Genomic DNA, 55,919 nt, shown 5'->3' on the forward strand with positions numbered 1-55,919 from the left:
GGTCATTCGCCAAAGGCCCGAGTGATCGCTTGAAGGTGACGATCTAACTCGGCGTTCAAGCGAAGTCGGTCTTCCTGATTCTCGCGCCAAACACCGAAATCGGGAATTCCACGTGCGAACTTCATCATTGCCGCCCAAGCTCCTTGAGCTTCGTTGAGGCTGCCCGCTTGCCCCTCATCCAAGATGGCGAGGATGTTTTCGACGCTTCTCGCGAGGTCGCTCCGCCACTCTCGGAGCAGGATCACTCGCAGGGCGATGAGATGCTCGAAAACTTCGTGAGGCTCGTTCATGCTGTCGCTTTTGCGGCTCGTTTCAAATGTCTGCAACTGGGCGGGAGCCGCCAGTGCGGAATCTCGCATTCTGGTGGAAAGCGGACATCCCTGATATATGCTCTGCCTCATGAGATTGAGGTCATATCTGCTTCTGGCTGTCCTCGCGTTTGTCATCGCCGTGACCGGGTCAGATATGTTCGCGAAAACGGCCGTAAGTGACCTGTCGATTGGACAGGCGTTCGTTCAGCACCTCGAATGGGCATCTCTCACGGTATTTGGCATCGTTCTTCTCTTTGCGCCGTATGGTGCAGCAGCGCTGATCTGCGCAAAGCTAAATGAGCGTTCCCGGACCGGAACCGCAGCCACTCTCTTCGCACTGTCGCTGTTCGTCTTGTCTTACTTCTACTTCGGAGGCTTTTACTCCGCTGAGCAAGCGATGGTGGACAAGCGCTGGACCGCGGCGGCTCTGTCAATCGGACTCCTGCCATTCTTCGTCGGTGTCCCCTTCGTGCTCGCACTAATCGGGGCCGCGTTCATCGCTAGGAAGTTAGACCGCCCGACGGACAGGTAGACCGACGTCCTCGAACGTCCGAAATTGGGGCGAGAACGGACAGGCCACTTTTCCTCAAACGGCCTTGGTCGGACGCTTACACACGGACGGCGTTGATCCGCCGCAAGCCGTCGATGAGGAAGCGCCGTTCTTCAGCGGCGCGTACGAATTGCGGAACGTACCAGGTGCCGGGCATAACCTGCCCCAGGAGGCTCCGGCAGCCTTCGCTTGGGCAGTGCTGGCGCTGACATAGGTCCATCGGATCGCGGGAGTGGACGCATGTAACCGAAACCGCTTCCCCATTGGTATGATGAAACGGGAAAACCCATGCCATCTTAGAACCCGTTCAGGGAGGGGGAAGCGAGACCGTCAGCGCTCGTCGCGCAAGGGTTCGACGCCCGTCAGTTTGCGGGAGGGGCCGCGCCGGCTGGTGGCGTGCCCGTTAAGCACCGTGCCGGGGGCATTCGCTTGCCGACAAAGGCGGACGCTGCCTTTACGAAACAATCAGGCGCTACCAGCGCCAGAAAATGTGCGCCGCCTTCGACGGTCGACAAAGTGATCCTTTCACCCGCCGCCGATAGTATCCTGGCGTGCGCCTTTGCGCCATCGTAGGGCGTATTGGGATCCAGTGTTCCCTGTATTACCAGGGTGCGCGGCAGGTGCCGGGGAACCTGCCCGTGAAAGGCGTCTCGCGTGTAGAGCGGCACCGGCGTGCCTACCAGAAAGCCCGGTAACGGACTGGTGAACAACGCGCCCTTCTCTTCGTCCGCCACCGTGGCCGTGGTGAGGTTTCTTCGTACATTGTTCTCCGATCCGCTTATCAGCATGACCAGCGGCAACGAAGGGGGGGATTGCGGGAAGGCGTTCAATTGCGCCAGTTCTACCTGCAAGGCAGCCACGGCCTGGGTCAGCGGCGCTCTGTCGTTTCGGGACAGCCCGTCAATGATCGCGGGAATACGGGCGCGAAGCTGAGGGAAATTCAATAGTCGGCCCATAAAGCGGCGAAGATCGCGCCCGGGCACATCGCCGATCCATGCCGGCTCCTTTTGCGCGAGCAACGCACGATATCGATCAACCTGATCGGCCGTAAGCGTCGCCCGGCCGACCGCATCGACCACTTGAGTCCGGTGGCTGAGGTCCAGCGACGCATCCGCTTCCGCGGGCACCATGCCGTCGAGGATGATGCCGTCCAGCCTGACCGGCGCGGTCTGCATCATCCGCAGAACCAGCTGAGTGCCATAGGAAACACCGTACACATACACCCTGCCCGGCTGTCGATATCGGGAGATGAGGGCCGACAGATCATGCGAAGCGTTGGTGATCGTAAAGGCACGCGATCTGGGCGCATTGGCATGCATGAAGCCAAGACAGGGAGCCCATTCGTCCCCTGCCAGCGAAATCCCCGCCGGGCTGTCCGCCGCTTCCTGCGCCGGGCACAGTTTGGCAGAGTAACCGGTGCCGCGATGATCGGGGATGATCAGATCATAGTCGGGAAACGCACGCCGCAGCACCGGCAAGACCGGATAGAACGATGCGCCAGCCTCTCCCGGACCGCCAGCGGCGAGCCATATTTCGCCGTGTCGACGGCGTGGCACGGGTGCGGGAAACTTGCGGACGAACAACTCGACCTCTGGTCCGTTCTTTACCTGGGGATCGAGCGGCGCTTTGGCGAAAGCACACAGGGAGCCGGCCAGCAGGGGGGCGCTTTGCGCATCGTCGCACGGCTTGAAAGATTGGGCGATGGCCGGCGTGGCGATGCAGGCGGCCAACATGAGAACGCCACCGCCGACACCCGATCTGTACATCATACCCCCAAAGTCATTGCCGCGCCGCCTTCGCGCTACACACCGGCGCATCCATCAAGACAGGCTCACTGCGTATTACATACGTAACACAGCTATCCATGCGCATGCAATCCATGCCGGTACACCCATATCTGGCACGCCATGAGCCGGAGGTTTTTGGTTTGGTTGCGGTGTACTTGAGCTTCCCAAAAACGAGCCTCCAACGGGACGACCGTCACCGGCACAAAACGCGCCGTATCTCCGCCGGGGCTTTCCGACGACATGTTCCCGATTGCTCTTTCCTCAAATCGCGCCTCGGGCATGAGAATTCGGGACTGGCCCCGCTCAACAATCGACAGCTTTTGGGATCGCGAGTCTAAGACCTGAACGGCCGACATTGGGCGGTTTCGGTTATTCCGAATTTCAGGAGTCCCAGGCCTAGTTCGCCCCGCGCCGCTCCAGCCATTCCACCAGCGCGGCGGTCACCTCTTCGGGCTTCTCCCAGGGCACGAAGTGGCCGCCGTCGCGGATCTGCGCCAGCGTGTAGTCGGGGATCAGCGTCTCCAGCCCGTCGAGCAGGCAGGGCAGCAGGCCGCGATCGCGCATGCCCCAGATCACCAGCGTCGGCTGCGGCTGGAGCGGGAAGGGGCCGTCGATCCACGCCGGGCGGGGCAGATCCTCGTCGATCGCCGGCACCACGATCTGGGTCGCGCGGTACCAGTTGAGCATCGCGGTGAGCGCGCCGGGCTGGCTCCACTGGTTGAGGTAGATCGCCTTTTCCTCGGGCGTCACCGTCACCTGGAGGTGCTCGCCGAACAGCGAGAGCAGGAACTGTTCGAGCGCGGTCTTGTCCGGCGCGCGATCGAGCTCGGTCTCCCGGAAGAAGCGGATATACTGGCTGGCGCGGCGCTGGCCGGGATCGTCGAACAGCTTGCGCTGGAAGACCTGCGGGTGCGGCGCGTTGACGATGGCCAGCCGGGCGACACGCCTGGGCTCGCGCAGCGCCGCCATCCAGGCGATCGCGCCGCCCCAGTCATGCCCCACCAGGGTGAAGCGGTCGATGTCCAGCGCGTCCGCCAGCGCGAACAGGTCCGCGGCGATCTTGTCCGCGGCATAGCTCTCCACCCCGTCGGGCTTGGCCGAGCCGGCATAGCCGCGCTGGTCCGGGGCGATGACGAAATAGCGTTCGGCCAGCGCCGGGATCTGATGCCGCCAGGTGCGATGCGATTCGGGGAAGCCGTGCAGCAGGATCACCGGTGGATTGGAAGGATTTCCCGCCAGCGCGACATTCAGGGCGACCCCCGTGGAAAGGGGTATAGTCGTCTGTCGAATCGCAGTCACTAGGCTCTCCCTGTTGCCCGGTCGACGCTGCCCCCGCGCCGCCCGGGCCGCTGCCCTGACCCTTCCATGCGCCGGTTGCGCACAGGCCGCAAGCCAAGGAAACCTTAGGGGTAACTAACCGTCTTAGGTACTTCGGGGATCGGAATGAATTCCTTGTCGTCGTTCGGAACCTTGGGAAATGCGCCGGCCTTCCAGTCTTCCTTGGCCTGGTTGATCCGGTCGCGGCTGGAGCTGACGAAGTTCCACCATACATGGCGCGGTGTCGCGAACGCCTCGCCGCCGCAGAACATCACCCGCGCACCGCGTTCGGAGCGCAGCGTCGCGCGGATGCCGGGGCGGAGCAGGTAGAGCGTCATCGGCACCAGCGGCATGCCGTCCAGGCTCGCATCCCCCGTCGCGACATACAGCGCGCGCTCGTCGGCCGCGGCATCGATCGGGATGCTCGCGCCGCCGTCCAGCGCGATGTCGCCGTAGATCGTCTGGGCATAGGTGGTGGTAGGGGCGGATACGCCCCACAGCTCACCCATGATCACCCGCGCGCGGGCGCCGTGCGCCTCCACGATCGGCAGGTCGGCGGCGGCGACATGCTCGAAGGCGGGGTCCCTCTCTTCCATCGCCTCCGGCAGCGCGAGCCAGGTCTGGATGCCGCTGAGTTCCGGGCCCTTTTCGCGCTCGGCGGAGGGCGATCGCTCGGAATGGACGATGCCGTGGCCGGCGGTCATCAGGTTCACCGCGCCCGGCTCGATCGTGGCGAAGGTGCCGAGCGAGTCGCGATGGTCGATCGCGCCGGCGAACAGATAGGTGACGGTGGCGAGATTGATGTGCGGGTGCGGGCGCACGTCGATGCCGGTGCCGACGTCGAGGATCGCCGGGCCCATCTGGTCGAAGAAGATGAACGGCCCCACCATGGTGCGCGGCCGCGAGGGGAGGGTGCGATGCACCTTGAAACCGCCCAGGTCGTGCGTGGTCGGCTCGATCGTCTGGATCACCAGGTCATCGCGCATCGTCGGTCTCCGTGTTTGCTGGTGCCGGGATAGCCGCTCGCGGCCGGCGCGCCCAGCCAAACCAGGGGATGATATCGTCAACGCAGCGTTTCCGGCAGACCGGTACAGTCTGTTACAACTCGAACGTTGTAATTGCGAATCGTTCGCGTTATCGCGGCGGCTCGACCCTAGCCGAGATTGCCGCCACCCGATGCACGCCCCGTCCCCGACCGCTGCCCCGCGCAAGCGCAGCCGCAAGAGCTTCTGGCTGAAGCAGCTGCACACCTGGCATTGGATGAGCTCGGCGATCAGCCTGATCGGGCTGCTGCTGTTCGCGATCACCGGCTTCACGCTGAACCATGCCGCCGACATCGAGGGCGCGCCGCAGACGGTGGATCGTGCGGCCCAGCTGCCGGCCGCGCTGCTGCCGCTGGTGCAGCCCGACGACAAGCCCGATGCCAAGCAGCCGCTGCCCGCCCCCGTCGCCGGCTGGCTGCAGAGCACCCTGAAGATGCCGGCCGACGGCGTCGCCGAATGGTCCGCCGACGAGATCTACCTGGCCAAGCCGCGTCCGGGGGGCGACGGCTGGATCGCCATCGAGCGCGAGACCGGCAAGGTGACGAGCGAAGTCAGTTCGCGCGGCTGGATCGCCTACCTCAACGATCTCCACAAGGGCCGCAACGCCGGCACCGCGTGGAAATGGTTCATCGACATTTTCGCCTTTGCCTGCCTGGTGTTCACGCTGACCGGCCTCGTGCTGTTGTGGATGCATTCCAAGCATCGCAAGAGCACCTGGCCGCTGGTTGCCGCCGGGCTCGCCATTCCCGCGCTGATCGCGCTGTTCCTGATCCACTAAAGGGGGCTTCATGCAGTTTCGCCTGACCGCATTCACCACTGCCGCGCTCGGCGCCGGCGCGCTGCTGCCGAACGCGGCTGCGGCGCAGACCATGGACCTGTCGATCGAGTTGCCGCGGATTCGCGTCGCCGAATATCACAAGCCCTATGTGGCGGTGTGGCTGGAGAAGGAGGGGCAGGCGCCCCGCACGCTCTCCGTCTGGTACGATGTCGACAAGCGCGGCGGCGAGGGCACCAAGTGGCTGCACGATCTGCGCCAGTGGTGGCGCGCCTCGGGCCGCACGATGAGCTTCCCGGCCGACGGGGTGAGCGGCGCGACTCGCGCGCCCGGCGTGCAGAAGCAGCGCCTGGTGGCGGGCAAGGGCGGCATGCCGGCGCTCACCCCGGGCCAGTATACGCTGGTGGTGGAAGCCGCGCGCGAAGTGGGCGGCCGCGAGGTCGTGCGCCTGCCCTTCGCCTGGAACGGCAGCAGCGCCACCGCCACGGCCAAGGGGGCGACCGAACTGGGCGCCGTTTCTTTCACGCTCAAGCGCTAATCGGGGGATCCAGAATCATGAAGTACCGCAAGCCGCTCCTCGCGCTCGCCGCCGTCACTGCGCTCGCCGCGCCGGCCGCCATCGCCCACCGCATGTGGCTGTTGCCGTCGTCCACCGTCGTCTCCGGCACCGACAACTGGGTGACGGTCGACGCCGCGGTGTCGAACGACCTGTTCTATTTCGACCATCGCCCGCTGGGCGTGATTCCCGCGATCACCCAGCCCGACGGCAGCGAGGGCAAGGCCGAGCATCACAATATCGGCCAATTCCGCGCGACCTTCGACGTGCATCTGACCCAGCAGGGCACCTATCGCATCGCGGTGGTGAACCAGGGCGTGTTCGGCCGCTACACGCTGAACGGCGAGACCAAGATGATCCCGCGCGGCACCACCAAGGCCCAGCTTGCCAGCGCGATCCCGGCCGGGGCGACCGACGTGCAGACCAGCGAGATGCTCGCCCGCAACGAGATCTTCGTGACGCAGGGCGCGCCGACCAGCACCGTGTTCAAGCCGACCGGGCAGGGCATCGAGCTGGTGCCGGTGACGCACCCCAACGACCTGGTCGCCGACGAGCCCGCGACCTTCCAGTTCCTGCTCGACGGCAAGCCGGCTTCGGGCCTGTACGTCACCACCATCCTTGGCAACGGTCGCTATCGCGCCGCGCCGAAGCAGATGGAGCAGCGTACCGACTTGCAGGGCAAGGTGACCATCAAGTGGCCGGAAGCCGGCATGTACTGGATCAACGTCACGCCCAACGCGCCGCAGCCGGAAGGCGAGGGGCCACGCCCGCAGGCGCAGGGTGCCGGCGCACGTCCGGCGCAGGGCGCGCCGCAGGGCATGGGCGGCGTTCCCTCCGGCCGCCGCGTCAGCTACACGACCACGCTGGAGGTACTGGCACCCTGATCGCCGACGTTCGCATTGCTGTTCCCGAGAGCCTTTCGCCGGCGGCGTTCCACCGGCGGCGATCGGCCGCGCCCGTCGCCACCTTTGGCGGCGCGACGATGGGCACCACCTGGCGGCTGGTCGTCGTCGATCCGCCGGAGGACGTGCGCGAGACGGTGCAGCGCGTGTTGATGCGCATCATCGCCGAGTTCAGCCATTGGGAGCCGGGTTCGCGCATCGGGCGGTTCAACCGGGGGATGCTTGGCCACTGGCATCCGCTGTCGCCCGAGGCGGCGCGGGTGCTGGATGCCGCCTTCGCGGTGCACGAGGCGAGCCGCGGCGCCTTCGACCCGGCCGCCGGCGTGCTTGCCGATCTCTGGGGATTCGGGCCTGCGGGCACGCGCCACGACGTCCCCAGCGCCTATGCGATCGGCGAGGCGAAGATCATGTCCGGCGCGCGGCATCTGGAGTTCGACCGCGACCAGTCCCGCATCCGCCGGCGCGAGGCGGTGCAGATCGACCTTTCCGGAATCGCCAAGGGCTATGCCGTCGATGCGGTGGCGGAGCGGCTCGTCGCGCTCGGCATCGAGGACTTTCTGATCGAGATCGGCGGCGAGCTGCGCGGCGCGGGTATCAAGCCCGACGGCCAGCCCTGGTGGGTCGAACTGGAGCCGGTGCCGGAATCGACGCTGGCGCCGGTCCGCATCGCGCTCCACGGCCTGTCGGTCGCCACCTCGGGCGACTATCGCCGCTTCTTCGAGCGCGACGGGCGACGCTACGCCCATAGCATCGACCCGCGCACCGGTTGGCCGATCGACAATCAGGTGGTGTCGGTTTCCGTGCTGCACCGGGAAGCGATGCTCGCCGATGCCTGGGCGACCGCCCTCACCGTGCTGGGCCCCGCCGGCATGATCGTCGCCGAGCAGCAGGCGCTCGCCGTCCACATGGTGACGCGGGAGGAGACGGCCTTTTCCGAGCGCATGTCCCCCGCCTTGCAAGCCATGCTCGGCTGAAGGCCTCCCGGTAAAGATCCGCACCCGCCGCGCCTGGGTGGGGTTGCGCCGCAACGGCCCCTGGGAACCCCGGCTGCACGGGCGTGACCATGACGGCGTGGTGCGGCAGCCGAACCTTCCCCCTCGGTCACCCGTGCCGCGCTTTCCTTGACATCTGCCCCGTGCGGCGCATGTGGGAGCGATGGCGCAGGACTCTCCCCTCGATCGGCTTCGCGACGTGCTCGCGGGCACCGCGCGCGCGCTTTCGGGTGCCGACGAACTCGAATTCGGCTTCACCGCCGACGCGCCGTTCCAGAGCGGCAAGACGGTAAAGGTGCCGATGCCCTCGCGCACGCTGCCGCCCGAGCAGGTGGCCGAGGCGCGCGGCTTCGCCGACGGTTTCGCGCTGCGGATGCGCCATCACGACGCGAACCTCCATGGCCGCACCGCCCCGCGCGAGCCGGTCGCCCGCGCGGTGTACGACGCGATCGAAACCGCCCGCGTCGAGGCGCTGGGCTCGCGCGGCTATGCGGGTATCGCCGACAATCTGGAGCAGGCGCTGGCGATGCGGCTGCGCTCGGACCCGATCGGCCGTGCCCGCACCCGCGACGAAGTGCCGCTGTCGACGGCGCTCGGCCTGATGGTGCGCGAGCGGCTGACCGGCCGCGAATCGCCGTCCAGCGCCGCCCTCGGCCTTGCGCTGGTGCGCGACTGGATCGAGGACAAGGCAGGTGCCGATCTCGACGCCATGGCGATGGCGATCGACGACCAGAACGCCTTTGCCGCGCTCGCCGCCAAGCTGCTCCACGATCTGGAGCTGACCGAGGGCGAGATGGTCCCCGACGAAGCCGATGAAAGCGGCGGCGAGGACGAGGGCCAGGAAGAGCAGCAGGAACAGGGCGAGGAAGAAGGCGAGGCCCAGCAGCAGCAGGGCGAGGGCCAGACCGAGGCGCGCGGCGAGCAGCGCGAGTCCGAACAGGGCGAGGACGGCGACCAGGACCAGCAGTCCGAGGACATGGACGACGGCGACGGCGAGCCCGGCGATGAGGGCGACGAAGGCATGATGCCGGTGCGCCCCAACCGCCCGTGGAGCGACCTGCCGCCGAGCTTCGAATATCGCGCCTACACGACCCAGTTCGACGAGGTCGTCGCCGCCACCGACCTGTGCGACACCGATGAGCTGGAGCGGCTGCGCTCCTATCTCGACCAGCAGCTGGTGCATCTGCAGGGCGCGGTGACCAAGCTCGCCAACCGGCTGCAGCGTCGGCTGATGGCGCAGCAGAGCCGCAGCTGGGACTTCGACCAGGACGAAGGCCTGCTGGACGCGGCGCGGCTGGCGCGGGTGGTGGTGAACCCGATGCAGTCGCTCAGCTACAAGATCGAGCGCGACACCGAGTTCAAGGACACGGTGGTCACGCTGCTGATCGACAATTCCGGGTCGATGCGCGGGCGGCCGATCTCGATCGCGGCGATCAGCGCCGACATCCTTGCGCGCACGCTGGAGCGCGTCGGCGTGAAGACCGAGGTGCTGGGCTTCACCACGCGCGCCTGGAAGGGCGGCCAGTCGCGCGAGAAATGGCTGGGCGAGGGCCGCACCGCGCAGCCCGGGCGGCTGAACGACCTGCGGCACATCATCTACAAGCAGGCCGACGAGCCGTGGCGGCGCGCAAAGAAGTCGCTCGGGCTGATGATGCGCGAAGGGCTGCTCAAGGAGAATATCGACGGCGAGGCGCTGCTCTGGGCGCATTCGCGGCTGATCGCGCGCCCTGAGGACCGCAAGATCCTGATGGTGATTTCGGACGGTGCGCCGGTCGACGATTCGACGCTGTCGGTGAACTCGGGCTCCTATCTGGAGCGGCATCTGCGCCAGGTGATCGGCTGGATCGAGGCGCGCTCGCCGGTGGAACTGGCGGCGATCGGCATCGGCCATGACGTGACCCGCTATTACAGCCGCGCCGTCACGATCATGGATGCCGAGCAGCTGGCCGGCACGATGGTCGAGCAGCTGGCGGCGCTGTTCGACAGCGAGTGACGCGGTGGCGGCGCTGGAGATCGTGCCGCCGCCCGGGGGCTTTCACGGGCCGGTGAAGCGCTCGATCACCATTGCCGGGCATCCGACCTCGATCAGCCTGGAGCCGATCTTCTGGGCGGCGCTGGAGGCGGCGGCGGTGGAGGCTGCGCTCCCGCTGAGCGCATTGGTCGCGGCGATCGACCATAGCCGCATCGGCGCGGACGATCCGCCCAACCTGGCCAGCGCGATTCGCACCTGGCTGATGGCGCAGGGGCATCGTGAACTTGGCGCATAGCTTCGGTCGTCACCCGAGCCGATCTTCTTCGAGACAAGGCGACTATCGGCGCGGCAGCCTGCTGTATCCCTGCCACCCCTCTATATTGGTTAGAGCCGCCGAGATCCCTTATCCAAATAGGCGTACCACCGTTCCGCAGGATAATTTTGCAAACCGCTCGCATTAGCGTTGACTCTGCGAGGCGCTCGCAATAGCAGGCCCGTAACAATCATACCGGGGGTTCCTGCGTTGCGTCCTTCCTCTTCTGCCTCGTCCAGCCGCGTTCCTGCCTTCCTCGCGCTCGCCTGCGTCGGCTTCGTCGCCACCGCGCCGGCCCATGCCGATCCGGACGGTGCCGGCCCGGATTCCGATGATCAGGACCGGATCATCGTCACCGGCCAGACGGTGCGGGAGCAGGTTGGCCCCAAGGCGGTGGCGCCGGTCGTCAATACGCCGCGTTCGGTGGTCGTGCTCTCCCGTGAGGTGATCGAGCAGACCGGATCGACCAGCCTCGCCGATGCGCTGCGCACGGTGCCGGGCATCACCTTCGGCGCGGCCGAGGGCGGCAACCCGATCGGCGATCGCCCGTTCATCCGTGGCTTCGACAGCCAGGGCTCGACCTTTCTCGACGGCGTGCGCGACATCGGCGCACAGACCCGCGAAGTCTTCGCCACCGAACAGGTGCAGATCGTCCGCGGTTCGGATTCGACGCTGGGCGGCCGCGGCAGCGCCGGCGGGTCGATCAACATCATCTCGAAGCTTCCGGTCGAGGGCAACTTCGTCGCGGGCGCGGCGAGCGTCGGCACCGCCGACTTCAAGCGCTTCACGCTCGACGTGAACCACAAGCTCACCGACAAGGTGGGCGTGCGCATCGCGGCGCTGTGGCACGACCAGGATGTCGCCGGGCGCGACGAAATCTGGCAGCGGCGCTGGGGCGTTGCTCCGTCGGTGACGATCGGCATGGGCACCAACACCCGGCTGACCGCGTCCTATTACTATCTCGAAAGCCATGAGCTGCCCGACAGCGGGATCCCCTATGCCTATACGCTGGCCAATGCGCCGGGCACCGGGACGATCATGAGCCAGCCGGTCATGGGTGATTTCACCACCATCGCCGGGGTGAAGGGGCGCGTCGATCGCAGCAATTACTACGGCATCGCCGCGCGCGATTTCCGCGATGCGACCACGCACCAGGCGACGCTGCGCGCCGAGCATGATTTCGGCGGCATCACGCTGCGCAACACCGCGCGCTTCAGCTATACCGACCAGGCCTATATCTTCACCCTGCCCGACGACAGCCAGGGCAATGTCTACGGCACCTCGGCCACCCCGGCGACCGGCGCGGCCGCCACGCGCGGCGACGTGCTGACCGGTGGCCTGGTGTGGCAGCGCGCCAACACCCGCTATGGCTACACCCAGACGCTGAGCAACCAGACCGATCTCTATGGCACGTTCGAGACCGGCTCGATCAAGCACAGCTTCTCGACCGGCGTGGAAGTAAGCTGGGAAAAGGCGCGGCGTGGCACCTTCGTGGTTTCCAGCGGCTTCGGCGCGACTCCCCGCTGCAATGCCGCGACGATCGCGCGTTTCTATTGCACCAGCGTCTTCAACCCCGTGCAGCAGCCCTGGGTGAACTATGCCAGCGACACCTCGACGGTGCAGACCCCGATCGTGAAGGGCGCGCCGATCACCGAGACGCAGAATGACGCGAGCACCGTCGCCGTCTATGGCTTCGACTCGATCACGCTGTTGCCGCAGCTGATCCTGAACCTCGGCGTGCGCTATGATCGCTTCAAGTCGACCGTGACGCCGGGTCAGGCGGCCACCGCCACCAGCACCTTCCAGCTCAGCAAGACGAACAACCTGTTCAACTGGCAGGCCGGCCTGGTGTTCAAGCCGACGCACAACACCAGCCTCTATGCGAGCTATGCCACCGCCGCGACGCCGCCGAACAGCCTGGTGGGCGAGGGCCAGGAAGGCAACGGCCTGGGCACGAACGTCAGCGCCGCCGCCGTGCTGGAAAGCCTGAAGGTGGAGAAGACCAAGTCCTACGAGGTCGGCGCCAAGGCCAACCTGTTCGACGAGCAGCTCTCACTCACCGCCGCCGCCTTCCAGACCGACACCCAGAATGCCCGCGTGAACGGCCCGAACAACACGGTGGAGTTCATCGGCAAGCGGCGGATTCGCGGCGTGGAGTTCAATTTCAACGGCAACGTCACCAAGTGGCTGACGGTGTTCGGCGGCTATACGCACCTCGATCCGAAGATCGTCGACGGCGGCTTCGTCGCGCTCGGCACGATCACGGCCCCGTCGGTCAACACCGGTCGCCAGGCGCCCCAGACGGTGAAGGACAGCTTCACGCTGTGGGCGGATGTGAAGCCGACCAGCAAGTTCAGCTTCGGCGGGGGTGCCTTCTATGCCAGCACCATGATCGGCGGCTATCAGGACAACCGCAGCGCCACGCAGACCACGGCGACCAAGGTGCTCGTCCGCTCGGTGCCGTCCTACTGGCGCTTCGATGCGCGGCTCGCCTACCAGTTCACGCCGAAGATCGGGGTAAGCGCCAACATCCAGAACCTTACCGACAAGACCTATTTCACCCAGGCCTATACCTCGCACTATGCAACGATCGCGCCGGGCCGCTCGGCCTTTGCGACGCTCACCGTGAAATACTGATGCGCGTCGGCCTCGATGCCCTCAGCGCCGACGACGTCGCCGCCCGCCTCTCCGGTTCGCCGGAGGGGCGGGCGGCGCTGATTCGCGAAGGTGCCGAAGCCGGCGTCGCGGAGGCGCAGGCGGTGTGGGGGCAGATGCTGCTCGACAAGGGCCGCGCGACCGAAGCCTTCGAATGGTTCGGACGGGCCGCCAAGGCGGGCCATCTGATGGCGCTCAACATGCTGGGGCGCTGCTATGATCTCGGCTGGGGCACGGCCGTCGACAAGGTCCGCGCCGCCGAATGCTTCCGCGTCGCCGCCGAGCGTGGGCTCGACTGGGGCATGTACAATTACGCGACGGCGCTGGCGCTGGGCGAAGGCTTGACCGAGGACAAGGCCGCCGCGCTCGCCTGGTTCGAAAAGGCCGCGGCGACGGGCAATGCCAAGGCGATCAACTATGTCGGCAGCTTCCACGAGGATGGCTGGGTGGTGCCGCAGGATCTCGCCAAGGCAGCATCCTGCTATGCCCGCGCGGCCGAGGGCGGCGACTTCCGCGGCGCGTTCAACCATGCCCGCATGCTGGCGGGCGACGGGCTGCTCGACACCGCGGCGCACTGGCTGACGCGCTGCCGCGAGACGGCGACCCCGGCGTTCGTTGAAAAGGCCCGCGACTGGCTTCGCCGCTCGCCCTGGCCGGAGCTGGAGTCCCACCTGTGCTGATCCCCATTCCCGACCTGCTCAGCGCCGCCGAAGTGGCGCAGATCCGCGGCATCATCGATGCGGCGGAATGGGTCGACGGCAACGTCACCTCGGGTGCGCAATCGGCGCTGGCCAAGCGCAACGAACAGCTGCCCGAAGGCGGCGAGGCGCACCGCAAGGCCGGCGCGATGATCCTCGATGCGCTGGCCCGCTCGCCGCTGTTCGTCGCCGCCGCGCTGCCGCTCAAGGTGTTCCCGCCGCTGTTCAACCGCTATGCCGGCGGGCAGGCGTTCGGCCGCCATGTCGACAATGCGATCCGCATCCAGCGCGGCAGCGACTTCCGCATCCGCTCCGACCTGTCGATGACCGTGTTTCTTGAACCGCCCGAGGCCTATGACGGCGGCGAGCTGCGGATCGAGGGGCTGTTCGGCGAGCAGAGCGTCAAGCTGCCGGCGGGCCATGCGATCCTCTACCCCTCGTCCAGCCTGCACCGGGTGGAGCCGGTGACGCGCGGCGCGCGCACCGCGAGCTTCTTCTGGCTGCAATCGATGGTGCGCGACGATGGCGAGCGGCGGATCCTGTTCGACCTCGACCGCTCGATCCAGGCGCTGGCCGGCGATCTGGGGCAGGGCCATGCCGAGGTGGTGGCACTGACCGGGGTGTACCACAATCTGCTGCGCCGCTGGGCGGACGCATAACGCCCGAGGGCGCGTTGCCCGCCCGGGTGCCGATCGGCTACACGTTGCCCATGGGCGTTCACGGAAGCTGCCATTGCGGAAGGGTGCGCCTGGAGGTGCCGCAGGCGCCGGCATGGGTGGCGGACTGCAACTGCTCGCTCTGCCGCCGCACGGCGTGGCGCACGGCCTATTACCCGCCCGCGCAGGTCCGCATCACCGGCGAGACGGTCGCCTATGTCTGGGGCGACCGGATGATCGGCATCCACCACTGCCCGGTCTGCGGCTGCGGCACGCACTGGGCGACGCTGGGCGAGGATTTCGGGAAAATGGGCATCAATGCCCGGCTGCTCGACGGCTTCGACGAAGCGGCCGTCGAGGTGCGGAAGTTCGATAACGCGGCGTGACGCGTCGGACGCCATCGCTGTACCTGCTGTGGATATGAGAGCTGCGGATCGCCCCGCGTCATGTTATGACCGGCCGCCGCATCCTGGGGGAAGCCGATGACCGCCATGCCGTTCGCGATCCGTCGTTCGGACCTTTGGACCCGGCTCCTTCCGCTCGCGCTCCTGTTCCTCGCCGGATGGGCGGTGCGGACGCCTCTCGCGGCGGCCCATCCCCTCGCGGCCGGGATCCTGTTCCTGTGGATCGCCAGCGACAGCCGACTCCTATCGCTGATGGCGCGCGCGCCGGGGCGCCGGCCGGCGCCGCGGCAGGTCGTCGCGGGACTGGCGCTCGCCGTCTTCGCGGTGCTGGTCGCTGCCCCACCGGCAGTGCGCGGGGCATTGCTCAGCCTGCCGATGCTGGCGGAGGCCATGGGCGTGGTGCTCGCGGCACATCTCGTCTGGGGCCTGTACGCGGCCTGGAACGGCTTTCGGCGGGCGGAAGCGGGGCGCTGGATAGCCGCCCTTTCCGAGCTGTTGCCGCCGGCGCTCGTGCGTCTCGCGGCGATGGAACTGCACCTGCTCCATCTCGGCCTGTTCCGCTGGGGGGCAGCGCCCGATGTGCCGGCCGGGTGCCAAGGCCATGCCTATCACCGGCATCTGACGCCGATGGCGGTGACCTTGCTGGCGCTGCAGGCGATCGAGGTTGCGATCCACCATCTGCTGCTCGCCCATTGGAGTCCAGTCGCCGCCTATGTCCTGTTCGTGGTGAGCGATGTCGGGCTGGTCTACATGATCGCGCTGATCAAGTCGTTCCGCCTGCGCCCGGTGCTGCTGACACCGGAGGGCGTGCGGATCCGCACCGGGCTGCTGATCGATCGCTTCGTGCCCTATGACACGATCGCCGGCCTTGAGACCCGTTTCGACTCCGCGCTGGTGAAGGACAGGGCGACGCTCAACGCCGGACTGCTCGCCTGGCCGAACCTGGTGCTGCGGCTGCACGATCCGCTGCCGGGCAGGCGCTCGCACCGCGCCATTGCGTTCCGTCTGGACGATCCCGAGCCGTTCGTCCGCGCATTGCGCTGGCGGCTCGGGACCCAATAGCCTCAGACCCGCCCGACCACGCTTTCCGGCAGGTCCTTGCCGAACACGCGCTGGTAATATTCCGCCACCTGCGCGCGCTCGGCCTCGTCGCACTTGTTGAGGAACGAGAGGCGGAAGGCGAAGCCGATGTCGCCGAAGATCAGCGCATTCTGCGCCCAGGTGATCACGGTGCGCGGGCTCATCACCGTCGAGATGTCGCCGTTGATGAAGCCGCGGCGGGTCAGTTCCGCCACGCGGACCATGTTCTCCACCGTCTCCTTGCCGCCCGGCTTGTCATATTCGCCGGACTTGGCGAGCACGATCCGCGCTTCGGTGGCCGCCGGCAGATAGTTGAGCGTGACGACGATGTTCCAGCGGTCCATCTGGCCCTGGTTGATCTGCTGCGTGCCGTGATAGAGGCCGCTGGTATCGCCCAGGCCCACCGTGTTGGCGGTGGCGAACAGGCGGAACCACGGGCTCGGGCGGATCACCCGGTTCTGGTCGAGCAGGGTCAGCTTGCCCTCGGTCTCCAGCACGCGCTGGATCACGAACATCACGTCCGGGCGGCCCGCGTCATATTCGTCGAACACCAAGGCGGTCGGGGTCTGCAGCGCCCAGGGCAGCAGGCCTTCGCGGAATTCGGTGATCTGCTGGCCGTCCTTGAGCACGATCGCGTCGCGGCCGATCAGGTCGATGCGGCTGATATGCGCATCGAGGTTGATGCGGATGCACGGCCAGTTGAGCCGCGCCGCCACCTGCTCGATGTGCGAGGATTTGCCGGTGCCGTGATAGCCCTGGATCATCACCCGGCGGTTGTGCGCGAAGCCGGCCAGCACCGCGAGCGTGGTGTCCGGATCGAACACATAGGCGGGGTCCAGATCGGGCACGCGCTCGTCCGCCTCGCTGAACGCGGGGACTTCCATGTCGATGTCGATCCCGAACAGGTCGCGCACCTTCACCATCTTGTCGGGCGCGGCGAGGATCGTGGAGTCCCGGCTGTCGGGCTGGGTGTTGGGGATATCGGCCATGGTCTTGAATCCTTGAGTCTGCCCGGACCTAGTGGCTTGTTTGCCGCACTGCAACCGCATGTCCTTATGGGAGGGTCAACTGCCGATCTTCGGCGGCAGCAGGAACAGCGCGGCGAAGGCGGCGGCGCGGGCCAGATCGCCTTCGACGACGAACCGGCCCTCGGCGATCGCCATGGGCAGCGGCATGGTGCCGAACAGCACCGGCAGAAAATCATTGGGTTCGCCGACGAAGACGGCCTCTGCACCGGCCAGCGTGCCGCGGTTGATCCCGAACGCACCGTCCGCGATCGTGGCGAGATAGGTTTCCTCGCCCAGTCGGAAGCCGATCCTGCCTGCCCAGCCTGCCGCCCTGTCGGGCAGCATCAGCATGCGCAGCGCGAGCATCAGCGACACCCGCGAAAAGGGCAGCGACGGGTCGTGCTGCGGCGAGCGCAGCGCCCAGCGGCCCATCGCCAGGATCACCGGCTCGGCTTCATAGCCCCAGGGCGTGAGCGCATAGACCTGCACGCTTGCCGGCGGCGGCAGCTTCTCGCGCACCACGATGCCGTCCGCCTCCAGCCCTGCCAGCCGCTGGGAGAGCACGTTCGCGCTGAGGCCGGGCAGGCCAGCGCGGATCTCCCCGAAGCGGCGCGGGCCGAGCAGCAGTTCACGAAGGATCAGCAGCGCCCAACGCTCGCCGACGAACTCCAGGGCGAGGGCGGTGCCGCAGGCATCTTCGTAGCGGCGCTTGGCTTTAGTTATATTTTCTAACTTCACGGTTGTTTTTTAGGATCATCGGGGGCACGAATCAAGCAGGGCGCGACTCGAAAGCGGCGCCGATGGGGAGAGAAGACAATGCCGACCGCCGTGTTCGTGAACCTGCCGGTGGCCGATGTGCCGCGCGCGACCGCCTTTTACGAAGCCATCGGCTGCACGCGGAACCTGCAGTTCAGCGGCCCCACCGCGAGCGCGATGGTGCTTTCGGAATCGCTGACCTTCATGCTGCTCCACCGCGACTTCTTCCAGACCTTCACGCCGCGCGCGGTCGCCGACGCCGCAGCCGTCACCGAAGTGCTGATCGCGCTGCCGCTGGCGGACCGCGCCGCCGTCGATGCGCTGGTGGCGAAGGCGGAGGCTGCCGGCGGCAGCGGCGACATCCGGCCGGTGCAGGACATGGGCTTCATGTATGGCCGCACCTTCACCGATCCCGATGGGCATATCTTCGAGCCGTTCCACATGGACATGGCCGCCGCTGCCAAGGCGATGGCCCAGGCGGAGCCCGCCTGAACCTTCTCGCAGGAGAGCATGCCATGCCGATCGACCCCCAGAGCCCGATCGAGATCGTCACGCTCGACTGGGTGCCCGATTTCGCCCGCGGCTATGTTCGCGATTACCGCGTCCGCTGGGCGCTGGAGGAGGCCGGCATCGGCTATCGCACCGACCCGATCAGCACGCTGCGGCGGCCCGCCAGCCATTTCGCCGAACAGCCGTTCGGCCAGGTGCCCGCCTATCGCGAAGGGCCGGTGCGGATGTTCGAATCGGGTGCGATCGTGCTCCACGTCGCCGAACGTTCCGAGGCATTGCTGCCGAGCGACCCCGCCGAGCGCGCACGGGCGCTGTGCTGGATGTTCGCCGCGCTTAACAGCATAGAGCCGATGCTGATGGAGCTGACCAATGTCGATCTGTTCGCGAAGGGTGAGGAATGGGCGACGCTGCGCCGTCCCAGCCTGGCGGCGGCGATCGACAAGCGGCTGGGCCAGCTCGCCACGGCGCTGGGCGACCGCGACTATCTGGAGGGGCGCTTCACCGCCGGAGACCTGTTGATGGCCTCTGCGCTGCGCGCGCTGGATCATACCGACCTGCTGGACGCGCATCCGGTGCTGGCTGCCTATCAGCAGCGCTGCCTCGCCCGCCCCGGATTTGTCGCGGCGACCGGTGCCCAGCTGGCGGAGCTGAAGACGGAGATGCCCGAAGCCGCCTGAAGGAGGACGAACCATGGCGTATATCGACGGCTATATACTGCCGGTGCCGGAGGAAAACCGGCAGGCCTATACCGATCTCGCGCTGCGCGTGGCGGACAAGTTCCTGCACTACGGCGCCACCCGTGTGGTGGAGGGCTGGGGCAAGGACGTGCCCCGCGGCGAGACCACCGACTTCTACCGCGCCACCCTGGCGACCGAAGGCGAGGCGGTGGTCTTCTCCTGGGTGGTGTGGCCCGACAAGGCGGCGCGCGATGCCGGCTGGGGATCGCTGATGGCGGATCCGGACATGCAGGACAACGCCATGCTGTTCGACGGCAAGCGCATGTTCTGGGGTGGATTCGAACCGATCGTCGATCGCGGCGACGGCTGACACAAGACGGCCCACACAAGACGGCCGATACAAGGGGATGGACTGATGACCAACCGACAGGGCGATTTCCTCTGGTACGAACTGATGACCCGCGATGCGACCGCCGCCTCCGCCTTTTACGGCGCGGTGATCGGCTGGAGCGTGGGCGAGGCGGCGCCGGGCGGCGTCGATTATCGCATGATCGTCGCGCCGGACGGCAATGCGGGGGGCATGCTCCAGCTCGATGCGGCGATGCTGGCGGCGGGCGCGACGCCGGGCTGGCTCGCCTATTTCACCGTGGACGACGTCGATGCGTCGGTGGCCGACATCATCGGCGCGGGCGGCAAGGTGATGGTACCCGCCTGGGACGCGCCGGGCGTGGGGCGGATGGCGATGGTCACCGATCCGCAGGGCATCCCCTTCTACGTGATGCGCGGTGCAACCGAGGGGGCGACCAGCACGGTCTTCCAGCGGCACGGCCTCGGCCATGTCGGGTGGAACGAGCTGCTGACCCCCGATGCCGGGGGTGCGCTGGGTTTCTACCATCGCCAGTTCGGCCTTACCCGGATGGGCGGGATGCCGATGGGCGAGATGGGCGAATACAGCTTCATCGGGCCCGAGGGCGGCGAGCCGGTCGGTGCGGTCATGCGCTGCCCGCCCGGCGCGAAGCCGGGCTGGAGCTTCTACTTCCGGGTCGAGGATGTCGATGCGGCGATGGCCCGGGTGGAGGCAGGCGGCGGCACGGTGGTCAACGGGCCGATGGACGTGCCGGGCGGCGAGCGCGTGCTGCAGGCGGTGGATCCCGACGGGGCGGCGTTCGGGCTGGTGAGCGGAAAGCCTGCCGATGCTTGAACTTTTCGGCCACCTGTTCTCCTCCTACACCTGGAAGGTGCTGATCCCGCTCCATGAGAACGGCACGCCGTTTCAGTTCCGGCCACTCGGGCCCGACCAGCCGGAAAACGGCGCCGCGTTTGCGGGACTCTGGCCGCTCGCCAAGTTTCCGCTTCTGGTGGATGCCGGTCGACCGGTGATGGAGTCGAGCATCATCATCGAGCATCTCGATCGGCATCACCCCGGCCCGGTTCGCTTCCTGCCGGAAGATGCCGATGCCGCGATCGAAGTGCGGATGCTCGACCGCATCTTCGACAACCATGTCATGGGGCAGATGCAGCGCGTGGTGAACGACGCGCTGCGGCCGCCCGAGCGCCGTGATGCCGTCGCGGTGGCGGAGGCCAAGGCGGCGCTCGACCGCGCCTATGCCTGGCTCGATTCCTGGCTCGAGGATCGCGACTGGGCGGCGGCGGGGGCGTTCACGCTGGCGGATTGTGCAGCTGCACCGGCGCTGTTCTATGCCGACTGGGTGCAGCCGATCGCTGCAGAGCAATCGAATCTGCGCGCCTATCGCGCCCGCCTGCTCGCGCGCGACTCCGTCGCGCGGTGCGTCGACGATGCGCGGCCCTATCGTGCCTATTTCCCGCTGGGAGCACCGGACCGCGACTAGATCCGCGGCGCCTTCAGGCGAACGCCGCCGACCCCTTCAGCTGCTGATAGGCTTGGATCACCCGTTGCAGCCGCGCCTCGTGGCTGCGGTCGCCGCCGTTGCGGTCCGGATGGTATTTCCGCACCAGCTCCGAATAGCGCTTGCGCAGCATCGTGCGATCGCAGTCGATCGCCAGGTCGAGCACCTTCAGCGCATCGCGATCCGCGCCGGACAGCGGCCGTCCGTCTTTGCGCTCGCCGCGGTCCTTCATGCGGTCGCGGAAGCGGGCGCCGATCGCATCGAGCGGATCGGCAAAGTCGGCCCAGCGCGGCGGCACGTCGGGGTTGGCGCTGAACACGCGCGTCTCGCGCTCCCAGCCGGCGATCGGGCGCTGCGCCTCGTGGATCTCGTCGGGGCTCATGCCCGAGAAGAAGTTGTAGCCCGAGTTGAACGCGCGGACATGGTCCAGGCACAGCCAGCGGAATTGCGGCGGCCCGTCGAAGCCGCTGCGCGCGCCCTCCAGCGGCGGGGCCCGGAATTCGCCCGCGGCGGTGCAGCCCGGCTCTGCGCACAGTCTTCCCTCCGCTTCCACACGACCGTGGAAACGGGCATTCGGACGATCCCTTTTCGGCTGATGGCTAGCCACGCGACTCCCTCGAACAAACCGCCTATATAGGCGCGATGAACGACCTCGCTACCGGCCCGTTGGCCGATCTGATCGCCGATCGCCTGCGCACTGCGCTCGCCCCGTCGCACCTCCATGTCAGCAACGACAGCGCCCAGCATCGCGGCCATCTGGGCGATGACGGCACGGGGGAGTCGCACTTCACCGTCACTATCGAAAGCCCGGAATTCGCCGGGCTGAACCGCGTCGCCCGCCAGCGCAAGGTGAACCATGCGCTCGCCGACCTGCTCGCCACGCGCATCCACGCGCTGGCGATCAAGGCGACCGCACCCGGCGAATGAGCACGCGTATCGCGCGCCCCGCGGCGCGAATCCTGCTGCTGGATGGGCAGGGCCGGGTGCTGCTGTTCCGCTTCGATCCCAGCGACCGACCGCCCTTCTGGTGCACGCCGGGCGGCGCGGTGGATCCGGGTGAAAGCTACGAAGCGGCTGCGCGGCGCGAGCTGTGGGAGGAAACCGGCATCCGGGCCGATCCCGGGCCGGAGGTCGCGCAGCGCGTCGTCGAGTTCGTGACGATCGAAGGCGTGCCGGTCTGGGCGGACGAGCGCTATTTTCTCGTCCGCACCGAGGCGGAGGCGATCGATACGGCCGGGCATACCGCGCTCGAACAGCGGGTGATGCGCGGCTGGCGCTGGTTCACCCGCGACGAGATCGCGGCGCAGGACGAGCCGATCTTCCCGGAGGATCTGCTGGAGATGCTGGCGGCACTGGAAGCCTAGGCGGTGCCCGTCGCCCCCGGCAGGGAGCGACGGGCCCGAACCTACTCCCGCCCCAGCAGCACGCGGGCCTGGCCCGCGATCTGCGCGAGCATCGCCGCATTGGGCACCGCGGACTGGCGGGCACGCCGCACCAGCGCGCTGAACTGGTCGACGCGGCCGCGGTGCTCGGCGAGCCATGCGTCCACCGTCGCCTGCGGGTCCTGTCCGTCCACACGGCCCAGAAAGTCCAGTCGCAGCTGCTGGAAGTCGCGGGCGAGGCCGGCGATCAGCAGGCGCTCCCACACATCGCCGGTGGTGATCCGCGCCGCGGTCGCCTGCGCCCAGTCGAGACCGAGCGCCTGGCCGAGCGAGGTAAAGGCGCGGGTGAGCACCACCTCGTCGGTGCCGCTGCGCTGGCCGAGATCGGCGAGACCGATGCATCCGTCCAGCTCGAACACATGCACCACGCGGTCGACCAGCTCGCGGGGTGCGCCGGCGGCGGTGAGCTTGCCGCAGATCCGGTCGGCCTGCGCACGCACTTCGGTGAGCATCAGGCTCTGGGTCTCGCGGCCCAGCGCCTCGATGCCCGGCTGCAGCCGCGCGATCACCTCGGCGGGGCTGGCGCCCGGACGGTTGATGCGCAGCAGATCGGCGATCTGGCCGCGCACCGCCACCGCCAGCTCGTCGAGCAGCGCGATCCGGGCGCCTTCGCTGATCTCCGCGGTTTCCACCACTTCCCACAACGCGGGCAGGCCGAGCAGCTGTTCGGCGACGACGAACATCGCGGCGATGTCGCGCATCGCGGCGCCTTCTTCCTCGGCCAGCTCGAACGGGTGGAGCACGCCGAGGCGGTTCACCACGCGGTTTGCCAGCTTGGTCGCGACGATTTCGTTGCGCAGCCGGTGCTCGTCGATCGCCTTGCCGAAGCGTTCCTGCATGGCCTTGGGGAAGGCGGCATGGAGATCGCCGACCAGCGCCGGATCATGGCCGAGATCGCCCTTCTCGATCGCGTCCTGCAGCGCCAGCTTGGCGGAGGCGAGCAGCACCGCCAGCTCGGGCCGGGTAAGCCCGCGGCCTTCCTGCGCGCGGCGCAGCAGGTCTTCGTTCGCGCCCAGGCCTTCGACGTTGCGGTCGAGCCGCCCGCTGGATTCGAGGATCTCGATCACCCGCACATAGCTGGGCAGGTCGAGCGCGCCGTCATTCTCCATGAAGGAGAGCGCCAGCGTCTGGAGGCGATTGTCCTCCAGCACGAGGTGCGCGACGTCGTCGGTCATCGAGGCGAGCAGCGCGTTGCGATCCTCGTAGCCGAGACGGCCTTCGATCATCTCGCGGTTGAGCGCGATCTTGATGTTGACCTCGTTATCCGAGCAGTCGACGCCGGCCGAGTTGTCGATGAAGTCGGTGTTGAGGCGGCCGCCGTTCCGCGCGAACGCGATGCGTGCCGCCTGGGTGACGCCGAGATTGGCGCCTTCGCCCACCACCTGCGCACGCACCTGCTCGGCATTGATGCGGATCCGGTCGTTGGCGGGATCGCCCACCTCGCCGTTGCTCTCGCTCGCCGCCTTCAGATAGGTGCCGATGCCGCCGAACCAGAGAAGGCCGACCCGCGCCTTTAGGATCGCGATCATCAGGCCGTTGGGATCGATGCTGTCGACGTCGAGGTCGAGCAGCGCCTTGACCTTCGGGCTGAGCGGGATCGACTTTTCGGTGCGCGGGAACACGCCGCCGCCTTCGGAGATAAGCGCGGGGTTATAGTCCGCCCAGCTGGACCGCGGCAGCGCGAACATGCGGGCGCGCTCCTCCCAGCTCTTCGAGGCATCCGGGTTGGGATCGAGGAAGATGTGGCGATGGTCGAACGCGGCGACCAGCCGAATCGACTTCGACAAGAGCATGCCGTTGCCGAACACGTCGCCCGACATGTCGCCCACGCCGGCGACGGTCACAGGCTCGGTCTGGATGTCGGTGCCCATTTCGAGGAAATGGCGGCGGACCGAGACCCAGGCGCCCTTGGCGGTGATGCCCATCGCCTTGTGGTCATAGCCCACGCTGCCGCCCGAGGCGAAGGCATCGCCCAGCCAGAAGTCGCGCTCGATCGCCAGCGAGTTGGCCACGTCGGAGAAGGTGGCCGTGCCCTTGTCCGCCGCGACGACGAAATAGGGGTCGTTGCCGTCGAGCACCGTCACGCCCTGCGGGTGGACCACCTCGCCCGAGACGATGTTGTCGGTGATCGAGAGCAGCGCGCGGATGAAGATGCGATAGCTCTCGGTGCCCTCGGCCAGCCAGGCGTCGCGATCGACGGCGGGGGAGGGGAGGTGCTTCGGATAGAAGCCGCCCTTGGCACCGGTCGGCACGATCACCGCATTCTTCACGCGCTGCGCCTTCATCAGGCCCAGGATTTCGGTGCGGAAGTCGTCGCGGCGATCGGACCAGCGCAGGCCGCCGCGGGCGACCGGGCCGGCGCGGAGATGGATGCCCTCGACGCGCGGGCTGTACACCCAGATCTCGCGCCAGGGCAGCGGCGCGGGCAGGCCCGGCACCTTGACGGAATCGAGCTTGAACGCCAGCGCCTCGGCGCCTGCGGGCGCATAGGCATTGGTGCGCAGCGTCGCGAGCACCACGCCCTTGAACAGGCGGAGGATACGGTCGTCGTCGATCGCCGAGACCTGGGCGAGGCCCGCATCGATCGCCTTTTCGGCAAGGTCCACGGCTTCGTCGTCACCGCTGCGCGCGGGGTTGTGCGCTGCCTCGAACCGCTCGACCAGCGCGAGCGCCACCAGCGGCGCACGGCGCAGCGCGTCCACCACGGTGCCCAGGCCGTACAGCATGCCGGTCTGGCGCAGATAGCGGAACCAGGCGCGCAGCAGCACCACCGCATCGGGGGTGATGCCGGCCTCGACGATCAGCCGATTGAACAGGTCGTTCTCCGCGCGGCCTTCCAGCACGGCGGCGATGGCGGCCTCGACGATCGCCGGATCGCGATCGAGCATCTCGCTGCGGTTCGCCGGCTCCACCTTGAAGTCGTGGATGAACGCGCCGTTGGTCAGCTCGGTCGGCACTTCCTCCAGCACGCGGAAGCCGAAATTCTCGAACGCGGGAACTGCATCCGAAAGCGCCAGCGCGCCGCCCAGGCGATAGAGCTTGATCCGGTATTTGCCGGGTGCGTCGGGCAGCGGCACGATCCGGACGGAGCGGGCATGCTCGTCCTCGAGCCCGCCGATCCGCACCATGTCCTGCGCCGCTTCCTCGGGCGTGTGGGTGAGGCGGTAGACGTCCGGGAAGGCATTGGCGAGCCGCAGCGACAGGCGGGCGGCGCCGCTGCCGGCGATCTCGCTGAGGCAGGCTTCCACCGCCGGCGCCCAGCCGCGCACCATGCGGGCGATGCGCGCGTCGAGCTCGTCCTCGTCCGGCATCATCGTGTCGCCGCGCAGGTCGAGCGTGTAGCGCAGCTGCGCCAGCACGCCGTCTTCCAGCGCGATCGACCAGTTGATCATCTTCGCGTGCGCGGCCTCGGTCAGCATGGCGCCGATCGTCTCGCGGTGGCCGGCGGCGACCTGCTCGCGCGGCAGCCAGACAAAGGCGAACAGGTGACGGCCCAGCGTGCTGCGCACCAGTACCAGCTTCGAGCGCGGACGGTCCGCAACCGACATGGCGGTGAGCACCAGGCTCTCCAGCGCCTCCAGGTCAAAGGCGGTGGTCAGGTCGTGCGGCAGGCCGGTGAGGGCATGCGTCATCGCCTTGCCGGTATGGCCCGACGGATCAAAGCCGAACTTCGATTCGAGCATTTCCAGCCGCCCGCGCAGCATCGGCACCATCGCCGGCGGCGTGTTCAGCGCCTGGCTGGTCCACAGGCCGTAATGGATCGACAGGCCGGTGACGTCCTGGCCGGTCATCAGTGGCGTCACCACGATGTCGAGCGGCACGCGGCGATGGACGGTGGACGTGGCGTTGGACTTCAGGAGCAGCGGGATCTCGCCGCCCATCTCGAAATAATCGACCGCAAGCTTGCGCGAGGTGTCCGCCAGCAGCGGCACTTCATGGGTGTAGCGGGCCAGGCCGATCTGGTCGGTGCTTTCGCCGCCGACCGACCATTTCTCATGGCCGAGCAGCGTCATCGCGTCGTCGGCGAACCAGCGCAGCAGCGCCTCGCCCTCGCGCGAGGGCACGCGGGCGCCGTCGATCGACATTGCCTGCTGCAGCGGTCGCCAATCGGAGACGACGTCGCGAACATGCTCGAGCACGCGCTCGATCTCGCCGGTCAGCGCGCGGCGGGTGCGGGCGTCGGCGCGCTCCATCTCGATGTAGATCATCGATTCGGGCTGCGAGTCCTTCGCCTTCTCGCCGATGTCGGTCACCACGCCCTTGGCGTCGCGCTCGATCGGCAGGATCGGGTGGATGATGCGGAAGATGCCGAGGTCGAACGCCGCGATCGCGCCGGCGATCGAATCGACCAGGAACGGCATGTCGTCGTTGATCACGGCGAGCCGCATCTTGCGGCTGGCATCGTCCTGATAGGTTTCTAGATTGAGCCGCACGGTCTGCGGCGGGCGTTCCGCCGCCGTCTCCGCGACAAACCGCGCCACCTCGGTGCGCTCGGCTTCGTCCAGTCCTTCCAGCTCTCCGGGCAGGGCCCCCTCGAAGATCCGATCTTCAAAGGCCTGCATGATCTTTTTTTCTAGGTTCTTCATGATCGCGGCTATGCTCCCGGGCGAAGGTCACCTCAAGTCTGGAAAAACCGGGAGGAAAGGCGCAGAAGCGCAGTTCGTCGTCCGGTGACTCGGCGGTGTCTCAGGCTGCTGCGCGGCGTACCGCCCGGTCGGTAAGTTGTGCGTCGTCTTCCAGCTTGGCGATGATATCCAGGCCCTGATCGCTCGCGCGGGCGAGCAACAGCACGAACTCCGACTCGCCGGCCGGCATGGCGACGCGGGCGAGCGGCGGCCGCCGGCGCAGCGTCTCGGCGGCGCGCGCGAAGGCGGCGGGGCGCTGCTCCCCGGCCAGCGCGGCGCGCAGTTCGCGTTCGGCCTGGACCACGCCCTTCACCCCGCCGGGGGTGATTTCCAGGAAGGCGTCCAGCCCGCCCGAGGGGATCGCCAGCCGCCTGCCATGGGTCAGCACGGCGGCGAACTCGGCCAGCCGGGTCTTGTCATAGTCGGGCCCGAAGACGAGCTTGACCACCGGCGTCATCGGCGCGCGCGCCTGGGCGGCAATCCCGGCCTCGGCGAGCAGCACGGCATAGCCGTCCGCATCCTTCTCGGCGGCGAGCGCGAAGCCATAGGCGCGGTCGAGCGCGCGATACAGGGCGGCGCGGCCCCGCAGGTCCGATGCGCGGACGGCGGCGGCCGATTCGCGCGCCAGCATCAACTGGTCGGCGAGCGGCGAGGTGACCGTGCTGTGCGATACCTCGGCGGCGGCGGTGGGCGAGTCGAAGCCGGCGCTGGGGCCGTCGGCCCAGACCGACTGGGTAGGCGCCGGGTGCGGCGCTGCCCGGCGCGACGCCGCGATCTCTGCGTCGAGGCGCGCCTGGGTATCGGCGTCCACCACTTCCTTCCAGTTGATCACGCCGTAGATGAAGCCGATCGTCTCCGCGTCGGATGCGAAGGGCATCAGGATGCCGCGATAGAACATCTGGTGCCCGCGCTGCCCGACGAACTCGGCCTCGAAGCCGATCGGCGCGCGGTTGGCGATGATCTGCAGATAATGGTCGGTCAGGCGCGAGAGCAGCGATCGACTCGGCACTTCGCCGACATGCGCGATCGCGCCTTCGATGCCGCATTCCTCGCGCAGGGCGGCGCCGAGATACCGGATGGCGGGATTCTCGATGCCGGCGGTGAAGTCGAGCAGCACGCTGTTCGGGCCAAAATCGGCGATGTTCGCGGGATCGAGGTCGTGGATCGCGGGATAGGCACGGCCGCGCAGCAGCGACACCCAATGGTTATAGGCGCGCACCTGCATGCGACGCTCGTCCCCGCCGATCGCGACGGGGCGTTCGTCGATCGCCTCGTCGGGCGCGGGCGCGGGCGCGGGCTCGGGTTCTGCCGGACGATTGATGCCGCGAGCCATGTTCATGCGGGTGCTCCACTGCGGGCAAGGGCCCGAAACGCTGATCCGGGGCCTTGTGCAGGGTCCATGGTAAATGCCGCGTAAAAGGCGGATCCGGAAAAGCCGAGGGAATCTCCGGAGGCAAGAAAATCGGCATCGGCGCAAGGAGGTGCTTGCCAGCGCCAGGAACGGCTGGTAAGCGCGCCCTCCTCCGGGCAAACCAGCGCCCGGCACCGGGCGCCGCTTTAGCTCAGCTGGTAGAGCATCGCATTCGTAATGCGGGGGTCACAGGTTCGAGTCCTGTAAGCGGCACCATCCCTCTCAGAAGCAATTTCGCCGAGCCCTTGCGGAAAGGGCTTCCCCGTGGGTCGGGCATGGGTCCTTTGTGGGGCGGCTTTGTGAAGCAGCCGGGCGTCGGTGGCGATCTGCTTTGGCAACCGGATGGCGTTCCATGCGGCTGAGGTGTGAGCGTCGCGAGCTAATCGACGATCGATTAGGTCTTCGACGCCCACTCCCTTGAAAGCGTTTCGCGACGCGCACTCCCCCGAATCCTAGCCGTTGCTTGGCGCATCAGCCTTCAGCAGATATCAAAACCGGTACTTCTTCATGGTCCGCTCGTGCCGGAGTGAACATATCCATTAGCAGATCAAGTTTATCTCTAATTTCAGCTGCGGCATCTGAAGAGATATCGGATACTTCAACAAGGCGATGAAGCTCCCCCTTTGAAAGCAGCATAGGACGGCCAATCCTATTGGCGAGCCGTCGGAAAAATGTCTCAGCAAAAGCGCTGAGCTTCTTATTAGTTGTCGAGGATTCCCAAAACAGGCGAGCAGCATCGGTATCTAGCCTAGACCAAATATTGAAATTATCGACATTTCCGGAGAAAACGTCGTTCAAAATCAAATCCCTCAATATCGCATCTATTGCATCACGCACATCGGTAGCGAACAAATCTTGTTCTGGATATATCTCTAACGAGTAACGACGAAGATTGTCTGGAGATACGAAATAGTTTTCCGTCTCGTATCGTTTCCAATAGCGGATTTTCAACGGCCCCAGATCTGCATCCTGTCGACCCTTTCCATCATTATCTAGGATTGCCAATCCACGTAGATTCGGGATGATCCCGCGGAGGCCGTCAAAATGGTCTCGGGGGGTAACTCCAAACCCACCCTCAACTCTTTCTAATTCGGCATCGGCATCTTGTAGAGGATAATTGTTCTGTACGTAAAACGTATTTATTCTCTCATCCCACACGTTGACAACCGGGTGATTTAACTTAACGGCGAGAGCGCGCAACATATCTATGTCGGTCCCACCTTCAACGTAAAGTACGTAGCCGCGTTCACGGGCTCTAATATAATGTTCCGCGCCAAAATGCTTAAGACTATTACGTATATCTGACTTTTTTGCCAACTCGTCCGCTTTGCCGTCTAACAACAATGTTAAATTTCGGTCCAAGGCTTCATCAAGTATTTGTTCCGAGTGTGTTACAATTACTACTTGAGATCCATTTTCATTAGCAATGTCGCGGAGTAGAACATATATTTGCTTTTGGCGTAGGATTTCGAGATGCGCATCTGGCTCGTCAACCAGCAGTACGCTATTTTTATGTGCGTAAAGGTATGAAAAGACGAGAAGTGCTTGCAGCATTCCTCTTCCTGCAGAGGAGATGTCCAAAGGTTCTTTGACGTTAGCTTGTCGATAGGAAAGCGTTATACTGCCCCGTGTAGTCTCAGTTGGATCACCAAGTGTAACATGGAACAAACGCTGCATTAAATTTACGATCTTGTCCCAATCGGATGGCATATTTTGTTTAACGGATAAACAAAGATTGCGCAAAACGTCAGCAGTTCTTCCCTGACCGAGAAGTAGATCAATCCTACCCGGCTGAAGAATAGGCTCTTCAGTGTCAAGGCCGGACATTGGATAAAGAAGCTCTACGCGTATCTTTGCCGCATGCGCAATAAAATCCAAGTCTTTCGCAACGTCGTTATCAGGGGAGCAGTATACAAGCTCGTCTCCCTGATTGCGGAACCGCATAGGGAGGGGCCTAACTTGACCTTGGTAGAAAATACCTACCGTGATCGTGAGAGGGATATCCCTGTTACCTTTTCGAACATTTGTATTATGCCAAAATGATCGCGTGCGCTGCACGGGCACAGAGACGATGTTTAGTCTGTTGAGTGGAGTTGCAGTGCGTTCTTTTGCTGTAGATTGTTTGCGAGCATCATACCATGTCTGGACGGCTTGGGACCACAGCGCTAAGGCCTGTATCGCACTTGTTTTGCCGCAATTGTTAGGTCCGATTAATACAGCGGGATGATCGAGCTCGATCTTCTGGCTTTCGCCGAACCGCTTGAAGTTTTCTAATTCCAAGTAGTGAAGTATGCGCACGATTTTTCCTGCACTCTTGCGATTGAGCGCTCATGGTACAGCGAGGCGAGCCGGCAGCAAAGCTGGTTGAAGCGCTCGGGGTCGTGTCAAACGCTTTTCGCGTGGAGCTGCGGGGCTTTTGTCGCTCGTGCTCATAACGCGATGCAGCAAATGTTTGCGAGCGGATCCGTTACGAGGCGCCTGGATGCCCTGTGAGGATTCGAACCTCAATTGACGGAGTCAGAGTCCGTATGAACCGCGCCGGGTCTGCCGGAGGCATTGGGTTGTGAGTCACGCTGCCATATCGATGTTGTCTGCGGCAGCATAATATTGATCTTCGGCTTCGGCAGGCGGGATGTTGCCGATGGGCTCGAGCAGCCGACGATGGTTGAACCAGTCCACCCATTCGAGCGTGGCGTACTCGACGGCTTCGAAGGTACGCCATGGCCCGCGCCTGTGGATCACCTCGGCCTTGTAGAGGCCGTTGATGGTCTCGGCCAAAGCGTTGTCGTAGCTATCTCCGACGCTGCCGACCGACGGCTCGATCCCCGCTTCGGCAAGGCGCTCGGTGTACTTGATGGACAGATATTGCGACCCGCGGTCGCTATGATGGATGAGGCCGCCCCGATGGGCCGGCCGTCGATCGTGAAGCGCCTGCTCCAGAGCGTCGAGGACGAAGCCGGCATGCGCCGTCCTGCTGGCGCGCCAGCCGACGATCCGCCTGGCGTAGGTGTCGATGACGAAGGCGACGTAGACGAACCCGGCCCAGGTCGCGACATAGGTGAAGTCCGACACCCAGAGCATGTTCGGCGCTGGCGCGTAGAACCTCCGATTGACGCGATCGAGCGGACACGGCGCCGCTTTGTCGCTGACCGTGGTGCGCACCGGCTTGCCCCGGATCACCCCTGCCAAGCCCATCTCGCGCATCAACCGCGCGATCGTACAGCGGGCGACCGTAAACCCCTCCCGCAGCATCTGCCGCCAGACCTTGCGCACGCCGTAGACCGCGAAGTTCTCGGCGAATACGCGTGCAATCTCTGGCTTCAGGGCGACATCCTGCTGCGCCCGCGCCGACAGGCGTGTCGGATCCCGCCGCTGCGCGAGACGCTCGAAATACGTCGATGGGGCGATCGGCAGAACGCGGCAGATCGGCTCGACCCCATAGGCATCGCGGTGATCATCGATAAAGGCGATCATCGCCCAAACGGGCGGTCGAGCTCCGCCTGGGCAAAATATGCAGATGCCTTGCGCAGAATTTCGTTCGCCTGGCGCAACTCACGGACCTCGCGCTCCAGCGCCTTCACCTTGTCCGCAACCTCTGTCGGGACGCCAGCCCGCTTGCCGCTGTCGACCTCGGCCTTCTTCAGCCACTCATGCAGCGTCTGCGGAACGCAGCCGATCTTCTCCGCGATCGACACCACCGCTGCCCACCGCGATGGGTAATCACGCTCGTGCTCGATCACCATCCGCACCGCGCGCTCGCGAACCTCAGGCGCAAACTTGTTCGTCGTCTTGCTCATACTGGCTCCACCTTCTCAGGAGTTGGAGCCTCCGGCAAACCCGGGGCGGTTCACAGATGCAGGCGGATCTTATGGAGCTGATAGGGTTCAGGACCACAAAGACAAAGGCAAACAGAAACGCGGAGGACCGCCGCAAGACGATAGCGGCACGGCCACCAAAACCAGCCTTCGGCTAACCGCCGCAGCGACACTCGTCAAAATCAGCTTCGCGATCAACCCGCGAGACGCTCGACGATCGCGCGGGCTGCGACGGCCACCTGCGTTCAGGTCATCTCGCAATCGTACTGATCGCCATAATATGGATCGACCACCGACAAGCCCTGCCGACCCTCGACCTGGCCGCGAAGAAAACCGATCTCGAGCTTAGCAAACGGCCGGTTCTGGCAGGAGCTGACGTTCAAAGTCCGACCGCGATCGACGCGTTTTGGTCGACTGCTGCCGAAAGCGCGATCGACGCTTCTTGGGACTCTGCCTTCGTTCCCCGCACATCTCCCGAACAGCAGGTCCGGTCAGGAGCCAACATTCAACGTTTCCGCGATGGCAAGGCAATACAAAAAAATTATTCTTTAGCGACAAACGGCGATCAATGAATTCATGCCAAGTTGTTCGGCCTATCCCTCATCGACTATCAATTGGATGCGCGTGAGGATTACAATGTTTCCCTTTTTGAGGGTTCAGCAGGAATCGCCGAGTCCATTGCACGGTAGAACCTCCTTGGATCTCCACTCCCGAACGAGATCCTTGCGATTACCAGGATATCGTTCATCCAGGATGGTCGCATCTTCGATGTCTTCCATGCTGATGATCCGGAAAGTGCCACCGCCTTCGCACCAGGCCGAGATATAACGGCTTCCGTCGATCAGGCCGAGCATCACCGGCCAGATAATCTGCCGGCCGAGATACGCCTGCTCGCCGCGAAGCGTGATGCTGACTTTGCGCTGGTTGCGAAGGGCACGCCGAATTTCGCCGAGGTCTACCATCGTGCCGGTGTTCGCACGACGGCCAACATACACCATGTCCGCGTCAAGCGTGGGCCGCATCTCCGCAGGCAGCACCGCGTTGATCTTCGCGATCGCGTTCTCGACCGCAAACGCCAGCGTCCGGTCGGTCTGCCGACGAACCCACTGTGCGCCGATGGAAAGAGCATGCAGCTCATCCTCGGTGAACGAGAGCGGCGGCAGGAGAAAGCCAGGGTGAAGGATATAGCCCACCCCGGCCTCTCCATCGATTTCGGCGCCCATGGCCTGAAGGGTGGCGATGTCGCGGCGGATCGTCCGGAGTGACACGCCGAGTTCCTGAGCAAGCGCCTCTCCTGAAACAGTGCGGCGGTGTCGCCTGAGAACCTGCAGCAAGTCGAACAGTCGATGACTTCTGGCCATCTTCCCTCCATGACAGCGAAACCCTGCCATCCGATGTACAACGCGGTTGCACGCCCGAGACGCGGCATCTCCTCGCCATCGACGGTGGGCAGACCGTTGGCCGCGAACGGCGGCGCTGCTTGCGACGAGGAGGGGCGGCGCGGATCAGCCACCCCTCGGACGCTTCCTACCCGAGACCTCTCGGATTACCCATGGTTGTTCATCCGCGGGAACAGGGCCTCGCCTTGTCGGCGCGTCTCGGCAGAGATTCCGATCAGCACCTCGTCCTGACCCGTTTCGAGGAGCGCTAGGGTCTCGGCCGCAAATGCTTCGGGCGACATCATCTGGCGGTTGGCGGTGCCGCTGCTTCTCGTATCGCCACCAAGTCCGGTATCGACGATCGGAGGAGCGAGTTCGACCACCTTCACGCTCGTCGAGCGCAACTGGTGCCGAAGGCTGAGCGTGAAGGAATGGATCGCGGCCTTCGTCGCGCAATAGACGGGAACGTCGGCCATCGGCGAAAAGGCCAGGCCCGAACTGACGTTGATGATCCAGGCCTGGTCCTGCTGTTTCAGCAGCGGCAGCAAGCCCGCGATCAGATGGATCGGCGCTGCCAGGTTGATCGCGATCTCCTGATCGAGCGTCGCCATCCCGGGATCGCCGTTGAAGTCGCGGTGCTGCTGTACGCCCGCGTTGTTGACGAGGACATTGACCTCGGGATGCGAGGCCGCAAGCCAGGAAAACAGCCCTTGGCGGCTTTCCGCATCCGCGACGTCGCAGAGTCTCGTAATCAAGGCAGGCACGGCGGCTTGCGCTTCATCCAACGTCGCCTGGCTTCGCCCGCAGGCGATGACGGTGTTTCCCAAGTCCAAGAAATGCCGAGCCAAAGCGAGACCAATGCCCGAGCCCCCGCCCGTGATCAGAATGGTATTACCGGTGAGTTTCATGATTCAACGTCCTTCCGCACTCTACGCGGCGCGTCGACGAAGAAGAGGTCCGCCGACACACCTATACAACCGGCATGCCGGTCCAGGTGTCGCGGATACCTCGTAGAGGAAGAGTTGCCGCCCATGGGACGACGACCGGGCTACCATCCGGTCCGCACTCTTTCGACACCGAAATAATATTCTCTGCAAAGCAGTTTCGCAAGTGATAAGCGTTCCTCCGGAGAAATCCTGCGCTGCGCCTGCGCCTGCGCGGCATCGTGCATCAGACAGCCCAGGATCACCGTCGCTAGGCGGTGCAGAGGTTCGGCACGGCGACCTTCTGAAACAGGTGCGGACGAAACACGGCCGACGCCGGGTGGCCCTTGGTGATCTCTCGAAATTCAGGATGCTTGAAAGCCGCGCGCCATGCTGCGGCGGATTCGAAAATGGCGTAGTTGAGATAAGTGGGGCCGTCTCCCAGCGCGCGGTGCAGTTGCGTCGAGATGAAGCCGGGCTGGCTTTTCATGAAGGCGGCATCCGCGGCCCAGGCGACCAGAAACGCCGCCTCGTCTTCAGGCGCCATGGTGCAGAGATTGACCAGCACGATGGGAGCGGCATCGACGTCCATCTGGCGGGCCAGGGGGAACATGGGGTCAAGGGGTTCAACGCTGGACATGGGGTTCGATCCTGCAGGAGCACTCGGCCCGCGCGTGCAACGAACGCGCGGGCCGAAGGGCCGGTCAGTCCATGATGATGACGAGCTTGCCGCTCACCCGCCCCGCAGCGCTAACCTCCTGCGCACGAGCGATGTGCTCCATCGGGAAGGTCTGCTCGATGCGGAGCTGAAAAGCGCCTTCGCGATACAGGCGCGCCACTTCGGCGAAGGCGTGCTCCGGGTGCTCTGCCGATCGCGCCGAGAAGGCGGCGCCATGGTGTGGGGCCGTGACGTCGGCGATGGAGACTACCCGCGCGGGATCGCCGACGATCGCGATCAGTTCCGGGATGAGGCCGGCACCGGCCAGATCGAGCGCTGCGTTCACGCCCAGCGGCGCCAGCTCGCGTACTCTCGCGGCGAGCCCGGGTTCATAGGTCGTCGGGATAGCACCCAGTTCGCGAAGATATGCATGCTTCGGCGCGCTCGCCGTGCCGATCACGATGGCGCCGCGCTGGCGCGCCAATTGGATGACGGCGGTTCCCACGCCACCGGCGGCGCCCGCGATCAGCAGCGTCTCGCCCGGCTTGAGGTGAACCTGATCCAGGATGCGCGTCGCGGTCTCGGCAATGACCGCCATGCCGCCGGCGACATCCATTGGCATGGTGTCCGGAACATGTGCCCATGCCCGCAGCACCGCATGTTCGGCCACCGTATTTTGCCCGTACCCGAAAACGGCATCCCCGACGGCGACGCCCGTGACGCCAGCACCTACCTCGTCGACAATGCCGGCCGCCTCGGACCCGACGCCCGCCGGAAAGGTGAGCGGCATGAAATCATGCACATATCCCGCCCGCAGCTTCCAATCGATGGGATTGACCCCTGCGGCCCGCACGGCAATGCGCACCTGGCCCGGGCCCGCGTGCGGCGCCTCGACATCCTTGATCTTCAGGACATCGAGCCCACCATATTCGTTGAATCGAACGGCCTTCATACAATTTTCCTGCTTGGAGTTGCGCAGACGCTCCAGCACCCGCGGTGCGAAGGTCTGAGCGGCAGTGAGCGCATTCTCCTTGGCCTTATCTGTGCAGCGATCTCCCGGCACCTTTGTGTGAAGATGCCGCAAGCGCTGCGAGACTGGGGTAGGTCCACGCTCTTGCTGAGGCCCAATATACGCCGATGCGTGACAGATTCTGTCACCATACATAAAGCTGCAAGGGTTGGGCTCGCATCAGCACCCGTGCGAGGATCACAGCCGCACGGCATCGCAGCGACGACAAGGGATCGCATGCTACCGTGGCCGATCCTCCAATGGTCCACGGAAGATTGGAGCCCGCACCGTGCGAAATTATAGCCCGAGCGGGCGAAGCTCGCGAATGAGCTCGATCAGCAGCTTCAAACCTGTTGGCACCTGTCGGCGGCTGGAATAATAGATGTGGTATCCAGGGCCGTCGATCGCCCAGTCGTCCAGGACCGTTCGGAGAAGCCCTGCCCGAAGGTCGCGCTCCATTGCGGATGTGTTGCCGTAGGTCAGCCCTGCCCCAGCGATGGCCATCGCCATCATTGTCCTGCTGTCGTCGGCAGTAATGTGGCTCGGTACCGCGATGTCGAACTCGCCCTCGGGGCCCTTGAACTCCCAACGATAGACCCGATCATCGCCGAGCCGAACGCCCAGGCAGCGATGGTGCTGGAGGTCGTCTGGATGCTGCGGAATGCCGAATCGATCGAGATAGGCCGGCGCGGCTGCGACCGCCCAGCGGATATCCGCAGACAGGCGCTGGGCGATCATGTCTTCGGGCACGGTACCGCCATGACGAATTCCCGCATCGAAGCCCTCGCTCGTGATGTCGACCATTCGGTTGGTGGCAACGATGTCGATTTCGAGCTTCGGATAGCGCTCGGCCATCTCGCCCATCACCGGTGCGATCAGCAGCGCCGCCGCATCCATCGTGACGTTGAGGCGGATACGCCCACTGGGAACCTCGCGGAAACGATTCAGGTCGTCCACCGCCTCGCCGATGGCGTCGAACGGCCCGCAAAGCGCCGCCTGCAGCTGCTCACCTGCGGCGCTCAACGTCACCGATCGGTTGGTGCGATTGACCAGCCGCACGCCCATCCGTTCTTCGAGCCCCTTCAGCGCATGGCTGATCGCGGACGGCGTGACACCAACCTCCAACCCGGCACGACGAAAGCTGCGATGGCGCGCAATCGCCAGGAAATAGACGAAGTCGGCGAGGTCCGAGCGGCCGAGCTTCATTGTGTCTCCCTTGCGAAGGTTCCTTGGCGATCAACAGTGCAATGAATATTGCTCATCATAAGTTTCGTCATCGCGCGCGCTATTGCAATTGATGATGACCAAGTCGCTCCCCCCGCTCGCCATGGCGGTACTCGTCGGATTAGTCCCCATGGAGACAGCATCCGCCCAGCAAGCGGATCCCGCCACCGTCCAGCAGCCCAATGTCGCCCTTCGACGGCTGTCGCCGGATCAGGTGCGCCAGGTAGCGCCGGCACTCGAGCAGCTGACCCAGCAACCCCTCTATGGCGAGGTGTGGAAGCGGGCGGACCTGTCACCCCGCGATCGTAGCCTGGTGACCATCGCGGCGATGATCATCCGTGGTGAGGCCCCGGCGCTGAGCTACTACGCCAACCAGGCGATCGAAAACGGCGTGAAGCCGAGCGAAATTTCCGAGACGATCGTCCACCTCGCCTTCTACGCCGGTTGGAGCAAGGCGTTCGCCGCGGTCGGGCCGGTTCACGAGGTATTCGCCAAGCGGGGCGTTCAGCAGCAGGATCTTCCGCCGGCGCTCGGACCACTCCTTCCGCTCGCCGTCGAGGAGGACGAAGCGCGGTCCGCTGGCGTCCGAGACAGCTTCTCGAATGTCTCGGCAGGCGTGGTCGACTATACCAACGACCTGTTGTTCCGGCAGATATGGCAGCGCCCCTATCTATCCGCGCGCGATCGCAGCCTCGTGACCATCGCTGCGCTGATTGCGGATGGGAAGGCGCAGCAACTCACCTACCACCTCAATCGCGGCATGGACCATGGATTGAGCGAAGGCGAAGTCGGCGAGGTGCTGACCCAACTGGCATTCTACGCGGGCTGGCCTTCGGTCTTCTCGGCGCTGCCGGTCGTCAAGGACGTCTTCGCCAAGCGGCAGGCCGCGGCGCAATAGACCGCGGCCCATCGCGCCGATCGCCAGATTCCGGTGTCGGCGCGGGCTTTAGTCAGACGATATCGGGAAGTCGATCGAGATATTTGTCGAGCGTCAACGGATAGTCGCGCACACGTATGCCGGTGGCGTTGTAGATCGCGTTGGCGATCGCCGGCGCCACGCCGGTAAGCCCGAGTTCGCCGACACCCTTGGCCTTGACCGGCGAGATGGTCGGATCGACCTCATCGAGGAAGATCGCATCGAGATGCGGCACGTCGGCATGCACCGGCACCTCATAGCCTGCGAGATCGTGGTTGACGAAGAATCCGAAGCGCTTGTCTACCGCCATTTCCTCGGTCAACGCCGCGCCGATGCCCATGACGATCCCGCCGATGACCTGGCTTCGCGCCGTCTTGGGATTGATGATCCGGCCGGCCGCGCAAACCGAAAGCACGCGGCGCACCCGCGTCTCGCCGGTATAGGCGTTGACTGCCACCTCGGCGAAATGCGCGGCGAAGGTCTGCTGGTTGAACTGTTCGGCGAGCTTTTCGAAGGTGATGGTGTCCTCGACAACGATCTCGCCGCCGACCGCGGCATCGCCAAGCGACGCGGTGCGATTGCCGGCGCGCACCTGGCCATCGGCGAACTCGACCTCTGCGGTGTTGAAGCCGAGCCGCTGCGCCACCGCGTCCCGCAGCGCCATGCACGCAGCATAGGTGCCCGCCGCTACCGACGGCGCGCCTTGCTGGCCGCCGGATCCAGGCGTTTCGGGAAAGCTCGAGTCCCCCAGCTTGACCACGATGCGATCTGCCGCGACACCCATCACCTCGGCCGCGGTCTGCTGGACTACCGTGTAGCTGCCCGTGCCGATGTCGGTCATGTCGGTCTCGATCGTGACCCTGCCGTCGCGCCCGAGCCGCGCACGCGCCCCGGCCTTGGCAATTTTGCCGCCGCGAATGGCACCGGCCATGCCCATGCCGATCAGCCATTCGCCGTCCCGGACCTGACCCGGCTCGGCCTTGCGGCTGCGCCAACCGAAGCGCGCAGCGCCTTCTTCCAGGCATTGGACAAAGGCGCGCTTCGAAAACGGCCGCGACGGTTCCTCAGGATCGACCTGGGTGTCGTTGACGATGCGCAGCTGCACCGGGTCCATGCCGAGCTTTTCGGCAAGTTCGTCCATCGCGATCTCGAGCGCCATCAGCCCCGGCGCTTCGCCCGGTGCGCGCATCGCATTGCCTTCCGCAAGATCCAGCGTCGCCAGCCGCGTCCGCGTCAGCCGGTTGGCACCGGCATAGAGCCCGCGGGTGGAGGTGACGCAGGGTTCCGTCCGTCCGCCCGGCAAATTGCCGCTGACGCTGTCGTGCAGAATGGCTGTCAGCCGGCCGTCCCGCTCCGCGCCGAGCTGGATATGCTGGATGGTCTTGGGACGATGAATCGTGGTATTGAACATCAGCGGGCGCTGGAGGGCGAGCTTGACCGGCCGCCCGACGACCCGGGCAGCGATGGCGGCTAGCGCGAGGTCGGCCTGCACCGTGCCCTTGCCACCGAAGCCGCCGCCGATGAAGGGCGAATGCAGCCGCACATTCTCCTTGGGGATGTCCAGGATCAGTCCAAGATCGCGTGTGCCCCAGTTCATCTGCTGGATCGATGTCCAGCAGGTCACCCGGTCGCCATCCCAGCGTGCAATGGTCGCATGCGGCTCCATCATGCAATGCGCCTGATCCGGCACGACGTAGCGCTGATCGACCTTCACGGGCGCGGCGGCAAAGGCCTGGCCGAAGCTGCCGATCGCCTTTTCGTTGGGCCCGCCAAATTCTCCTTGCGGCGGGACCGGCGCGGTCGCGGCCTGCGCATCCAGATCGAACCTGCCATCGCTGCGCGCATAGTCCACCCGGAGGAGCGCAGCAGCCGCGCGTGCCTGCTCGAAGGTATCGGCGACAACCACGGCTACGGGCTGGTGGTAATGATCCACCTCGGGTGCCGCCAGCATCTTCTGGACGTAGAATTTGCCGACGCCCGGCTTGCCGGCATTCCGATAGGTGACGACGCCCACCACACCTGGCGCGCGCTCCGCCTCGCGCGTGTCGATCGCGAGAATTCGGCCTTTCGAGATGGTGGCGCCCAGCACATAGCCATAGGCGAAACCGGGCGCCACATCCTTCCATTCATAGGCGTAGGTGGCGGTGCCGGTGGTCTTCAGCAACGCCTCGTAGCGATCGAGCGGCTTGCCCAGGACGCGCATCCGATCGGTGGGGTTGGTGCCCGCGGGCGTGTCGAACTTCATCCGGCCTTCCCCTCCGCAATGACGGCCGCCAGCGTCCGCGTCGCCAGCGATAATTTGAAACGGGCGGCCTCGGTCGGCCGCGCGTCGGCAAAGGCGATCGCAGCTGCGGCACGCGCGCCCTTCGGCAGGACGGCTTCCGCCGCTTCCACGCGCCAGGGCTTGTGCGCGACGCCGCCGAAGCACACCCTTCCGGTCCCGTCCCGTTGCAGAACGGCTGCTACCGAGACCAGGGCGAACGCATAGGAGGCCCGATCGCGGACCTTTCGATAGAGGTGCGTTCCACCGATCGGCGGTGGCAGGGTGACAGCGGTGATGAGTTCGCCGTGCGCCAGAACATTATCCCGCTCCGGTTTGTCGCCGGGCAGCCGATGGAAGTCCGCGATCGGAATCGCACGGGTTGCGCCGCGCGCGTTCACCGTCTCGACGGTGGCATCCAACACGCGCATCGCCTGCGCCATGTCACCGGGATAGGTTGCGATGCACGTGTCCGACGATCCGATGACCGCAAGCTGGCGCGAATAGCCGCCGATCGCGGCGCAGCCGGATCCGGGCGCGCGCTTGTTGCAGGGCATCGCAGTGTCGTAGAAATAGGGGCAGCGCGTACGCTGCAGCAGGTTGCCCGCCGTGGTCGCCTTGTTGCGCAACTGCCCGGACGCGCCGGCCTGTATCGCGCGGGCCAGCACGCCATAGTCCCGCCGTACGCGCATATCGGCGGACAGCGCGGTATTGCTCACCAGCGCGCCGATCCTGAGGCCGCCTTCGCCAGTATTCTCGATGCGATCGAGCGCAAGGTCCTGCACATCGACAAGATAAGTCGGTGTCTCGACTTCAAGCTTCATCAGATCGAGCAGGTTGGTGCCGCCGGCAAGGAACTTGGCGCCAGGAGTCCGCGCAACGGCTGCAGCGGCCTCCGCCGGCGTTCGCGCGCGTTCATAGGTGAAGCTTTTCATGCCCGTTCCCCCGCTACTTCGGCCATGGCTTCGGCGATGTTCGAATAGGCGCCGCAACGACAGATGTTGCCGCTCATCCGCTCACGCATCTCGATATTCGTCGGCTGCGGGGCTGCGGTGATGTCCGATTGAACATGGCTGGGCACGCCGCGACGAATTTCCTGCAACACCGAAACGGCCGAACAGATCTGGCCGGGCGTGCAATAGCCGCACTGATAGCCGTCATGTTTGACGAACGCGGCCTGCATGGGGTGCAGCCGTTCAGGCGTTCCCAGGCCCTCGACCGTCGTGACGTCGTCGCCCTCGTGCTGAACGGCAAGGCTGAGGCACGCATTGATCCGCTCGCCGTTGACGATCACCGTACAGGCCCCGCATTGGCCGTGATCGCAGCCCTTCTTGGTGCCGGTCAGGTGGAGATGCTCTCGCAGGGCGTCGAGCAGCGTGGTCCGCGTATCAAGCGTGAGGGCGTGGGACGTGCCGTTTACCTTGAAGGACACCGGCATCGCGGGAGGTCCCGCTTCCCCCCCGGCGGGATGGGCCTCGGCCGGGAACGACGACAGCGCCGCGGAAACGGCACCGGTCACCAGCACCTCTCGCCGCGATACACCGAACATGACTGGTGCCATCCTGTCTCTCCCTGCATGATCACGATCCATCGTGGCACGTCGCGCGCCATGGAAGCGCGACCGATCCGGGTGCAAGCTAGGCCCGACCGAGCGCCAGTGCAGGCCGTTGATTGCTCATCGGGGTCGTGAACCGCGCTCACCGTCAGCGAGGTATCCGAGGGCGGTTCGGACGTTGCAGCCGCAAACCTCGGCTGGGGTCACATTTCGGAGTCGCTCGGCAGGCTCGCGGCCAGAGCGTCGATCGCCATCCTGCAACGCAGGGGCAGATAGTCAGAAACCGGCCAGACCGCATAGCACTGCAGCGACGCGGACGGACGATCCTCCCACAATGCCACTAGATCGCCTGCATGCATTCGGTCGCGGATCAACCAATAAGGGAGCCAGGCCAGCCCCATCCCTTCCACGACGGCATCGGCGATGACCTCCAGATCGTCGAAGCGCAGGCGTGACGCCACCTGCACCTCGACGAGCGTACCGTCGGCGTCCGGCAGCCGCCATGGAAGCACATGATCGCCGCGCCAATAGCCTAGCAGGTCATGGCTCGCGAAATCGTCCAGCGTGGAGGGAATGCCCCGCGCCTCGATATAGCGCGGTGCCGCGCACAACACCTTGCGTTGGCTGGCAAGGCGGCGCGCGCGCAGCGACGTTTCATTGCTCAGCCCGCCATTGCGGACCACGATATCAAAGTTCTCCGCAATGAGATCGACCCTGCGGTCGCTGAAATTCAATTCCAGATCCAGTTTCGGATGCTGCCGCGCAAATTCACGCAGGATGGGTGCAACACAATAGCGCCCGAAAAGCACCGGCATGGACACCCGCAACCTGCCGGTGACTTCCAGACGCCCGGATTCGAGGAGCGCTTCTCCGGCTTGCAATTCCCTGAGTGCACGAACGCAACGCTCGTAATATTGCTGACCATCCTCGGTCAGGCATTGGCTTCGCGTGGTTCGTTGGAACAGCCGCACGCCCAGGCGCTCCTCGAGCCTAGCGACAGCCTTCCCGACGGCGGACCGCGTCAGCGCCAGGCGGTCGGCCGCCTTGGCAAACCCGCCCGCTTCCACCGCCTCGATGAACACGAACACACCGTCGAACACGTCTCGCACTGCGTCGCTCCTTCGACCATCGGCCGAATGTAGAATCTATGGATGCAATCTTCGGAAAAATGATCGCTGATCGATACTAATTTCCTACGATAATAGCACGGCAGCGCAACTGCAAAGATTTGAAGGGCTGCTTTCCCATGCAAATTCCAGATCGGCGGGCCACACGCCAGCGCCTCAGGGGGGGGCGTCCAGTGTTGATCTCGATCGTATATGACAGCGGCTATGGCCACACCGCACGGGTCGCCAAGGCCGTGGCGTCGGGTATCGAGCAAGTCGATGGCACGCGGGCGAACCTGGTGTGCGTCGCCGATGGCCCCGTCGATTGGGAAGCGCTGGAACAGAGCGCCGGAATCATCTTCGGATCGCCGACCTACAACGGGTCTCCGAGCGCGCGCTTCAAGCAGTTCTGCGAAGATTCCACGCGGCCGGCGTGGCGCGACCTCAAGTGGCACGACAAGGTCGCCGCCGGCTTCACCAACTCCGGCGCGATGCACGGCGACAAGCTGCATTCGCTGGTGTCGATGGCGCTGTTCGCGGCGCAGCACGGCATGCTGTGGGTCGGCCTCGACCTGTTTCCAGGCACCGATGCGGCATCGCTGAATCGTATCGGCGGCTGGCTCGGCGCCATGGCGCAGTCGGACGATGCCTCGCCGGAAATCACCCCGATCCAGAGCGACCTGGATACCGCCGCGCATCTGGGGCGCCGGGTCGCCCAGATTGCGCGGCGGCTGACGGCCGCCTGACCATCCCCCGTTCATCAGAGGAGAAACGCATGAAGTTCCTATGCCTGGATGTGCCGCAACCCGGCGCAACGATGGAAAAGTACCAGCCGCACATGGTCGCCGAAGCGCGGCATGCCTGGCAGTTGTACAAGGACGGCATCATCCGCGACATCAATTTTCGCCAGGATCGCCCGGGCGTCGCAATCATCGCGGAAGCCGACACCGCCGAGGCCGCACGGGCGGCGCTCGGCGCGTTTCCTCTCGCCAAGGCCGGCTTGATCGACTGGGAAGTCATCCCGCTTGGCCCGTTCGCCAACTGGGAAATGCTGTTCGCATCCGACAACGCGTAACCGCGCTGCAAAACGTCGAGCCCCGCAGAACGAGGAAATAAGAATGTTGGAAGAAGTTTTCTTCGAGAACCGCGGGGTACGACTGGCGGGCCATCTTCATGTCCCGGAAAGGCTCGACCCAGGCAGGAAGTATCCGGCGCTTGTCGGCGTGCATCCCGCCGGCGGCGTCAAGGAACAGACGATCGGGCTCTATGCCGCACGGCTGGCGGCACACGGCTTCATCGTTCTCGTCTATGATTCGACCTATCAGGGCGCGAGCGGCGGCGAACCCCGCTTGCTGGAGGATCCCGCCACCCGTGTGGAGGACGCCCGCAGTGCGGCGGACTATCTGACCACGCTGCCGTTCGTCGATGTCGATCGCATGGGTGTGTTCGGCATCTGCGCCGGCGGCGGCTATGCCTTGGCGGTTGCGCAGACCGAGCGCCGCTTCAAGGCGGTCGCCGGGGTCAGCGCGACTCCGATGGGCGAAGCGGCCCGTACCTTTTTCGGCCAGCCGATTTCACCCGCCGACCAGATCAAGATGCTGGAAGCCGGTGCCGCGCAACGAACGGCGGAAGCGAATGGCGCCGATCCCGTCTACACTCCGTTCGTTCCGGAACGGCTGGAAGACATCGACGCGCAAACGCCGACGATGCTCCGCGAAGGGTATGACTATTATCGGACCGCCCGCGGTCAGCACCCCAATTCCAAGGGGCGCTTTCGAATGACGAGCATGGACAAGATGCTCGCCTTCTCGACATTTCCGCTGATCCCGACGCTGTTGACGCAGCCGCTGCTGCTGATTGCGGGAAGTGCGGCCGACACCAAGGTCTACAGCGATGAAGCCTATGCGCTGTCGAACGGACCGAAGGAACTGTTCGTCATTGAGGGAGCGACCCACATCGCGCTCTACGACATCCCGGAATATGTCGATCAGGCCGTAGAAAAACTGGTCTCGTTCTTCCAGCAACTCTGATCATCGACGGAGGTGGGCACACAATGCCCGATCGGAAAAAGAACCTAGATATGATGGTGCGCGCCTTTGCCGCGACGTCGCCCGATGCGCCGCTCGCCCCGTTCGAACTGGAGCGTCGCGAGACGCGGGACGACGATGTCGTGATCGACATCCTCTATTGCGGCGTCTGTCACACCGATTTGCACCTCGCCCGCAACCATGGCGGGTTCACGACCTATCCGATCGTTCCCGGGCACGAAATCATCGGCCGGGTCCGCGAGGTCGGCCCCCAGGTGACGCGGTTCGGCGTGGGGGACCTGGTCGGTGTCGGCTGCATGGTCGATTCCTGCCAGCAATGCGCGCCTTGCCGGCATGGGTGGGAGCAGAACTGCAGCGCAGGAGCGACCTTCACCTACAACAGCGTCGACAAGCGCGACGGAATGCAGACCTATGGCGGCTACTCGGACGCCATTACGGTGACCGAGAACTTTGTTCTCTCGCTTCCAGCGGAACTGGATCCGGCGGGCGCGGCCCCGCTCCTTTGCGCGGGCATCACCACCTGGGCGCCGCTGCATCGCTGGAATGTGCGCGAGGGCAGCAGGGTCGCCGTGATCGGCCTGGGCGGTCTGGGTCACATGGCGCTGAAGCTGGCCAAGGCGCTGGGCGCCGAGGTCTCGCTGTTCACGCGCAGCGCGGGCAAGGAAGCCGACGCGTTCCGCCTGGGGGCCGACGAGGTGATCCTGTCGGGCGCGCCGGAGCAGATGGCCGCCGCCGCCGGACGCTTCGACGTCATCATCGACACCGTTCCCTATGATCACGACGTCAATCCGTACCTGCCGACCCTGGCGCTGGAAGGCGTGCTGGTGCTCGTGGGGTATATGGGCCCGCTCGGCACCCCGGTGAACGCCGGCGCTATCGTCGGCGGCCGCAGGGCCATCACCGGATCCTTCATCGGCGGGGTGTCGGAGACCCAGCAGATGCTCGATTTCTGCGGTGCCAACGGCATCGTCTCCGACGTCGAAATCCTTCCGATCCAAGACATCAACCAAGCCTATGAGCGCATGTTGAAGAGCGATGTGAAGTATCGCTTCGTCATCGACATGGCCTCGCTCGCAGAATGAGGAGTAATAGCATGACCGATACGATCAAACCTGTTCTCTGCGTCGTCACCAGCCACCCCATTCGTGGCGATACCGGCGAGCCGACGGGCTTTGCGATGGTCGAGCTGACGCATCCGCTGGAGGTCTTCGATGCCGCCGGCATTCCGACGGAAATCGCCTCGATCCGCGGCGGCCACCCGCCGATCGACTTCTTCGATCTCTCGGATCCGGCCAACGACCGCTATTGGAAGAACAAGGCGTTCCGCGATGCGCTCGCCCATTCGCTGCTGCTCGCCGATGTTGATACCTCGCGCTACTCGGCCGTATTCTTCGCCGGTGGTCACGGCACGATGTGGGACTTCGCCGACAATGCGGACGTGCAGCGGGTGATTCGCGATATCTGGGAAGCAGACGGTGTCGTCGCTGCGGTCTGCCACGGCCCGGCGGCGCTGGTGAACGCCACCTTGTCCGACGGATCGCTTCTCGTCGCCGGCAAGAAGGTCGCGGCCTTCACCGACGAGGAAGAGAAGGAAGGGCACTACGAAAATGTCGTCCCTTATCTTCTCGCCAGCACGCTGACGGAGCGCGGTGCGCTGCACCAGCCGGCGCCCAACTGGACCGAAAAGGTCGTGGTCGAGGGCCAGCTCGTAACCGGGCAGAACCCGGCCTCGGCACACGGGGTCGGCAAGGCGATCGTTGCGCAGTTGAAGGCCACGGCCTGATCGTGCCGTCCGGGTCTGTCGAGATCTGGACCCAACGGGGCGGCAGTAAAGCGCTGCCGCCCCGTACATGTCGGCGGCGTCTAACTGCGTCGCGGAACAGGAGTTAGACGATGAAGATCATCGGCATCGAAGAGCATGTTCTTCCCGATTTCGTGAAGGACGCGTGGCGCACCCTTCCGGGCGGTGACGACGGGACGCTGGGATTGAACCCCGGCATCATCGGCGAGCGGCTGGCCGATGTCGGCGACGGGCGCCTTGCCATCATGGACGAGACGGGGCTCGACCTGCAGGTGCTTTCGCTGACGACGCCCGGGCTGAGCAATCTTGGCGCGCACGGCGCGGAACTGGCGCGCCGCGTCAACGACCACCTCGCCGACATCGTCGCGCGGAACCCGTCGCGATTCCAGGCTCTCGCCGTGCTGCCCTCTGCGGATCCCGATGCCGCGGCGCGGGAACTGGAACGCGCCGTGACGACGCTCGGCATGAAGGGTGCCATTCTCTACGGCCGTGTCGGCACGCAGAACCTCGACGATAGGCTGTTCGAACCGACCTTCGCCTCCGCGGCCGCACTCGGCGTCCCCGTGCTCATCCATCCGCAGATCCCGCCGCCCGCTGTGCGAGAGGCATATTATGGCGGCTTCGGCGGGCCCATCGACCTTGCATTCTCGACCTTCGGTCTGGGATGGCATTTCGAAGCCGGCATTCAGTTCGTTCGGATCGTGCTATCGGGTCTGTTCGATCGCTACCCGACGCTTCAGGTCATTCTCGGGCATTGGGGGGAACTCGTCATCTTCTATCTGGAGCGGCTCGCGATGCTCGATCGCGTATCAACGCTGCAGCGCCCCTTTTGCGAATATGTCCGCGAGAATTTGTATCTGACCGCAAGCGGGATGTTCAACCCGGCCTATCTGCAACAGGCGATAGACGCCGTGGGGGCGGATCGGATCTTGTTCTCGACCGATTTCCCCTATCAGTATCGCCCGGGCGGCGATGCTCGCCTATTTATTTCCGAACTGCCGATGTGGGACGAAGACAAGCACAAGTTCGCCCATGGAAACTGGGAACGCCTGACCGGCGCGTGACGCCGCCAGCAACGCATGGAGACGGAACGCATGAGCCTGATATCCATCGCGGTGCAGATCGCATCGCTGCTTGCGGGCGGCGTCGCGGTTCCCGCCACGGAGGCGACGACGCCGATGGTGCGGATCGCCGAAATCGAGGTCGATCCCACCCAGCTCGAGGCATATAAAGCGATCCTGGCCGAGGAGCAGGAAGCCTCGGTCCGGCTGGAACCGGGCGTGCTCATGCTCCATTCCGTCGCCTACAAGGATGCCCCGACGCACATCCGTCTGCTGGAAGTCTATGCGAGCAAGGCGGCATATGAGGCCCACATCAGGGCGCCGCACTTCATCAAGTACAAGACCTCCACCGAAAAGATGGTGACGTCGCTCCGCCTGATCGAGACGACGCCGATATTGCTATGCGCCAAATCCAACGGGCGCGATGGCGGGCAGACGATCTGCTTGAAGCGTTAGCACCGGGAGGGCGCGTGCGTTTCGCCCCGGCTGGCAGGCCAGACGCAGAACTCGGGGCTTGCGACCGGACTCCGCGCAGCGCCGCCCCCGCTCACCATCGGCAAGCGCCCATCCTGGCATCCGAATCAATGCCCCCGAAGCGGAAGCCGTTCCTCCCATAAGAAGATTTATCGGTAGGGGTGGGGCGTCTTTTTAGCGCTCCCAACCTCGCCCGCCTATTCGTTGCGCTGCCAGATCGACCTTTCGTTGTCAGAAGATCGGCAAGCAAAGGAACAGACCATGCCGCGCCAGAGCGAGATCACGTCCGCTGCCGTCCCAGAACCAAGACTGCCGCCGGAAGCCGCGGCCGCGATCGTCCGCGCCTTCTGGAAAGCTGACGCCGACAGGGTCGTGCAGGAACGGATCGCCTTTGCTCATCTGACGCAAGACGCAGTGGCGGCGCATTGCTGGCAGTCGCTGCGCCCCTTCCTGTAACCAAAGGACATTCTCAACATGCACGCACTCGAAACCGAAGCGATGCTGAACCAGGCGATCGGCCAATTCTGGCGCGGCCTGATCCAGCATCAAACCCATCTTGGCCTGATCGCGTCGCTGGGTCTCAGCAAGCTGGCCGATACCATGCAGGCCCGGATGGCCGACGAGCCGCAGACGCTACGCAGCCTGCTTGATCGGCTGCTCGATCTGGGCGGAACGCCCGCCTTCGCGGTTACCACCCCGACACTGGGCACCGACCTCGCCACGATCCTTTCAACCGACATCGATTCCCAGCGCGCTGGATTGGGGATGCTCAATCAGTGCGTACTGTTTGCCGGAAACCAGTCCGACGCCGGGACGCGGCTGCTGTTCGAACGCATCATCGTCGATGAAGAGGAACATCTCGCCTGGCTGCTCGGCGAGCAGAGCCTGCTTACGCGCATCGGGGAGGCTGCATATACGACGTTGCGCGCCTAGCCTGCCTCGGTAGCGGCGGCCGGGCTTCAGCGCGCACGCGCTGCGCGTTCAGGCGAGCCGATATGGCCCGCCCTTCTCCAACGCCACCTGCCACGCGGGCCGCGCATGGATGCGTGCGACGAACGCCTCCAGCTTGGGCCAGCGGCCGGCGCCGCCGATCTGTACCGCCAGTTCGGCGGGGAAGCTCAGCATCACGTCGGCTCCCGTCCAGTCGTCGCCCACAAAATGGCCGGAGGGGCGCAGTTCCGCTTCCAGATAATCGAAATGGTTCGCGATCTCGCTCGCGATCCGCGGATGCAGCGGCGCGCCGGCCGCGCCAAGCAGGCCGACATAGATATGCAGCAGCAGCGGCGTCATCGCCGAGCCCTCGGCATAATGCAGCAATTGGAGATTGCGGAGCGCGTCCGCGCTACCGGCGGGCGGCAGAAAGCGGTCTTCGCCGAAGCGTTCGCACAGATGCTGAACGATCGCCCCCGATTCCTGCAGCACCGCTCCGTCGATCTCGAGAACGGGCGCCTTGCCCAGCGGATGCACCTGCTTCAGTTCCGGCGGGGCGAAACGCGTGACGGCATCGCGTGCATAGAGCGTGATCGCATACGGCAGACCCAGTTCTTCCAGCAGCCACAAAATGCGCTGTGAACGGCTGTCATTCAGATGATGGACGATGATCGTCATTCGGTGTTCCTCTGGTGACTGGATGCTTCGCTCACGCCTTGAGCGCCCAGACCAGCGCCTGGCGGGCATGCGAAATCCTCGGATGGCGGAGCGCGGCGGGGGACCATATCATGTAGTAGGGAAGATGGGTCGCCCCGTTCGGTGGCATGAGTTCTCGAAGCTCCCCCCGCTCGATCGCGGCGCGGCACATATAGGCGGGGAGCACCGACCAGCCGAAGCCGGAACACAGGATGCTCCGCAGCGCGCGCAGATCCTGGCTCACCACCGCGGGGACCGGATTTACCGCGTGCAGGCGATTGTGCGCCAGCCACTGCGTGAACAGAGGAAGCTCGAAATTATACGCGACTGTCGGCTCGCTGCTCATCGCCGCAACGCGATCCGACGCCGCCTCGATCCGATCCGCTATCGCCGGGCTGGCTACCGCCAGAATGGGCTCGGAGCGGATCGTCTCGGTGCGCAGGCGCGGGTCGGTGACGGGGTATCCCGAAATCCCCAGGTCGCAATGGCCCTCGATCAGCATCTGGACGATCAGGTCGCGATGCGCCGCGTGGAGCCTGACGCGCACGCCCGTGTCCAACAGCGGCCGAAGCCGCGTGGACAAAACTTCCGACAGGAAATCGGCATGGCCGATGATCTGCACCGCGCCTTCGATGTCGCTGGAGCGCGCCCGTGCCGCCGACAGCGCCTGCTCCGCCTCGTCCAGGCTGTCGCCGATATCCGCCGCCAGATCGTCCGCTGCCGCGGTGGGCACCACGCCGCGTACCTGGCGCTCGAACAACGGGCGACCGATGGCGATTTCCAGACCGGCGATATGCTGCGACACCGCAGGCTGGGTCATGCCCAGCGTCCGCGCCGCCCCGCTCATCGAGCGCTGGCGATAGACTTCGACGAAGGTGCGGAGGCGCGGCAGGGACATGACCACCCTATAAATTCATTTATGGCAATATGCCACAACCGCTTTTGGTATCGTCTCCACAGCCCGGCTATCTCGACGCCACACAAGGAGACGAGCAAATGGCTTCCCCACAGACGATATCCGATCTGCATGCGATCGTAGAGGCGATGAAGAAGGCGCATCTTGACGCCGGGCCGACCGACTCCGCGCTGCGCCGCGACCGGCTTGACCGCGCGATCCGTCTGCTGACCGAAAACCATGTCGACCTCGCCAAGGCGATGTCCGCTGATTTCGGCAACCGCAGCATCTACCACTCCACGACCGCCGACATCGCGACCACCGTCGCGACGCTGCGCCACGCGCACGACCATGTCGACGCCTGGATGCAACCCGAGCCCGCCGAGGTCATCAGCCCCGGAATGCGCGCCTGGATCGCGCCGCAGCCTCTGGGCGTGGTGGGCGTGATCAGCCCCTGGAATTTCCCGATCAACCTCGCCTTCGGCCCGCTAGCGGGCGTGCTCGCGGCCGGCAACGTCGCGCTGCTCAAGCCCTCGGAGATCACCGAGCGCACCTCCGAACTGCTCGCCGAGCGGATCGCGCATTATTTTGATCCGATGGAAATCGCCGTGGTGCTGGGGGATGCTGCGCTGGGTGCGGCGTTCAGCGGCCTGCCGTTCGATCATCTGGTGTTCACCGGCAGCACTACCGTCGGCCGCCACGTGATGCGCGCCGCGGCGGAAAATCTGGTGCCGGTCACGCTTGAACTGGGCGGCAAGTCCCCGGTGGTGATCGACAGCGATGCCGACATCGTCACCGCCGCCGAGCGCACGCTCACCGTCAAGATGTTCAACGCCGGGCAGATCTGCCTCTCGCCCGACTATGTGCTGCTGCCGGAAGCGCAGGTGGACGCGTTCGTCGCGGCCGCGCAGGCGTTCGTCGCGGCCAGCTATCCCGCCGTCCAGGCCAATCCTGATTACACCTCGATCATCGCGGACCGGCATTTCGACCGGCTGGTGGCGCTGGTCGCCGATGCCGAGGCCAAGGGCGCGAGGGTGATCAGCCTCGCCCCCGCCGGCGAACCCGCCTATGACCGCAGCACCCGCAAGATCGCCCCGATCCTGCTACTGGACGTCGATGACGGGATGACGGTGATGCAGGAAGAGATCTTCGGCCCGATCCTGCCGCTGCGCAGCGTTGCCGACCCGGCCGAGGCGACGGCGTACGTCAACGCGCATCCGCGCCCGCTGGCGGCCTATTATTTCGGCGAGGATCCGGCACGCCAGCAGGCCTTCGCCGCCGCCACCACCTCGGGCGCGCTCGTGATCAACGACATCATGTGCCATGTCTCAATGGACAGCCTGCCCTTCGGCGGCGTGGGACCTTCGGGCATGGGCGCCTATCACGGCATCCACGGTTTCCGCCGATTCAGCCACGCCAAGCCCGTGGTGGTGCAGAGCCCCGACGGCGCCAGCAACCTGCGGCTGCGCATGCCCTATGCCGACAAGCTCGTCGCGCTCACCGCGATGCTGCAGGCCTGAACCAATATCGCCCGCCGCGGGTTGCGGCGGGCCCCCATGAGAGGAACGACCGATGAAGATCCTGATGGTGCTCACCTCGCACGACGAACTCGGCAACACCGGCAAGAAGACCGGCTTCTGGCTCGAGGAATTCGCCGCCCCCTATTACACGTTTACCGATGCCGGTGCCAAGGTGGTGCTCGCCTCCCCCGCCGGCGGCCAGCCGCCGCTCGACCCCAAGAGCGACCTGCCCGATTTCCAGACCGAGTTCACCCACCGCTTCAAGGCCGATCCGGCGGCGCAGGCGGCGCTGGCCAGCACGGTGAAGCTGGAAACGATCGACCCGGCCGATTTCGACACCGTCTTCTATCCGGGCGGCCATGGCCCGCTGTGGGACCTCGCCGGCTCCGAAACCTCGATCCGGCTGATCGAAACCTTCGAGCGCGCCGGCAAGCCGATCGGTTTCGTCTGCCACGCCCCCGGCGCGCTGCGCCATGTAAAGGCAGCGGACGGCGCGCCGCTGGTGCAGGGCCGCCGCGTCACTGGCTTCACCAATGGCGAGGAAGCTGCGGTCGAGCTGACCGATGTGGTGCCGTTCCTGATTGAGGACGAGTTCCAGAAGCTCGGCGCACACTATGAAAAGGGCCCGGACTGGGCACCGTTCCTCGTCACCGATGGCAAGCTGATCACCGGACAGAATCCGGCCAGCTCCGAATTGGTTGCCAAGGCGCTGCTCGAGCAGCTCGCTTGAGTGACGCCAGCGGCGCGGCGGATGTCGCGCCGCTGGTTACTTCAGGTCTTGCGCTCTTAGACTGGACAATGTGATTGCGACGCCAAGGGCAGGATGAAGGCGTCGCGAATTGCTTCGGCGGGAGCCGACCTCGCACATCGCCGAGGTTACCGATACGCGACGATGAGAAGGATGTTTTCATTGTGGCTGGAGATCCGGTGCAGGGTAACCTCGGTCCTCCTTCCCCGCCGCATTGTTGCGTGGCCGGAACCGCAAGGCGCTGCCCAATATTTGACAAGCTCCATTTCACCAACACCACGGAACGCCGAGAAACGCTGGCATGCCATGAACTTGCCGGGGGCGAGCGGCCAGGCATCAGGAGTCGCCGCCCGCCGCAGGAGGGGGTAAACTAGAGGTCCTGCACCGGCTTTGGGTCGGACACGGATGGCAGGTTCTGGCGCTAGCAGACCTTCAGGCGTCGGCCGCGGAAGGGCTTATTTTGGTCGGAATCGGACGGTCGCGATCTGAGGCAGGCGGGGGATCCAGTGGTAAGGTTGGACTTACGGCGCACCGCGCCTCGCCAAGAACTGCACCAGTGTCGTAGCGAACTGCACCAGACGGTGACTGATGCGAAGGGCCGGAATTGCGGAATGTAGCGGCCAATCCCGCGCGGGCTGACCTGGCGGGCGGAGGCCCGCATGACTCCTACCAAATTGCTCATTGGACAGGTCCTGATCGTGCTCGTCATCGTGTTGGCGGGGGTCTGGTTCGCGACGCAGTGGGCAGCGGCGGAACTGGCGTATCAGCCCGAGTTGGGCAGGCCCTGGTTTGTCGCCTTCGGGCGCCCTTTCTATCGACCCTGGGCACTGTTCGGCTGGTGGTTCTCGTTCGAGGCCTACGCCCCGACGATCTTCGAAGAAGCTGGCGCCATTGCAGCCACGAGCGGCCTGGTCGGATGCGGGGCAGCAATCTTCGGGTCCCTCTGGCGTGCCCGTCAGCGGCGCCATGTCACGACGTACGGCTCTGCCCGCTGGGCAAGTTTTCAGGATATTCGTGCCGCCGGGCTTGTCACTGAACCCGATCCTTTTGGAATGCGGCAAGGCGGGATTCAATCAGCACCCCCGCTTCGCGGTGACCGGGCGACCGGATGCGCCTATGAGTTCCTCCTGCTTGAACAGGTATGACGGCAACAAATGGTTGAGAGACCCACCGGAGAGAGTGCCGCGATTCGGGCCTAGAAAGTACCAAATTGGTTCATCGGGCGAGGGTTTGTGTCCGGGTATCGGACCAGATTTTTTGGTGGGCCACGAGTGGGCCACGGATTTTCGGTGTCTCAGAGAATGAAGCGCGCCAAGGCGGGCTGCTGATGCATATCGCGCGCCACCGCTTTCATCTTCCTGGTCAAGGTCGGATCGCCACCCGTGGCTTCAAAACCTTCTCCATCCAGCGCCGGGCAAGGTCGATCGCTTCCGGCGAGCGAGGGTTGCCGGTTTTCATCAGTCGCAGCGCTTCTTCGTGCAGTGCTTCCCAGTCGGCGTCCGCCTGGCTCATTCCGCGGTACGCGTTGGCGTCCAGAGTCGCCTGATCAGCGGAGGAGAAATGCTTTGCCGCAACAGCTTCATATGCGGCGCTCAGATCATCGGTGCGCTTGTCGGTCATAGCCGTTTCCTTTGTGAGGTTCATCAGTTCGTCCGAGGAAAGGCTGCCTTGTTGAGCGAGCTTGGCCCTTGCAGCCGAGAGCAACCTCAGCGCCTCGCTAACTCGCTCCGCTTCCTGGCGCAGCACCTGCTCGTGCAGTTCCAAGAACGTCGCGAGGTCAGGGAGCCCCTCAGCCAGAAGCTCGGCTATCCGGCTGAGCGAAAAGCCAAAACTCTTCAAGGCGATCACCTGGTGCAGGCGACTGATCTGGTCTGGACCATAGACCCGCCAGCCCGCCAGCCCGCCGCCGTCCGCTCGGCGCGGACCAACCCATGTGCCTCGTACAGCCGCAATGCCTTTCCGCTAACGCCAAAGCGGCGAGCGACTTCGGCGGTACGGAGATAAGGCTCAGTCTTCGCCAACGTTGTGCCCTTCATCGAACGATCTGCTCTATCGGGCCAGCCCCAGGGGCCGGTGCAAGAGTGAATAGTCGGAAGGGTCAAAGCTCATGTGCTTCAGCCTGTTTATGGGTTTACGCCTTACCAACCTGACCAGTTTTCCGGGACCGCCTCAATCGGGGGGGGGCTTGGTCATTCGATATAGAACTCTACAGGTAGTACCATCTCGAATGGCGCATTCCGGTCCGCAGGAACCGCCGGTAGCGGATCGGCGCGTCGGATCGTTTCCAGCGCGCCCTTGTCGAGCGAGCCGAAGCCGGAGCCGCGCAGCACCTGTGCGGAAAGGACGTGCCCGCCCCGATCGATCCACACCCGCAGATGCGTCACCCCCTGGTTGGACATCCGCCGTGCGGCAGAGGGATAGCGACGGAACTTCTGGATATGCGCGAGTAGCTGCGCCTCATAGCTGGTGTCGCGACCCGAGAGCTGCGGCGCGGGCGGTGCGGGATTGGAGACCGGTGCGGTGGTGGCGGGCGCGGGCGGGCCGGGATCGGGAGCGGGCGGCATCGGCGGGGCCGCCGATACCGGGATATGCAG

At 65.3% G+C, this 55,919-nt stretch carries 57 protein-coding genes, 1 tRNA gene and 1 other annotated feature (1 of these 59 running past the window's edge); of the genes, 33 read left to right on the plus strand and 25 right to left on the minus strand.

All coding sequences use genetic code 11. From position 1 onward, the window contains the following. Positions 1 to 2: 2 nt before the first annotated feature. Entirely contained in the window at positions 3 to 290 is a 288-nt protein-coding gene (locus SPI01S_RS18355) for a hypothetical protein (protein WP_157084776.1), read from the minus strand. 97 nt (positions 291 to 387) lie between these two features. Here SPI01S_RS18355 and SPI01S_RS18360 point away from each other — a divergent pair, with 97 nt between their 5' ends. Then, positions 388 to 843, plus strand: coding sequence for a hypothetical protein (locus SPI01S_RS18360; protein WP_066726115.1), 456 nt, complete (start codon positions 388 to 390; stop codon positions 841 to 843). Positions 844 to 1,223: 380 nt separating this feature from the next. Here the strand turns inward: SPI01S_RS18360 and SPI01S_RS18365 are convergent, their stop codons facing one another. From SPI01S_RS18365 to SPI01S_RS18375, 3 genes are all read right to left on the minus strand, one after another. Continuing rightward, positions 1,224 to 2,594 carry an alpha/beta fold hydrolase gene (locus SPI01S_RS18365; protein WP_245653666.1) on the minus strand — a complete coding sequence of 457 codons (1,371 nt, stop codon included), beginning with the start codon at positions 2,592 to 2,594 and terminating at the stop codon, positions 1,224 to 1,226. Between the two features lie 450 nt (positions 2,595 to 3,044). After that, positions 3,045 to 3,947 (minus strand): alpha/beta fold hydrolase, encoded by a 903-nt coding sequence (locus SPI01S_RS18370; protein ID WP_066726118.1) that lies wholly within the window; start codon positions 3,945 to 3,947, stop codon positions 3,045 to 3,047. Between the two features lie 104 nt (positions 3,948 to 4,051). Beyond that, positions 4,052 to 4,951, minus strand: coding sequence for a pirin family protein (locus SPI01S_RS18375; protein WP_066726121.1), 900 nt, complete (start codon positions 4,949 to 4,951; stop codon positions 4,052 to 4,054). A 190-nt stretch (positions 4,952 to 5,141) separates the two neighbouring features. Between SPI01S_RS18375 and SPI01S_RS18380 the strand changes: the two genes are divergently transcribed. The 11 genes from SPI01S_RS18380 (at position 5,142) to SPI01S_RS18430 (ending at position 15,993) form a co-directional block, all read left to right on the plus strand. After that, positions 5,142 to 5,786, plus strand: coding sequence for a PepSY-associated TM helix domain-containing protein (locus SPI01S_RS18380; RefSeq protein WP_066726123.1), 645 nt, complete (start codon positions 5,142 to 5,144; stop codon positions 5,784 to 5,786). Positions 5,787 to 5,796: 10 nt separating this feature from the next. Further along, positions 5,797 to 6,321 carry a DUF2271 domain-containing protein gene (locus SPI01S_RS18385; protein WP_066726126.1) on the plus strand — a complete coding sequence of 175 codons (525 nt, stop codon included), beginning with the start codon at positions 5,797 to 5,799 and terminating at the stop codon, positions 6,319 to 6,321. A 17-nt stretch (positions 6,322 to 6,338) separates the two neighbouring features. Further along, complete coding sequence (locus SPI01S_RS18390; RefSeq protein ID WP_066726129.1) at positions 6,339 to 7,223, plus strand: DUF4198 domain-containing protein; 885 nt, start codon at positions 6,339 to 6,341, stop codon at positions 7,221 to 7,223. A gap of 98 nt (positions 7,224 to 7,321) precedes the next feature. Then, positions 7,322 to 8,215 (plus strand): FAD:protein FMN transferase, encoded by an 894-nt coding sequence (locus tag SPI01S_RS18395; protein WP_066726132.1) that lies wholly within the window; start codon positions 7,322 to 7,324, stop codon positions 8,213 to 8,215. Between the two features lie 181 nt (positions 8,216 to 8,396). Further along, a complete protein-coding gene (cobT, locus tag SPI01S_RS18400) occupies positions 8,397 to 10,226 on the plus strand; it encodes a cobaltochelatase subunit CobT (RefSeq protein WP_066726141.1) in 1,830 nt (609 codons plus the stop codon). A gap of 4 nt (positions 10,227 to 10,230) precedes the next feature. Continuing rightward, positions 10,231 to 10,500, plus strand: a complete 270-nt coding sequence (locus SPI01S_RS18405; RefSeq protein ID WP_066726143.1) for a ribbon-helix-helix domain-containing protein — start codon at positions 10,231 to 10,233, stop codon at positions 10,498 to 10,500. 228 nt (positions 10,501 to 10,728) lie between these two features. After that, complete coding sequence (locus tag SPI01S_RS18410; RefSeq protein WP_066726145.1) at positions 10,729 to 13,155, plus strand: TonB-dependent receptor; 2,427 nt, start codon at positions 10,729 to 10,731, stop codon at positions 13,153 to 13,155. Continuing rightward, a complete protein-coding gene (locus SPI01S_RS18415; RefSeq protein ID WP_066726147.1) occupies positions 13,155 to 13,853 on the plus strand; it encodes a tetratricopeptide repeat protein in 699 nt (232 codons plus the stop codon). Before SPI01S_RS18410 ends, SPI01S_RS18415 begins: the two co-directional genes overlap by 1 nt. Next, positions 13,847 to 14,530, plus strand: a complete 684-nt coding sequence (locus SPI01S_RS18420; RefSeq protein WP_066726149.1) for a Fe2+-dependent dioxygenase — start codon at positions 13,847 to 13,849, stop codon at positions 14,528 to 14,530. The genes SPI01S_RS18415 and SPI01S_RS18420 overlap by 7 nt, the downstream gene beginning before the upstream one ends. A 50-nt stretch (positions 14,531 to 14,580) precedes the next feature. Next, a complete protein-coding gene (locus SPI01S_RS18425; RefSeq protein ID WP_066726151.1) occupies positions 14,581 to 14,913 on the plus strand; it encodes a GFA family protein in 333 nt (110 codons plus the stop codon). Between the two features lie 96 nt (positions 14,914 to 15,009). After that, complete coding sequence (locus tag SPI01S_RS18430) at positions 15,010 to 15,993, plus strand: hypothetical protein (protein WP_066726153.1); 984 nt, start codon at positions 15,010 to 15,012, stop codon at positions 15,991 to 15,993. 2 nt (positions 15,994 to 15,995) lie between these two features. On the opposite strand, the gene cobS is transcribed toward SPI01S_RS18430, so the two are convergent. Together cobS and SPI01S_RS18440 are read right to left on the minus strand one after the other, a co-directional pair. Then, entirely contained in the window at positions 15,996 to 17,000 is a 1,005-nt protein-coding gene (cobS, locus tag SPI01S_RS18435; protein ID WP_066726155.1) for a cobaltochelatase subunit CobS, read from the minus strand. A 75-nt stretch (positions 17,001 to 17,075) separates the two neighbouring features. After that, on the minus strand, positions 17,076 to 17,756 hold the full coding sequence (locus SPI01S_RS18440; protein ID WP_066726166.1) for a winged helix-turn-helix transcriptional regulator: 681 nt from the start codon (positions 17,754 to 17,756) through the stop codon (positions 17,076 to 17,078). Positions 17,757 to 17,834: 78 nt separating this feature from the next. Between SPI01S_RS18440 and SPI01S_RS18445 the strand changes: the two genes are divergently transcribed. The 5 genes from SPI01S_RS18445 to SPI01S_RS18465 are packed head-to-tail and all read left to right on the plus strand — an operon-like array spanning position 17,835 to position 20,811. After that, on the plus strand, positions 17,835 to 18,266 hold the full coding sequence (locus SPI01S_RS18445) for a VOC family protein (RefSeq protein ID WP_066726168.1): 432 nt from the start codon (positions 17,835 to 17,837) through the stop codon (positions 18,264 to 18,266). 23 nt (positions 18,267 to 18,289) lie between these two features. Continuing rightward, complete coding sequence (locus SPI01S_RS18450; RefSeq protein ID WP_066726170.1) at positions 18,290 to 18,961, plus strand: glutathione S-transferase family protein; 672 nt, start codon at positions 18,290 to 18,292, stop codon at positions 18,959 to 18,961. Between the two features lie 13 nt (positions 18,962 to 18,974). After that, complete coding sequence (locus tag SPI01S_RS18455) at positions 18,975 to 19,331, plus strand: DUF1428 domain-containing protein (RefSeq protein ID WP_066726173.1); 357 nt, start codon at positions 18,975 to 18,977, stop codon at positions 19,329 to 19,331. Between the two features lie 45 nt (positions 19,332 to 19,376). Continuing rightward, positions 19,377 to 20,162, plus strand: coding sequence for a VOC family protein (locus SPI01S_RS18460; protein ID WP_066726175.1), 786 nt, complete (start codon positions 19,377 to 19,379; stop codon positions 20,160 to 20,162). Continuing rightward, on the plus strand, positions 20,155 to 20,811 hold the full coding sequence (locus SPI01S_RS18465) for a glutathione S-transferase family protein (RefSeq protein WP_084253579.1): 657 nt from the start codon (positions 20,155 to 20,157) through the stop codon (positions 20,809 to 20,811). Before SPI01S_RS18460 ends, SPI01S_RS18465 begins: the two co-directional genes overlap by 8 nt. Before the next feature lie 13 nt (positions 20,812 to 20,824). Here the strand turns inward: SPI01S_RS18465 and SPI01S_RS18470 are convergent, their stop codons facing one another. Then, positions 20,825 to 21,382, minus strand: a complete 558-nt coding sequence (locus SPI01S_RS18470) for a J domain-containing protein (RefSeq protein ID WP_174539130.1) — start codon at positions 21,380 to 21,382, stop codon at positions 20,825 to 20,827. A gap of 89 nt (positions 21,383 to 21,471) precedes the next feature. Between SPI01S_RS18470 and SPI01S_RS18475 the strand changes: the two genes are divergently transcribed. Next, positions 21,472 to 21,756, plus strand: a complete 285-nt coding sequence (locus SPI01S_RS18475; protein ID WP_066726181.1) for a BolA family protein — start codon at positions 21,472 to 21,474, stop codon at positions 21,754 to 21,756. Beyond that, complete coding sequence (locus SPI01S_RS18480) at positions 21,753 to 22,193, plus strand: NUDIX hydrolase (protein WP_066726183.1); 441 nt, start codon at positions 21,753 to 21,755, stop codon at positions 22,191 to 22,193. Before SPI01S_RS18475 ends, SPI01S_RS18480 begins: the two co-directional genes overlap by 4 nt. Positions 22,194 to 22,234: 41 nt before the next feature. Here SPI01S_RS18480 and SPI01S_RS18485 read toward each other — a convergent pair whose 3' ends face one another. Together SPI01S_RS18485 and SPI01S_RS18490 are read right to left on the minus strand one after the other, a co-directional pair. After that, positions 22,235 to 26,857, minus strand: a complete 4,623-nt coding sequence (locus tag SPI01S_RS18485; protein ID WP_066726186.1) for an NAD-glutamate dehydrogenase — start codon at positions 26,855 to 26,857, stop codon at positions 22,235 to 22,237. A gap of 100 nt (positions 26,858 to 26,957) precedes the next feature. Beyond that, positions 26,958 to 28,235 (minus strand): PAS domain-containing protein, encoded by a 1,278-nt coding sequence (locus tag SPI01S_RS18490; protein ID WP_066726188.1) that lies wholly within the window; start codon positions 28,233 to 28,235, stop codon positions 26,958 to 26,960. A gap of 212 nt (positions 28,236 to 28,447) precedes the next feature. On the opposite strand from SPI01S_RS18490, the gene SPI01S_RS18495 reads away from it, so the two are divergent. Continuing rightward, positions 28,448 to 28,523, plus strand: a tRNA-Thr gene (locus SPI01S_RS18495). A 255-nt stretch (positions 28,524 to 28,778) separates the two neighbouring features. Here the strand turns inward: SPI01S_RS18495 and SPI01S_RS21970 are convergent. The 7 genes from SPI01S_RS21970 to SPI01S_RS18530 all read right to left on the minus strand — a co-directional run bounded on the left by SPI01S_RS21970 (position 28,779) and on the right by SPI01S_RS18530 (position 37,297). Next, positions 28,779 to 30,605 carry an AAA family ATPase gene (locus SPI01S_RS21970; RefSeq protein ID WP_084253581.1) on the minus strand — a complete coding sequence of 609 codons (1,827 nt, stop codon included), beginning with the start codon at positions 30,603 to 30,605 and terminating at the stop codon, positions 28,779 to 28,781. 270 nt (positions 30,606 to 30,875) lie between these two features. Next, positions 30,876 to 32,104 (minus strand): IS3 family transposase gene (locus tag SPI01S_RS18500; RefSeq protein ID WP_157084777.1). Its coding sequence is split into 2 segments (ribosomal slippage): positions 30,876 to 31,816 and positions 31,816 to 32,104, totalling 1,230 coding nucleotides; the frame shifts between segments, so codons are not numbered across the junction. Then, positions 31,707 to 31,823, minus strand: a sequence feature (AL1L pseudoknot). Its footprint overlaps the gene before it by 117 nt. Positions 32,105 to 32,778: 674 nt before the next feature. After that, complete coding sequence (locus SPI01S_RS18510; RefSeq protein WP_066726196.1) at positions 32,779 to 33,483, minus strand: helix-turn-helix transcriptional regulator; 705 nt, start codon at positions 33,481 to 33,483, stop codon at positions 32,779 to 32,781. A gap of 185 nt (positions 33,484 to 33,668) precedes the next feature. Beyond that, positions 33,669 to 34,409, minus strand: coding sequence for an SDR family oxidoreductase (locus tag SPI01S_RS18515; protein ID WP_066726198.1), 741 nt, complete (start codon positions 34,407 to 34,409; stop codon positions 33,669 to 33,671). A gap of 286 nt (positions 34,410 to 34,695) precedes the next feature. Next, positions 34,696 to 35,064: an antibiotic biosynthesis monooxygenase family protein gene (locus SPI01S_RS18520; RefSeq protein WP_066726199.1), complete on the minus strand. Its 369-nt coding sequence runs from the start codon at positions 35,062 to 35,064 to the stop codon at positions 34,696 to 34,698. A gap of 64 nt (positions 35,065 to 35,128) precedes the next feature. Further along, positions 35,129 to 36,034 (minus strand): NADP-dependent oxidoreductase, encoded by a 906-nt coding sequence (locus tag SPI01S_RS18525; RefSeq protein ID WP_066726202.1) that lies wholly within the window; start codon positions 36,032 to 36,034, stop codon positions 35,129 to 35,131. 354 nt (positions 36,035 to 36,388) lie between these two features. Next, entirely contained in the window at positions 36,389 to 37,297 is a 909-nt protein-coding gene (locus tag SPI01S_RS18530) for a LysR family transcriptional regulator (protein ID WP_066726205.1), read from the minus strand. A 94-nt stretch (positions 37,298 to 37,391) separates the two neighbouring features. Here SPI01S_RS18530 and SPI01S_RS18535 point away from each other — a divergent pair, with 94 nt between their 5' ends. Beyond that, positions 37,392 to 38,213: a carboxymuconolactone decarboxylase family protein gene (locus tag SPI01S_RS18535; protein WP_218017626.1), complete on the plus strand. Its 822-nt coding sequence runs from the start codon at positions 37,392 to 37,394 to the stop codon at positions 38,211 to 38,213. A gap of 52 nt (positions 38,214 to 38,265) precedes the next feature. Here the strand turns inward: SPI01S_RS18535 and paoC are convergent, their stop codons facing one another. From paoC to SPI01S_RS18555, 4 genes are all read right to left on the minus strand, one after another. Continuing rightward, positions 38,266 to 40,476: an aldehyde oxidoreductase molybdenum-binding subunit PaoC gene (paoC, locus tag SPI01S_RS18540; RefSeq protein WP_066726210.1), complete on the minus strand. Its 2,211-nt coding sequence runs from the start codon at positions 40,474 to 40,476 to the stop codon at positions 38,266 to 38,268. Next, positions 40,473 to 41,426 (minus strand): FAD binding domain-containing protein, encoded by a 954-nt coding sequence (locus tag SPI01S_RS18545; protein ID WP_066726212.1) that lies wholly within the window; start codon positions 41,424 to 41,426, stop codon positions 40,473 to 40,475. Before SPI01S_RS18545 ends, paoC begins: the two co-directional genes overlap by 4 nt. Beyond that, complete coding sequence (gene paoA / locus SPI01S_RS18550; protein WP_066726216.1) at positions 41,423 to 42,052, minus strand: aldehyde dehydrogenase iron-sulfur subunit PaoA; 630 nt, start codon at positions 42,050 to 42,052, stop codon at positions 41,423 to 41,425. The genes SPI01S_RS18545 and paoA overlap by 4 nt, the downstream gene beginning before the upstream one ends. A 197-nt stretch (positions 42,053 to 42,249) precedes the next feature. Then, entirely contained in the window at positions 42,250 to 43,155 is a 906-nt protein-coding gene (locus tag SPI01S_RS18555; RefSeq protein WP_066726220.1) for a LysR family transcriptional regulator, read from the minus strand. Between the two features lie 191 nt (positions 43,156 to 43,346). On the opposite strand from SPI01S_RS18555, the gene SPI01S_RS18560 reads away from it, so the two are divergent. The 9 genes from SPI01S_RS18560 to SPI01S_RS18600 all read left to right on the plus strand — a co-directional run bounded on the left by SPI01S_RS18560 (position 43,347) and on the right by SPI01S_RS18600 (position 49,469). Next, the gene (locus SPI01S_RS18560) at positions 43,347 to 43,898 is read left to right on the plus strand and encodes a flavodoxin family protein (protein WP_066726226.1); all 552 of its coding nucleotides are present in this window, start codon (positions 43,347 to 43,349) and stop codon (positions 43,896 to 43,898) included. Positions 43,899 to 43,927: 29 nt separating this feature from the next. Further along, entirely contained in the window at positions 43,928 to 44,227 is a 300-nt protein-coding gene (locus SPI01S_RS18565) for a superoxide dismutase (RefSeq protein ID WP_066726229.1), read from the plus strand. After that, a complete protein-coding gene (locus tag SPI01S_RS18570; protein WP_218017628.1) occupies positions 44,178 to 45,182 on the plus strand; it encodes an alpha/beta hydrolase in 1,005 nt (334 codons plus the stop codon). Before SPI01S_RS18565 ends, SPI01S_RS18570 begins: the two co-directional genes overlap by 50 nt. 50 nt (positions 45,183 to 45,232) lie before the next feature. Then, a complete protein-coding gene (locus tag SPI01S_RS18575; protein WP_066726235.1) occupies positions 45,233 to 46,282 on the plus strand; it encodes an NAD(P)-dependent alcohol dehydrogenase in 1,050 nt (349 codons plus the stop codon). A gap of 11 nt (positions 46,283 to 46,293) precedes the next feature. Further along, entirely contained in the window at positions 46,294 to 46,983 is a 690-nt protein-coding gene (locus SPI01S_RS18580) for a type 1 glutamine amidotransferase domain-containing protein (protein WP_066726238.1), read from the plus strand. Positions 46,984 to 47,093: 110 nt separating this feature from the next. After that, positions 47,094 to 48,065 (plus strand): amidohydrolase family protein, encoded by a 972-nt coding sequence (locus SPI01S_RS18585; protein WP_066726241.1) that lies wholly within the window; start codon positions 47,094 to 47,096, stop codon positions 48,063 to 48,065. Between the two features lie 30 nt (positions 48,066 to 48,095). Beyond that, on the plus strand, positions 48,096 to 48,518 hold the full coding sequence (locus tag SPI01S_RS18590; protein WP_066726288.1) for a putative quinol monooxygenase: 423 nt from the start codon (positions 48,096 to 48,098) through the stop codon (positions 48,516 to 48,518). A 279-nt stretch (positions 48,519 to 48,797) separates the two neighbouring features. After that, entirely contained in the window at positions 48,798 to 48,992 is a 195-nt protein-coding gene (locus SPI01S_RS18595; RefSeq protein ID WP_066726244.1) for a hypothetical protein, read from the plus strand. A gap of 42 nt (positions 48,993 to 49,034) precedes the next feature. Then, positions 49,035 to 49,469 carry a ferritin-like domain-containing protein gene (locus tag SPI01S_RS18600; protein ID WP_218017629.1) on the plus strand — a complete coding sequence of 145 codons (435 nt, stop codon included), beginning with the start codon at positions 49,035 to 49,037 and terminating at the stop codon, positions 49,467 to 49,469. 48 nt (positions 49,470 to 49,517) lie between these two features. On the opposite strand, the gene SPI01S_RS18605 is transcribed toward SPI01S_RS18600, so the two are convergent. Beyond that, entirely contained in the window at positions 49,518 to 50,144 is a 627-nt protein-coding gene (locus SPI01S_RS18605) for a glutathione S-transferase family protein (RefSeq protein WP_066726248.1), read from the minus strand. A 31-nt stretch (positions 50,145 to 50,175) separates the two neighbouring features. Then, positions 50,176 to 51,060 carry a LysR family transcriptional regulator gene (locus SPI01S_RS18610; protein ID WP_066726249.1) on the minus strand — a complete coding sequence of 295 codons (885 nt, stop codon included), beginning with the start codon at positions 51,058 to 51,060 and terminating at the stop codon, positions 50,176 to 50,178. A gap of 98 nt (positions 51,061 to 51,158) precedes the next feature. On the opposite strand from SPI01S_RS18610, the gene SPI01S_RS18615 reads away from it, so the two are divergent. From SPI01S_RS18615 to SPI01S_RS18625, 3 genes are all read left to right on the plus strand, one after another. Then, positions 51,159 to 52,577: a coniferyl aldehyde dehydrogenase gene (locus tag SPI01S_RS18615; protein ID WP_066726250.1), complete on the plus strand. Its 1,419-nt coding sequence runs from the start codon at positions 51,159 to 51,161 to the stop codon at positions 52,575 to 52,577. 52 nt (positions 52,578 to 52,629) lie between these two features. Further along, positions 52,630 to 53,307, plus strand: coding sequence for a type 1 glutamine amidotransferase domain-containing protein (locus SPI01S_RS18620; protein ID WP_066726263.1), 678 nt, complete (start codon positions 52,630 to 52,632; stop codon positions 53,305 to 53,307). Between the two features lie 677 nt (positions 53,308 to 53,984). Next, on the plus strand, positions 53,985 to 54,470 hold the full coding sequence (locus tag SPI01S_RS18625; RefSeq protein ID WP_066726266.1) for a hypothetical protein: 486 nt from the start codon (positions 53,985 to 53,987) through the stop codon (positions 54,468 to 54,470). 217 nt (positions 54,471 to 54,687) lie between these two features. Here SPI01S_RS18625 and SPI01S_RS18630 read toward each other — a convergent pair whose 3' ends face one another. From SPI01S_RS18630 to SPI01S_RS23295, 3 genes are all read right to left on the minus strand, one after another. After that, on the minus strand, positions 54,688 to 55,173 hold the full coding sequence (locus SPI01S_RS18630) for a MerR family transcriptional regulator (protein ID WP_169804545.1): 486 nt from the start codon (positions 55,171 to 55,173) through the stop codon (positions 54,688 to 54,690). Next, positions 55,170 to 55,361 (minus strand): MerR family transcriptional regulator, encoded by a 192-nt coding sequence (locus tag SPI01S_RS23130; protein ID WP_084253585.1) that lies wholly within the window; start codon positions 55,359 to 55,361, stop codon positions 55,170 to 55,172. Before SPI01S_RS23130 ends, SPI01S_RS18630 begins: the two co-directional genes overlap by 4 nt. Positions 55,362 to 55,514: 153 nt before the next feature. Further along, positions 55,515 to 55,919, minus strand: the 3' portion of a protein-coding gene (locus SPI01S_RS23295; RefSeq protein WP_066726269.1) for an energy transducer TonB family protein. It continues 372 nt past the right edge of the window; only the last 405 of its 777 coding nucleotides appear in the window; the start codon falls outside the window, past its right edge — the gene reads right to left on this strand; its stop codon occupies positions 55,515 to 55,517.

The organism is Sphingomonas pituitosa NBRC 102491, from assembly GCF_001598435.1.
GTDB classification, from domain to species: domain Bacteria; phylum Pseudomonadota; class Alphaproteobacteria; order Sphingomonadales; family Sphingomonadaceae; genus Sphingomonas; species Sphingomonas pituitosa.

Excerpts from the sequence above, each read along its gene's own strand:
- SPI01S_RS18355 (WP_157084776.1), bottom strand. The coding sequence starts at position 290 with ATGAACGAGCCTCACGAAGTTTTCGAGCATCTCATCGCCCTGCGAGTG.
- SPI01S_RS18360 (WP_066726115.1), top strand. The coding sequence starts at position 388 with ATGCTCTGCCTCATGAGATTGAGGTCATATCTGCTTCTGGCTGTCCTC.
- SPI01S_RS18365 (WP_245653666.1), bottom strand. The coding sequence starts at position 2,594 with ATGTTGGCCGCCTGCATCGCCACGCCGGCCATCGCCCAATCTTTCAAG.
- SPI01S_RS18375 (WP_066726121.1), bottom strand. The coding sequence starts at position 4,951 with ATGCGCGATGACCTGGTGATCCAGACGATCGAGCCGACCACGCACGAC.
- SPI01S_RS18380 (WP_066726123.1), top strand. The coding sequence starts at position 5,142 with ATGCACGCCCCGTCCCCGACCGCTGCCCCGCGCAAGCGCAGCCGCAAG.
- SPI01S_RS18385 (WP_066726126.1), top strand. The coding sequence starts at position 5,797 with ATGCAGTTTCGCCTGACCGCATTCACCACTGCCGCGCTCGGCGCCGGC.
- SPI01S_RS18390 (WP_066726129.1), top strand. The coding sequence starts at position 6,339 with ATGAAGTACCGCAAGCCGCTCCTCGCGCTCGCCGCCGTCACTGCGCTC.
- SPI01S_RS18395 (WP_066726132.1), top strand. The coding sequence starts at position 7,322 with ATGGGCACCACCTGGCGGCTGGTCGTCGTCGATCCGCCGGAGGACGTG.
- cobT (WP_066726141.1), top strand. The coding sequence starts at position 8,397 with ATGGCGCAGGACTCTCCCCTCGATCGGCTTCGCGACGTGCTCGCGGGC.
- SPI01S_RS18415 (WP_066726147.1), top strand. The coding sequence starts at position 13,155 with ATGCGCGTCGGCCTCGATGCCCTCAGCGCCGACGACGTCGCCGCCCGC.
- SPI01S_RS18425 (WP_066726151.1), top strand. The coding sequence starts at position 14,581 with ATGGGCGTTCACGGAAGCTGCCATTGCGGAAGGGTGCGCCTGGAGGTG.
- SPI01S_RS18430 (WP_066726153.1), top strand. The coding sequence starts at position 15,010 with ATGACCGCCATGCCGTTCGCGATCCGTCGTTCGGACCTTTGGACCCGG.
- cobS (WP_066726155.1), bottom strand. The coding sequence starts at position 17,000 with ATGGCCGATATCCCCAACACCCAGCCCGACAGCCGGGACTCCACGATC.
- SPI01S_RS18445 (WP_066726168.1), top strand. The coding sequence starts at position 17,835 with ATGCCGACCGCCGTGTTCGTGAACCTGCCGGTGGCCGATGTGCCGCGC.
- SPI01S_RS18450 (WP_066726170.1), top strand. The coding sequence starts at position 18,290 with ATGCCGATCGACCCCCAGAGCCCGATCGAGATCGTCACGCTCGACTGG.
- SPI01S_RS18455 (WP_066726173.1), top strand. The coding sequence starts at position 18,975 with ATGGCGTATATCGACGGCTATATACTGCCGGTGCCGGAGGAAAACCGG.
- SPI01S_RS18460 (WP_066726175.1), top strand. The coding sequence starts at position 19,377 with ATGACCAACCGACAGGGCGATTTCCTCTGGTACGAACTGATGACCCGC.
- SPI01S_RS18465 (WP_084253579.1), top strand. The coding sequence starts at position 20,155 with ATGCTTGAACTTTTCGGCCACCTGTTCTCCTCCTACACCTGGAAGGTG.
- SPI01S_RS18475 (WP_066726181.1), top strand. The coding sequence starts at position 21,472 with ATGAACGACCTCGCTACCGGCCCGTTGGCCGATCTGATCGCCGATCGC.
- SPI01S_RS18480 (WP_066726183.1), top strand. The coding sequence starts at position 21,753 with ATGAGCACGCGTATCGCGCGCCCCGCGGCGCGAATCCTGCTGCTGGAT.
- SPI01S_RS18485 (WP_066726186.1), bottom strand. The coding sequence starts at position 26,857 with ATGAAGAACCTAGAAAAAAAGATCATGCAGGCCTTTGAAGATCGGATC.
- SPI01S_RS18490 (WP_066726188.1), bottom strand. The coding sequence starts at position 28,235 with ATGAACATGGCTCGCGGCATCAATCGTCCGGCAGAACCCGAGCCCGCG.
- SPI01S_RS18510 (WP_066726196.1), bottom strand. The coding sequence starts at position 33,483 with ATGGCCAGAAGTCATCGACTGTTCGACTTGCTGCAGGTTCTCAGGCGA.
- SPI01S_RS18515 (WP_066726198.1), bottom strand. The coding sequence starts at position 34,409 with ATGAAACTCACCGGTAATACCATTCTGATCACGGGCGGGGGCTCGGGC.
- SPI01S_RS18520 (WP_066726199.1), bottom strand. The coding sequence starts at position 35,064 with ATGTCCAGCGTTGAACCCCTTGACCCCATGTTCCCCCTGGCCCGCCAG.
- SPI01S_RS18525 (WP_066726202.1), bottom strand. The coding sequence starts at position 36,034 with ATGAAGGCCGTTCGATTCAACGAATATGGTGGGCTCGATGTCCTGAAG.
- SPI01S_RS18530 (WP_066726205.1), bottom strand. The coding sequence starts at position 37,297 with ATGAAGCTCGGCCGCTCGGACCTCGCCGACTTCGTCTATTTCCTGGCG.
- SPI01S_RS18535 (WP_218017626.1), top strand. The coding sequence starts at position 37,392 with ATGACCAAGTCGCTCCCCCCGCTCGCCATGGCGGTACTCGTCGGATTA.
- paoC (WP_066726210.1), bottom strand. The coding sequence starts at position 40,476 with ATGAAGTTCGACACGCCCGCGGGCACCAACCCCACCGATCGGATGCGC.
- SPI01S_RS18545 (WP_066726212.1), bottom strand. The coding sequence starts at position 41,426 with ATGAAAAGCTTCACCTATGAACGCGCGCGAACGCCGGCGGAGGCCGCT.
- paoA (WP_066726216.1), bottom strand. The coding sequence starts at position 42,052 with ATGGCACCAGTCATGTTCGGTGTATCGCGGCGAGAGGTGCTGGTGACC.
- SPI01S_RS18565 (WP_066726229.1), top strand. The coding sequence starts at position 43,928 with ATGAAGTTCCTATGCCTGGATGTGCCGCAACCCGGCGCAACGATGGAA.
- SPI01S_RS18575 (WP_066726235.1), top strand. The coding sequence starts at position 45,233 with ATGATGGTGCGCGCCTTTGCCGCGACGTCGCCCGATGCGCCGCTCGCC.
- SPI01S_RS18580 (WP_066726238.1), top strand. The coding sequence starts at position 46,294 with ATGACCGATACGATCAAACCTGTTCTCTGCGTCGTCACCAGCCACCCC.
- SPI01S_RS18585 (WP_066726241.1), top strand. The coding sequence starts at position 47,094 with ATGAAGATCATCGGCATCGAAGAGCATGTTCTTCCCGATTTCGTGAAG.
- SPI01S_RS18590 (WP_066726288.1), top strand. The coding sequence starts at position 48,096 with ATGAGCCTGATATCCATCGCGGTGCAGATCGCATCGCTGCTTGCGGGC.
- SPI01S_RS18595 (WP_066726244.1), top strand. The coding sequence starts at position 48,798 with ATGCCGCGCCAGAGCGAGATCACGTCCGCTGCCGTCCCAGAACCAAGA.
- SPI01S_RS18600 (WP_218017629.1), top strand. The coding sequence starts at position 49,035 with ATGCTGAACCAGGCGATCGGCCAATTCTGGCGCGGCCTGATCCAGCAT.
- SPI01S_RS18605 (WP_066726248.1), bottom strand. The coding sequence starts at position 50,144 with ATGACGATCATCGTCCATCATCTGAATGACAGCCGTTCACAGCGCATT.
- SPI01S_RS18610 (WP_066726249.1), bottom strand. The coding sequence starts at position 51,060 with ATGTCCCTGCCGCGCCTCCGCACCTTCGTCGAAGTCTATCGCCAGCGC.
- SPI01S_RS18615 (WP_066726250.1), top strand. The coding sequence starts at position 51,159 with ATGGCTTCCCCACAGACGATATCCGATCTGCATGCGATCGTAGAGGCG.
- SPI01S_RS18620 (WP_066726263.1), top strand. The coding sequence starts at position 52,630 with ATGAAGATCCTGATGGTGCTCACCTCGCACGACGAACTCGGCAACACC.
- SPI01S_RS18625 (WP_066726266.1), top strand. The coding sequence starts at position 53,985 with ATGACTCCTACCAAATTGCTCATTGGACAGGTCCTGATCGTGCTCGTC.
- SPI01S_RS23130 (WP_084253585.1), bottom strand. The coding sequence starts at position 55,361 with ATGAAGGGCACAACGTTGGCGAAGACTGAGCCTTATCTCCGTACCGCC.